Source organism: Acinetobacter sp. MYb191 (assembly GCF_037572605.1).
Taxonomy (GTDB): domain Bacteria; phylum Pseudomonadota; class Gammaproteobacteria; order Pseudomonadales; family Moraxellaceae; genus Acinetobacter; species Acinetobacter johnsonii.
Window position 1 is genome coordinate 406,379 of the sequence record NZ_JBBGZP010000021.1, and the last position, 57,671, is coordinate 464,049.

At 40.9% G+C, this 57,671-nt stretch carries 51 protein-coding genes and 1 pseudogene (2 of these 52 running past the window's edge); 21 read left to right on the forward strand and 31 right to left on the reverse strand.

Translation table 11 applies throughout. The features are described 5' to 3' along the window. The 6 genes from ispC to rimO all read right to left on the reverse strand — a co-directional run. A protein-coding gene (gene ispC, locus WH214_RS15685) for a 1-deoxy-D-xylulose-5-phosphate reductoisomerase (RefSeq protein WP_339422534.1) crosses the window boundary here: on the reverse strand, positions 1-512 show its beginning. 685 nt of this gene lie to the left of the window's left edge; 512 of the gene's 1,197 nt are visible here — the first part of the coding sequence; the start codon lies at positions 510-512; its stop codon lies off the left edge, out of view. Next, positions 513-1,337 carry a phosphatidate cytidylyltransferase gene (locus WH214_RS15690; protein ID WP_004981939.1) on the reverse strand — a complete coding sequence of 275 codons (825 nt, stop codon included), beginning with the start codon at positions 1,335-1,337 and terminating at the stop codon, positions 513-515. It abuts the gene before it with no gap. A gap of 3 nt (positions 1,338-1,340) precedes the next feature. Then, the gene (gene uppS / locus WH214_RS15695; protein WP_339422533.1) at positions 1,341-2,093 is read right to left on the reverse strand and encodes a polyprenyl diphosphate synthase; all 753 of its coding nucleotides are present in this window, start codon (positions 2,091-2,093) and stop codon (positions 1,341-1,343) included. A gap of 8 nt (positions 2,094-2,101) precedes the next feature. Then, positions 2,102-2,656 carry a ribosome recycling factor gene (gene frr / locus WH214_RS15700; protein WP_004981941.1) on the reverse strand — a complete coding sequence of 185 codons (555 nt, stop codon included), beginning with the start codon at positions 2,654-2,656 and terminating at the stop codon, positions 2,102-2,104. Between the two features lie 79 nt (positions 2,657-2,735). Next, positions 2,736-3,464 (reverse strand): UMP kinase, encoded by a 729-nt coding sequence (pyrH, locus tag WH214_RS15705; protein ID WP_004696558.1) that lies wholly within the window; start codon positions 3,462-3,464, stop codon positions 2,736-2,738. Between the two features lie 43 nt (positions 3,465-3,507). Continuing rightward, entirely contained in the window at positions 3,508-4,851 is a 1,344-nt protein-coding gene (gene rimO / locus WH214_RS15710; RefSeq protein WP_339422532.1) for a 30S ribosomal protein S12 methylthiotransferase RimO, read from the reverse strand. A gap of 351 nt (positions 4,852-5,202) precedes the next feature. On the opposite strand from rimO, the gene glnL reads away from it, so the two are divergent. Further along, on the forward strand, positions 5,203-6,312 hold the full coding sequence (gene glnL / locus WH214_RS15715; RefSeq protein WP_004696555.1) for a nitrogen regulation protein NR(II): 1,110 nt from the start codon (positions 5,203-5,205) through the stop codon (positions 6,310-6,312). Beyond that, on the forward strand, positions 6,299-7,780 hold the full coding sequence (gene glnG / locus WH214_RS15720; protein ID WP_125280528.1) for a nitrogen regulation protein NR(I): 1,482 nt from the start codon (positions 6,299-6,301) through the stop codon (positions 7,778-7,780). The genes glnL and glnG overlap by 14 nt, the downstream gene beginning before the upstream one ends. Before the next feature lie 60 nt (positions 7,781-7,840). On the opposite strand, the gene WH214_RS15725 is transcribed toward glnG, so the two are convergent. After that, on the reverse strand, positions 7,841-8,167 hold the full coding sequence (locus tag WH214_RS15725; protein ID WP_004696551.1) for a hypothetical protein: 327 nt from the start codon (positions 8,165-8,167) through the stop codon (positions 7,841-7,843). Positions 8,168-8,229: 62 nt separating this feature from the next. Here WH214_RS15725 and WH214_RS15730 point away from each other — a divergent pair, with 62 nt between their 5' ends. Together WH214_RS15730 and WH214_RS15735 are read left to right on the forward strand one after the other, a co-directional pair. After that, the gene (locus WH214_RS15730) at positions 8,230-8,661 is read left to right on the forward strand and encodes a phosphohydrolase (RefSeq protein ID WP_339422531.1); all 432 of its coding nucleotides are present in this window, start codon (positions 8,230-8,232) and stop codon (positions 8,659-8,661) included. A gap of 111 nt (positions 8,662-8,772) precedes the next feature. After that, positions 8,773-9,681, forward strand: coding sequence for a LysR family transcriptional regulator (locus tag WH214_RS15735; RefSeq protein ID WP_004981950.1), 909 nt, complete (start codon positions 8,773-8,775; stop codon positions 9,679-9,681). A gap of 302 nt (positions 9,682-9,983) precedes the next feature. Here WH214_RS15735 and map read toward each other — a convergent pair whose 3' ends face one another. Then, the gene (gene map / locus WH214_RS15740; protein ID WP_339422530.1) at positions 9,984-10,778 is read right to left on the reverse strand and encodes a type I methionyl aminopeptidase; all 795 of its coding nucleotides are present in this window, start codon (positions 10,776-10,778) and stop codon (positions 9,984-9,986) included. Positions 10,779-11,128: 350 nt separating this feature from the next. Here map and brnQ point away from each other — a divergent pair, with 350 nt between their 5' ends. Further along, entirely contained in the window at positions 11,129-12,415 is a 1,287-nt protein-coding gene (gene brnQ / locus WH214_RS15745; RefSeq protein WP_087012341.1) for a branched-chain amino acid transport system II carrier protein, read from the forward strand. Positions 12,416-12,908: 493 nt separating this feature from the next. After that, a complete protein-coding gene (locus tag WH214_RS15750) occupies positions 12,909-13,145 on the forward strand; it encodes a hypothetical protein (RefSeq protein WP_004696541.1) in 237 nt (78 codons plus the stop codon). A gap of 68 nt (positions 13,146-13,213) precedes the next feature. Here WH214_RS15750 and WH214_RS15755 read toward each other — a convergent pair whose 3' ends face one another. Beyond that, complete coding sequence (locus tag WH214_RS15755; protein ID WP_339422529.1) at positions 13,214-13,672, reverse strand: hypothetical protein; 459 nt, start codon at positions 13,670-13,672, stop codon at positions 13,214-13,216. A gap of 123 nt (positions 13,673-13,795) precedes the next feature. On the opposite strand from WH214_RS15755, the gene WH214_RS15760 reads away from it, so the two are divergent. The 3 genes from WH214_RS15760 to WH214_RS15770 all read left to right on the forward strand — a co-directional run bounded on the left by WH214_RS15760 (position 13,796) and on the right by WH214_RS15770 (position 16,936). Beyond that, positions 13,796-14,653 carry an alpha/beta hydrolase family protein gene (locus WH214_RS15760; protein ID WP_339422528.1) on the forward strand — a complete coding sequence of 286 codons (858 nt, stop codon included), beginning with the start codon at positions 13,796-13,798 and terminating at the stop codon, positions 14,651-14,653. Positions 14,654-14,869: 216 nt separating this feature from the next. Then, on the forward strand, positions 14,870-16,234 hold the full coding sequence (locus WH214_RS15765; RefSeq protein WP_004981955.1) for an amino acid permease: 1,365 nt from the start codon (positions 14,870-14,872) through the stop codon (positions 16,232-16,234). Positions 16,235-16,450: 216 nt separating this feature from the next. Beyond that, the gene (locus tag WH214_RS15770; RefSeq protein WP_339993729.1) at positions 16,451-16,936 is read left to right on the forward strand and encodes an Lrp/AsnC family transcriptional regulator; all 486 of its coding nucleotides are present in this window, start codon (positions 16,451-16,453) and stop codon (positions 16,934-16,936) included. A 232-nt stretch (positions 16,937-17,168) separates the two neighbouring features. On the opposite strand, the gene gltS is transcribed toward WH214_RS15770, so the two are convergent. From gltS to WH214_RS15825, 11 genes and pseudogenes are all read right to left on the reverse strand, one after another. Then, complete coding sequence (gene gltS, locus WH214_RS15775; protein WP_339422527.1) at positions 17,169-18,392, reverse strand: sodium/glutamate symporter; 1,224 nt, start codon at positions 18,390-18,392, stop codon at positions 17,169-17,171. A gap of 204 nt (positions 18,393-18,596) precedes the next feature. Further along, complete coding sequence (locus WH214_RS15780) at positions 18,597-20,828, reverse strand: TonB-dependent siderophore receptor (RefSeq protein WP_339422526.1); 2,232 nt, start codon at positions 20,826-20,828, stop codon at positions 18,597-18,599. Between the two features lie 415 nt (positions 20,829-21,243). Then, on the reverse strand, positions 21,244-21,459 hold the full coding sequence (locus WH214_RS15785) for a hypothetical protein (protein WP_259233255.1): 216 nt from the start codon (positions 21,457-21,459) through the stop codon (positions 21,244-21,246). A 194-nt stretch (positions 21,460-21,653) separates the two neighbouring features. Next, positions 21,654-22,640 carry a PD-(D/E)XK nuclease family protein gene (locus WH214_RS15790; RefSeq protein WP_094148167.1) on the reverse strand — a complete coding sequence of 329 codons (987 nt, stop codon included), beginning with the start codon at positions 22,638-22,640 and terminating at the stop codon, positions 21,654-21,656. 73 nt (positions 22,641-22,713) lie between these two features. After that, positions 22,714-25,353: a bifunctional aconitate hydratase 2/2-methylisocitrate dehydratase gene (locus WH214_RS15795; protein WP_339422525.1), complete on the reverse strand. Its 2,640-nt coding sequence runs from the start codon at positions 25,351-25,353 to the stop codon at positions 22,714-22,716. A 294-nt stretch (positions 25,354-25,647) separates the two neighbouring features. Beyond that, positions 25,648-25,917: a hypothetical protein gene (locus WH214_RS15800; RefSeq protein ID WP_125273286.1), complete on the reverse strand. Its 270-nt coding sequence runs from the start codon at positions 25,915-25,917 to the stop codon at positions 25,648-25,650. A gap of 119 nt (positions 25,918-26,036) precedes the next feature. Further along, the gene (locus WH214_RS15805) at positions 26,037-26,396 is read right to left on the reverse strand and encodes a hypothetical protein (protein WP_094148165.1); all 360 of its coding nucleotides are present in this window, start codon (positions 26,394-26,396) and stop codon (positions 26,037-26,039) included. Between the two features lie 108 nt (positions 26,397-26,504). Next, complete coding sequence (locus WH214_RS15810) at positions 26,505-26,939, reverse strand: I78 family peptidase inhibitor (protein WP_339422524.1); 435 nt, start codon at positions 26,937-26,939, stop codon at positions 26,505-26,507. A gap of 144 nt (positions 26,940-27,083) precedes the next feature. Then, positions 27,084-27,287: a hypothetical protein gene (locus WH214_RS15815; RefSeq protein ID WP_339993734.1), complete on the reverse strand. Its 204-nt coding sequence runs from the start codon at positions 27,285-27,287 to the stop codon at positions 27,084-27,086. 208 nt (positions 27,288-27,495) lie between these two features. After that, a pseudogene (locus WH214_RS15820) lies at positions 27,496-32,013 on the reverse strand (translocation/assembly module TamB domain-containing protein). Positions 32,014-32,038: 25 nt separating this feature from the next. Beyond that, complete coding sequence (locus WH214_RS15825) at positions 32,039-34,792, reverse strand: autotransporter assembly complex protein TamA (protein ID WP_339993736.1); 2,754 nt, start codon at positions 34,790-34,792, stop codon at positions 32,039-32,041. A 176-nt stretch (positions 34,793-34,968) separates the two neighbouring features. Here WH214_RS15825 and WH214_RS15830 point away from each other — a divergent pair, with 176 nt between their 5' ends. Then, positions 34,969-36,288 (forward strand): MFS transporter, encoded by a 1,320-nt coding sequence (locus tag WH214_RS15830; RefSeq protein ID WP_339993738.1) that lies wholly within the window; start codon positions 34,969-34,971, stop codon positions 36,286-36,288. Between the two features lie 4 nt (positions 36,289-36,292). Then, complete coding sequence (gene coq7, locus WH214_RS15835; RefSeq protein WP_004696505.1) at positions 36,293-36,928, forward strand: 2-polyprenyl-3-methyl-6-methoxy-1,4-benzoquinone monooxygenase; 636 nt, start codon at positions 36,293-36,295, stop codon at positions 36,926-36,928. 68 nt (positions 36,929-36,996) lie between these two features. Here coq7 and WH214_RS15840 read toward each other — a convergent pair whose 3' ends face one another. The 8 genes from WH214_RS15840 to WH214_RS15875 all read right to left on the reverse strand — a co-directional run bounded on the left by WH214_RS15840 (position 36,997) and on the right by WH214_RS15875 (position 45,022). Next, complete coding sequence (locus WH214_RS15840) at positions 36,997-37,434, reverse strand: hypothetical protein (protein WP_339422986.1); 438 nt, start codon at positions 37,432-37,434, stop codon at positions 36,997-36,999. Positions 37,435-37,597: 163 nt separating this feature from the next. After that, entirely contained in the window at positions 37,598-38,041 is a 444-nt protein-coding gene (locus tag WH214_RS15845) for a 2-amino-4-hydroxy-6-hydroxymethyldihydropteridine diphosphokinase (protein ID WP_339422520.1), read from the reverse strand. Then, a complete protein-coding gene (folB, locus tag WH214_RS15850) occupies positions 37,998-38,378 on the reverse strand; it encodes a dihydroneopterin aldolase (protein ID WP_010327015.1) in 381 nt (126 codons plus the stop codon). The genes WH214_RS15845 and folB overlap by 44 nt, the downstream gene beginning before the upstream one ends. A gap of 145 nt (positions 38,379-38,523) precedes the next feature. Continuing rightward, positions 38,524-39,822, reverse strand: coding sequence for an ABC1 kinase family protein (locus WH214_RS15855; protein ID WP_339422519.1), 1,299 nt, complete (start codon positions 39,820-39,822; stop codon positions 38,524-38,526). Positions 39,823-39,879: 57 nt separating this feature from the next. Beyond that, positions 39,880-40,650: a HesA/MoeB/ThiF family protein gene (locus WH214_RS15860; protein ID WP_339993741.1), complete on the reverse strand. Its 771-nt coding sequence runs from the start codon at positions 40,648-40,650 to the stop codon at positions 39,880-39,882. A gap of 295 nt (positions 40,651-40,945) precedes the next feature. Then, entirely contained in the window at positions 40,946-42,592 is a 1,647-nt protein-coding gene (locus tag WH214_RS15865) for an AMP-binding protein (RefSeq protein ID WP_339422517.1), read from the reverse strand. A 259-nt stretch (positions 42,593-42,851) separates the two neighbouring features. After that, a complete protein-coding gene (locus WH214_RS15870) occupies positions 42,852-43,988 on the reverse strand; it encodes an acyl-CoA dehydrogenase family protein (RefSeq protein WP_339422516.1) in 1,137 nt (378 codons plus the stop codon). Positions 43,989-44,251: 263 nt separating this feature from the next. Beyond that, entirely contained in the window at positions 44,252-45,022 is a 771-nt protein-coding gene (locus tag WH214_RS15875; RefSeq protein WP_184119011.1) for a 3-hydroxyacyl-CoA dehydrogenase, read from the reverse strand. A gap of 143 nt (positions 45,023-45,165) precedes the next feature. On the opposite strand from WH214_RS15875, the gene WH214_RS15880 reads away from it, so the two are divergent. The 6 genes from WH214_RS15880 to WH214_RS15905 all read left to right on the forward strand — a co-directional run bounded on the left by WH214_RS15880 (position 45,166) and on the right by WH214_RS15905 (position 51,713). Further along, positions 45,166-46,191, forward strand: coding sequence for an AraC family transcriptional regulator (locus WH214_RS15880; RefSeq protein ID WP_339422515.1), 1,026 nt, complete (start codon positions 45,166-45,168; stop codon positions 46,189-46,191). Between the two features lie 327 nt (positions 46,192-46,518). Then, positions 46,519-47,841 (forward strand): sphingomyelin phosphodiesterase, encoded by a 1,323-nt coding sequence (locus tag WH214_RS15885; RefSeq protein ID WP_339422985.1) that lies wholly within the window; start codon positions 46,519-46,521, stop codon positions 47,839-47,841. Between the two features lie 9 nt (positions 47,842-47,850). Continuing rightward, entirely contained in the window at positions 47,851-48,810 is a 960-nt protein-coding gene (locus WH214_RS15890; protein ID WP_339422514.1) for a hypothetical protein, read from the forward strand. Positions 48,811-49,289: 479 nt separating this feature from the next. Continuing rightward, on the forward strand, positions 49,290-49,643 hold the full coding sequence (locus tag WH214_RS15895) for a hypothetical protein (RefSeq protein ID WP_110974163.1): 354 nt from the start codon (positions 49,290-49,292) through the stop codon (positions 49,641-49,643). Between the two features lie 289 nt (positions 49,644-49,932). Then, a complete protein-coding gene (locus tag WH214_RS15900) occupies positions 49,933-50,892 on the forward strand; it encodes an aliphatic sulfonate ABC transporter substrate-binding protein (RefSeq protein WP_140402872.1) in 960 nt (319 codons plus the stop codon). Beyond that, positions 50,892-51,713 carry an ABC transporter permease gene (locus WH214_RS15905; RefSeq protein ID WP_339422513.1) on the forward strand — a complete coding sequence of 274 codons (822 nt, stop codon included), beginning with the start codon at positions 50,892-50,894 and terminating at the stop codon, positions 51,711-51,713. The genes WH214_RS15900 and WH214_RS15905 overlap by 1 nt, the downstream gene beginning before the upstream one ends. Positions 51,714-51,769: 56 nt before the next feature. Here WH214_RS15905 and prmC read toward each other — a convergent pair whose 3' ends face one another. Together prmC and prfA are read right to left on the reverse strand one after the other, a co-directional pair. Beyond that, positions 51,770-52,588 (reverse strand): peptide chain release factor N(5)-glutamine methyltransferase, encoded by an 819-nt coding sequence (gene prmC / locus WH214_RS15910; protein WP_126037063.1) that lies wholly within the window; start codon positions 52,586-52,588, stop codon positions 51,770-51,772. Then, positions 52,588-53,676: a peptide chain release factor 1 gene (gene prfA / locus WH214_RS15915; protein WP_004982013.1), complete on the reverse strand. Its 1,089-nt coding sequence runs from the start codon at positions 53,674-53,676 to the stop codon at positions 52,588-52,590. Before prfA ends, prmC begins: the two co-directional genes overlap by 1 nt. Before the next feature lie 460 nt (positions 53,677-54,136). On the opposite strand from prfA, the gene WH214_RS15920 reads away from it, so the two are divergent. From WH214_RS15920 to WH214_RS15935, 4 genes are all read left to right on the forward strand, one after another. Beyond that, positions 54,137-54,562 (forward strand): glycine zipper domain-containing protein, encoded by a 426-nt coding sequence (locus WH214_RS15920; protein ID WP_004696467.1) that lies wholly within the window; start codon positions 54,137-54,139, stop codon positions 54,560-54,562. Between the two features lie 224 nt (positions 54,563-54,786). Beyond that, the gene (locus tag WH214_RS15925; RefSeq protein ID WP_004982017.1) at positions 54,787-55,314 is read left to right on the forward strand and encodes a hypothetical protein; all 528 of its coding nucleotides are present in this window, start codon (positions 54,787-54,789) and stop codon (positions 55,312-55,314) included. 289 nt (positions 55,315-55,603) lie between these two features. After that, entirely contained in the window at positions 55,604-56,605 is a 1,002-nt protein-coding gene (locus WH214_RS15930) for an LLM class flavin-dependent oxidoreductase (RefSeq protein ID WP_339422512.1), read from the forward strand. 241 nt (positions 56,606-56,846) lie between these two features. After that, positions 56,847-57,410 carry a flavoprotein gene (locus WH214_RS15935; protein ID WP_279743614.1) on the forward strand — a complete coding sequence of 188 codons (564 nt, stop codon included), beginning with the start codon at positions 56,847-56,849 and terminating at the stop codon, positions 57,408-57,410. 35 nt (positions 57,411-57,445) lie between these two features. Here WH214_RS15935 and WH214_RS15940 read toward each other — a convergent pair whose 3' ends face one another. After that, positions 57,446-57,671, reverse strand: partial view of a hypothetical protein gene (locus WH214_RS15940; RefSeq protein ID WP_339422511.1) — the end only. It continues 449 nt past the right edge of the window; only the last 226 of its 675 coding nucleotides appear in the window; the start codon falls outside the window, past its right edge — the gene reads right to left on this strand; it ends in the stop codon at positions 57,446-57,448.

Consider the following 57,671-nt stretch of genomic DNA (forward strand, 5'->3'; position numbering starts at 1 on the left):
TGACGCTCAGCTTGTAAATAGGTCTGCGGCAAGCATTGGAAAATTGCATTATGCTCAGAATCTACAGGAAGCAAAAGAGCCTGATGGTCATGAGCAGCCTGCATCATGATGTCACCCGACATCACCAACGCTTCTTTATTTGCCAAAAGGACACGCTTTCCTGCTTTTACCGCTGCTAGCGTCGGTATTAAACCTGCCGCGCCAACAATAGCCGCCATTACCACATCCACTTCCGGATGTTCAGCAACTGCAATGAGACCTGCCTCATCCGCCAAAATTTCAATGTTTTGTAAATTGGCTGCGACTAGAAGCTGGCGCAGTTCATCCACTTTAGCTTGAGGTACAACTGCAATTTTAGGTTGAAACTGCTGACAAATATCAACAAGTTCTTGCATCCGACTATGTGCCGTAACAGCAAACACAGAGTAGCTTTCAGCATGTTGTTGCAATATTTTTAAGGTGCTCTGCCCAATCGAACCCGTCACACCCAAAATACAAACAGATTGAGACATTTACAAATCTACGCCAATAAGTTTTAACACATATACACCCGCAGCAAAGATAGGTGCAGCAGCCAGTAGCGAGTCAATGCGATCCAGTACCCCACCATGCCCTGGCAAAATACGACCCGAGTCTTTAATTCCAGCCCGACGTTTAATCATAGATTCAAACAAATCACCGAGCACCGAGCTAAATACAGTCACTACAGATAAGATAAGAAATAACAAATGCTGTGCGTACGTTAAGTCTAAATAGAGGATTTCAACAGCGACCACGATGATCATGGCAGTAATCACACCACCATAAAGCCCTTCCAACGATTTATTTGGACTCACTTCAGGTGCAAGTTTACGCTTACCCAGTTTACGCCCAACAAAATATGCCCCGCTGTCAGCCCCCCAAACCAATAAAAACAGGTACATTAGCCACCATGGAGACATCTTCCAGAGTGCAAAAATAGCGGTCACAGCTGAAGATATCAGAACAATACCAACCACCTTAAGGGTTGAATTATACCAAGCATCATAATTCGGGTAGGATTTAACCCAATACAGGCTTAGCAGCCAACATAGGATAGAGGCAGCCCAAAGTAGAAGTGCAATGTCGTTAAAGTATAAGGCAAGTGTAGCGAGGCCAGCACTTAGTAAACCAAAACCCCATGCTAGAGGTTTATTAACATTTTTTGTTGTACGGGGCATGAGTTTAAACCACTCATAGCCTGCAACCCCTGCCGCAATAATCATCAGCACAAACATTGGATAGTGTGACTGGGTTGCAAACATACAACTCAGTACAACGGCCACCAAAACCAATGCGGTTATAATCCGCTCTAACATTTATTAGTTCTCAATTTTATCTTGTAGAATTTGTTCCGTCGTTTTCCCGAAACGACGTTCACGCCCACCAAATACAGCCAAGGCGTCATCAAACTCTTCTACACTGAACTCTGGCCAAAGAGTTGGAGTGAAGTAAAGCTCTGCATAAGCTGCTTGCCACAACATAAAGTTCGATAAACGAAAATCCCCACCAGTACGAATCAATAGATCCACAGCAGGTAAATCGCTCAAACTAACGTATTGGCCAAAAACATGTTCATCAATTTGCTCAGGATCTAACGATTGAGATTGAACAGCAAGTGCAATCTGCTTAGCCGCATGAGCCATATCCCACATTCCACCGTAACTAATTGCGATGGTCAAAGTCATCTTGTCGAAATTAGCAGTGTCTTGTTCGGCATGCAACATTAAGTCACGCAATTGCGGGGATAATTTAGAACGATCACCAATAAAGCGTAAAGACATTTGATATTGATGCATACGAGGTAACTGTTCATGAATCGTGTCTTCCAACAATTTCATGAGCAAATCAACTTCAGCTTGAGGGCGCTTCCAATTTTCACTCGAAAAAGCAAAAACGGTTAATGCTTGAATATTTCTTTTTCGACAATGCTCAACAATCGGGTCCAGGACATTTTTTCCTTCACGGTGACCATCACCCTTTTGCATTGCATTTTTTTTGGCAAAACGATTGTTGCCATCCATGATGATGGCAACATGTTTTGGAAGAGTAAGCTTATCTTCTGAATCGGTCATTATACAAATTAGACCTTCAACAACTCAGCTTCTTTATTCGCAAGACGTTTGTCGATTTCAGCAACAAACTTATCTGTGATTTTTTGAATATCATCAGATGCACGACGTTCATCATCTTCAGAAATTTCTTTTTCTTTCAACAATGCTTTGATGTCGCCCAGTACATCACGGCGAATATTACGTACTGCAACTTTTGCATTTTCAGCTTCGTTACGCGCAACTTTCTGCATGTCACGGCGTGTTTCTTCCGTCAATGCAGCCATTGGAACACGAATCGCATCAGCTGTAATTGGGTTTAAGCCCAAATCTGATTCACGGATGGCTTTATCAATTGCCGCAACCATCGTGCGCTCAAATGGCTGAATCAACAAGGTACGCGAGTCTTCAACACCCACGTTTGCCACTTGGTTTAATGGCACATCTGAGCCATAGTAAGGAACCATTACCCCGTTTAAGATAGATGGATGCGCACGTCCTGTACGAACCTTGGCAAAACCGTGTTCTAACGAGTCAAGTGACTTGTTCATACGGTCTTCTGCGTCTTTTTTAAGATCGTTAATCATGTGATCTTCCTTACTTAATTCGAAAAGATATAAATTCTAAAATAGCGTGTAGTATAAAGAGCTTTCGAGGTCACGTACATTAGTTCGTTACGTGAGTACCCTCTTTTTCGCCCATAACCACTGAAAGCAATGAACCAGCTTTGTTCATGTCAAAGACTTGAAGCGGTACATTGTGGTCACGACATAAACAAATCGCTGTTAAATCCATCACACCCAATTTCTCATCTAACACTTGGTCAAAAGTTAAGGTGTCATATTTAACGGCATCATCGTATTTGCTTGGGTCTTTGTTGTAGACACCATCAACTTTCGTTGCTTTTAGGATCAGGTTGGCTTCAATCTCGATACCACGTAAGCATGCTGCTGTATCTGTGGTAAAGAACGGGTTACCTGTACCTGCGACAAACACACAAACTTCACCTTGTGTTAGATGACGAATGGCATCACGGCTTGAGTATGATTCAACTACAGCACCAATTGGCAATGCTGACATCAAACGCGTTTTGATATTACGACGTACCAAAGCATCACGTAATGCCAAACCATTCATCACGGTTGCAAGCATACCCATTTGGTCACCGGTTACACGACCAACCAAACCATCTTTTTGTAATTGACTACCGCGATATAAGTTACCACCACCCACAACGATCCCGACTTGCACACCCAAACCCACTAAATGCGCAATTGCCAAAGACATTTGATCAAGTACTTGAGCATCAATACCCATATCTTTATTTCCAGCCAATGCTTCGCCAGAAAGTTTCAGTAAGATGCGTTCAAAACGTGGTTTTTTAGAATCCAACATCGCAATAACTCCAATATCTAAATTTTAAAATTTTATTTGTGTCTTAATTCGATTTAATCGAAATCAATTGTGCGTAGAGGTCATATTCATCTGCATCGGTAATTTCGACTTCTAACAAATCGCCTGATTTAATCTGGCTTTTATCAATATCTTCCACAAAGACATTGCCATCAATTTCAGGAGCATCTGCGTATGAACGTGCAATCGCAACGGGGAATTCTTCATCCAGCTCATCGACCAGCACCGTCATTTTCTGACCAACACGCTTTTGAAGTTTTGCAGCAGAAATCGCCTGTTGCACTTCCATAAAGCGTTCATAACGCTGTTGCTTAATCTCTTCAGGCACGTGATCTGGCAAGTCGTTTGCTGTTGCACCTTCAACAGGTGAATAGGTGAAGCAGCCTACGCGATCAAGTTGTGCTTCTTTCAACCACTCAAGTAAGATCTCAAAATCTTCTTCAGTTTCGCCTGGGAAACCCACAACGAAAGTTGAACGAATCACCAAGTCAGGACATTTTTCACGCCACAGCTTTAAACGCTCAAGTGTATTTTCACTATGCGCAGGTCGTTTCATTAGTTTTAAAACTTTTGGGCTGGCATGTTGGAATGGAATATCCAAATAAGGCAAAATTTTACCTTGTGCCATCAAGTCAATCACTGCATCCACATGTGGATATGGATAGACATAGTGCAAACGCACCCAAATACCCAGTTGACCTAAGGCCTCACACATGTCATAGAACTTCGTCTTAACAGGTTGACCATTCCAAAAGTCTAATTTGTATTTGGTATCGAGGCCGTAAGCAGAAGTATCTTGGGAGATAACGAGTACTTCTTTTACACCGGCACGTTTAAGCGCAGCCGCTTCTTCTAAAACAGAACCGACTGGGCGAGACACTAAGTCACCACGCATACTTGGAATAATGCAGAAGGTACAACGATGGTTGCACCCTTCTGAGATTTTTAAGTACGCATAATGCTTCGGCGTTAAACGAATCCCTTGTTCTGGAACAAGGTCAATAAATGGGTTGTGTTTTGTTGGCTCAGGCACGTATTGGTGCACGGCTTCCATCACTTCTTGATATGCAGCCGCCCCTGTCACTTTTAAGACATTTGGGTGCATTTGGCGAATTTTGTCTTCGTCTTTACCTAGGCAGCCCGTAACGATTACACGACCGTTCGCACTCATGGCTTCGCCAATGGCATCTAAAGACTCTTGCACTGCAGATTCAATAAAACCACAGGTATTTACAACAACTAAATCCGCACCATCATAATCTGATGCTACATCATAACCTTCAGTCTTCAACTGAGTTAAAATTCGTTCGGAATCAACCAATGCCTTAGGACAACCTAAAGAAACAAAACCGACTTTGGGGGATTTCATGAATCTGCGCTCCACTAGAATGCGCGTATTGTATGTCTTTTCTGTTTATAAAAACAGATCGATTCCACACTCTTTGTTTAATGCACCAAAATAAAACCAACACTGTAGTAGAATCAGTATAACGCACCATTTTAAGTCACTTTCAGTTTACTTGATTTTTAGAATCCGCTATATCTTTAGCTAATCGTTCATTTACAGCGCATTCCGCAAAAAAAGTGTGCTCATTTCACTATACAAAATCAAAGTTGGCGTGCATTTTGCTTTATTTGCATCAATTCAGTCCGCTATTTGGAACGGTTAATGCTTTATCAAGATGCCATTGCGCTATTTTAATACAGGATACATTCGCTAATGGATCACCCTATTTCTATCGACTATCGCCTTTTAGTGGACAATTTGACCACTGCGATTTTATTGGTCGACAGTAAATTAAATATTTTTTACTTAAATTCCTCTTGCGAAGCATTATTTGATATCAGTCTTTTACGTGCCTCTGGCCAACCTGCGCTTAATTTACTCCATGCACCCAATGATGAGTTCAATACAGAAGAAGCACTTCTCAATACTCTAAACTCGGGACAACACTACACCCGTCGTGAAGCCATTATAAAGGTCAACTTTAAAGATATTCATGTTGACTATACCGTGTCACAGCTAAATTCAAATAAACCCTATCATCCTTTGCTTTTAATTGAGATCAATCCGATTGATCGGATGCTCAAAATTTCCAAGGAAGAAAATTTCTTACAACAACATCAAGTCGCACGCCAACTGATTCGCGGTGTTGCACATGAAATTAAAAATCCGTTGGGCGGAATTCGCGGCGCTACACAACTGTTAGCGCGTAGCCTCAATGATCCGCAATATAGCGAGTTCACAGACATTATTATTAGTGAAGTCGATCGCTTACGTAATTTAGCAGATACCATGCTTGGTTCTCGTCAGCTTCCAAGTTATGAATTGGTCAATGTACATGAGCCTTTAGAGCGCGTTCGCTCACTCATTACCAACCAAACCAAAAAGAAAATTAAGATCACCCGTGATTATGATTTGTCATTACCTGAAGTCATGGCCGATCGTGATCAGTTGATACAAGTCATGTTGAACATTAGCGTCAATGCTGTGCAAGCCATGACTGAAAATAAAGAGTTCTTTGTCGACCACCAACCTGAACTAATGTTACGCACCCGTATTCAACGTTTAGTGACCATCAATGGTGTACTGCAACGCTCCGTGGTGAGGATTGATATCGAAGACAATGGTCCAGGCGTTCCAGAAGAAATTTTAGAATCCGTATTTTACCCACTGGTCACGGGTCGTGCTAAAGGCACAGGACTGGGTTTAAGTATTGCGCAAAATATTATGCATCAACATAACGGAATGATTGAATGCCAATCTGTTCCCGGAAAAACTACTTTTAGCTTATATATACCTTGGGAGTTAAACCATGTCGCGAAATAAAATATGGGTAATTGATGACGATCGCGCCATGCGCTGGGTGCTGGAAAAAACGTTCAAAGAAGAAGGTTTTGACGTCACAAGTTTTGAAGAAGCTCAATCCGCCCTAGACCAGCTCAGTTTAGATGCACCCGATGTGATCTTGACCGATATTCGCATGCCGGGCATCGATGGCTTAACTTTTTTAGCGAAAGTTAAAGCTAACTACCCTGACTTACCTGTCATTATCATGACGGCTCACTCCGACCTAGAGTCTGCTGTTTCAAGTTATCAAACAGGCGCATTTGAGTATTTACCCAAGCCTTTTGATATTGATGAAGCCTTAGCCTTGGTGAATCGTGCGATTTTGCATATCACCAAAATGCAGCAGCAAGAATCGGCAAAAACCGTACAACCGATTCAATCGACCGAAATCATTGGCGAGTCTCCTGCTATGCAGGAAGTCTTCCGCGCGATTGGTCGTTTGTCTCAGTCACACATTACAGTGCTGATTAATGGTGAATCTGGCACAGGTAAAGAGTTGGTTGCGCATGCTTTACACCGCCACTCACCACGGAGCAGTAAACCTTTTATTGCGCTCAATATGGCCGCGATTCCAAAAGACCTAATTGAAACAGAGCTTTTTGGTCATGAGAAAGGTGCATTTACAGGGGCAAATACACAACGCCAAGGTCGCTTTGAACAAGCCAATGGCGGAACGCTGTTTTTAGATGAAATTGGTGATATGCCTTTTGAAACACAAACGCGCTTACTGCGTGTCCTGGCTGATGGCGAGTTTTACCGTGTCGGTGGTCATATTCCAGTAAAAGTAGATGTCCGTATTGTCGCGGCAACGCACCAAGACTTAGAAAAACTGGTACATGATGGTCGCTTCCGTGAAGACTTATATCACCGTCTGAACGTGATTCGCATTCACATTCCAAAACTGGCGCATCGTAGCGAAGACATCCCGATGTTGGCGCAGCACTTCTTGGCACGCGCAGGCAAAGAATTAGGTGTCAGCCCTAAAATCCTTCGCCCTGAAACGCAAGAATATATGCAACAGTTACCTTGGCAAGGAAACGTACGTCAACTCGAGAATACCTGCCGCTGGTTAACAGTCATGATTACAGGGCGTGAAGTTTATCCTGAAGACCTTCCGTCAGAACTGAAGCAAATTCCAATTACCCGCTCAGGTGAAGATGCACAAGCCGCGCATAACTTAGATCGCATTGCGGTGCATCATTGGGACGAGTTATTGGGTCAATGGGCTGTGCAAAAGCTGAAAAATGGCGAGATGAAAATTCTCGATATCGCCACCCCAATGTTCGAACGCACATTGATCATTGCTGCGCTGCAACAAACCCGTGGCCGTAAACGGCATGCGGCTGAGTTACTCGGTTGGGGGCGCAACACCCTTACGCGTAAACTCAAAGAACTAGGTATGGATACCGCGGATGATGAAAGTGAAGAAGAAGTTTTAGAAAACTAAAAGCAGATTCCGCCCCATAACCAACTCAAAATAAAAGCGCCGCAATGGCGCTTTTATTTATTAAGCCGTAAAACCCAAATAACGTGAATAACCTTCAACACCTAGTGGTGCTTTTAACATTATAAATTTTGGGTAACTGGCTTGGGTTAACTCTTCAAACATAATCACTTGATCATCATGCGCATGGAGATCATCAACACTGCGCTGCATGGTCGCTTCAAATTCATCTGTGATATATTCGAAACCAATGTCCATCGCAATAAATAAGGTATGTTCACAAGGCTGAACGTATTGTTCCTGAGACCAATCAATTACCTGTTGTTGGCAGTGTGGGCACGCTACAGGATCTGTCGCTTCACAGTCTAGTGGGATCAATTGATAAGTCATAATTTAGCTTTTAAACAAAGATGCTGCGAAGTTTAGCATAGGATAAAGTGCCTAGAATAATCATGTCGACTTTAGAAAAAGCCATTGCACTGGCTACAACCCAACATGCTGGCCAACTCGATAAGGGCGGACAAGCTTACATCTTGCATCCACTACGCCTCATGTTGCAATTTTCCAATCCCACCCTACAAATCATTGCCGTGTTGCATGACATTTTGGAAGACACCTCAACGACTGCTGAAGACTTAGAAGCGCTTGGCTTTAGTGCCGAGATCATTCAATCCATACAAGCACTGACCAAACAAACAGGTGAATCACGTTTGGAAGCGGCCAAGCGCACTGTATTAAACCCTCTTGCAACCCAAATGAAATATGTCGATGTACTCGATAATATGAACCTTTCGCGCATAAACAACCCAACAGCACACGACTTTGCACGGCTTGAAGAATATAAAGTAGTGCTTGAAATACTCAAACAAGCGAAAACACTGTGAAACCCTTTGAATAACCGAGTATTTTCAATTAAATCTCTACAATTTCAAAATTGACAAACTGCAACGATCACTTTTTAATTAAGCCTATCGTTGCACAAATGGACATCGTGAATGTTAAGCGATTTAGATGATTTTTATTGTTTTGCTCAAGTGGTTGAACATGGTGGTTTTAGCGCAGCCGAACGCGCAACAGATATTCCCAAATCCAAACTCAGTCGACGTGTGTATAACCTCGAAGAGCGCTTGGGTGTACGCCTAATTCAACGCAGCTCTCGACACTTCGCCGTGACCGATATTGGCATGAACATTTACCGTCATGCGCAAGTGATGATGAATGCTGCACAAGCTGCACACGATTTGGTCGATCATCTCAGTTTACAACCGCGCGGTGTCATTAAACTCAGCCTGCCAGTATCGATTGCACAAAACGAAATTGCACGTATTTTACCGAGCTTCTTAAAAACCTATCCCGAAATTAAAGTACAAATGATGGTGACCAATCGCCGTGTGGATATTATAAACGAAGGTTTTGATATTGCCCTTCGCGTCCGCTCCAATCTAGACGATGATCCAAGTTTGGTGATTCGTAAATTTGAAAATATCGAGCAGCATTTATTTGCCAGCCAAGCCTACTTAAATGAATTTGGTGAACTGAAACAACCTGAAGATTTAAGCCAACATCATATACTGAGTATGGTTGATGAGCATTTAGATCAACATATCATCGTGCATAATGATGCGCAGCAACAAAAGAAAATACGCGTCAATCCTGTCGTGATGGGGTCTGATTTGAGTATGTTGGCTCAACTGGTCCGTAAGAACTGCGGTATTGCCTTACTTCCAGACAGCATCGTACAAGATATGGTGAAAAGTGGTGAATTGGTTCGTGTACTGCCCGACTGGAAAGCACCACACGGTATTTTTCACGCTGTGTATCCTTCACGTCGTGGTTTACTGCCTGCTGTCCGTGTGTTTATTGACTATTTAATTGAACACCTTAGCTCAAATAAATCACTTTAAACCCTACACATGCTCAATGACATTGAGCCAATCCATTAGACAAAAAAAAGAGCTTAACCGAGGTGGATAAGCTCATAAACTTTCAAAATAAAAAACTACAGCGAGTATCTTGGAAACAATTTTAGTGACAAAATAAAGTCTAGGCCAATAGCTTACATGTATAAGTTTTAATCATATAATATCAAAAACCCGATAAATAAAAGGTTTCAAAAATATCAGTTATTGATTTTAAGACTTAATTTAGCTTTTAGGCCACAAAGCTAGACCAAAGTCTAAAATTTAATCACCTACAAAACATCAACTTAAATTTCTGGATAAGTGCCCGTACCTTCAGGCCAAGGTGATAGTAACTCAAAACCTGTTTCAGTCACGAGTACCATATGCTCCCATTGCGCAGTTAAAGACTTATCGGCAGTCACGACTGTCCAACCGTCCTTGAGCTCTTTGACATGTGCTTTGCCCATATTAATCATCGGTTCAATCGTGAACACCATGCCCGCTTTAAGCTGCATCCCCTTACCTGGTTGACCATAGTGCAATACGCTTGGCTGTTCGTGATAAACCTTGCCGATACCATGACCACAATACTCGCGTACCACACTATAACCTTCACGGTGCGCAACTGTTTGAATGGCATAACCAATATCACCCAACGTTGCACCTTGCTTCACAGCATGAATACCTGCAACCATCGCCTCATAAGTCGTATCGACTAGCTTTTTGGCTTCCGGTTTCACTGTACCCACATAGTACATACGACTGGTATCACCAAAGTAGTCATCTTTAATAATCGCCACATCAATATTAATAATATCGCCATCTTTGAGTACAACATTCGGCGATGGAATACCGTGACAGACTACTTCATTTGGAGAAATACAGGTGGTTTTGGTATAGCCATGATAACCAATATTGGCAGGCGTCACTTTTAAGGTATTTACAATGAAGTCATGACAAATATCATCCAGATATTCAGTCGTAACACCCGGCTTTACATGTTCACCAATCATCGCTAAAACTTCGGCAGCCAAACGACCAGATATACGAAGTTTTTCTACATCTTGTTCAGTTTTTATGCTCACATTTAAGCCACGCATTGAAATATCCTCAATTATGAAGTCGCAAGTATAGACCTTTTCTCAATATTTTTGTTCAAACTTAAATCTTAGGGTAGCCTCCAACAACCAGCCTTTAAAAAATTTGTGTAATTTTAAAGCATTTGCACTACAACTTTTAATTTAGAAAAAATAGCACCTCAAGCTTTTAATATTTATAATTTTTCTATTTTAAAATTGATAATCAATCACATATATCAACCTATTTTTTACAAGTTGATATATTCACTTTTCATCTTATAAAAAAATTTAATACCACCCATGAAATAAATTAGCCAAAAAAACACTTATGCACTAAAATCGTCCCCTTTGTTCAACTCGATCTCCCTTTTATGACAAGTCTGCGTACTCGGGATATTGTTGCTTTGGGTTTTATGACTTTCGCACTCTTCATTGGTGCGGGCAACATTATCTTTCCACCGATTGTGGCTCAACAAGCGGGTGAGCATGTATGGCTAGCAGCTTTTGGTTTCTTAATCACTGCTGTGGGCTTACCTGTAATCACCATTATTGCGCTGTCACGTGTCGAAGGTTCGATTCAAATTTTAAGTTCACCTTTGGGTAAAATAGCCAGCCTCATTTTAACCATTACGTGTTACCTAACTGTCGGGCCACTCTTTGCGACACCACGTACTGCAACCGTTTCTTATGAAATTGGTTTTTCATCTTATCTTGGAACATCAAGCAGCAGCTTGCTGATCTACAGTGCAATCTACTTTAGTGTAGTCACCCTCATTTCACTGTATCCAAACAAGATTTTAGACACGGTTGGTTATGTACTCTCGCCACTGAAGATTTTATCTTTGGCCATCCTTGGCATTGCGGCGATGATGATTCCAACGGGTTTCGTTCCGCCAGCCATCAATAATTATGTCGACAGCCCTGTTTCTGAAGGTTTTGTAAATGGTTATTTAACCATGGACACTTTAGGTGCTTTGGTTTTTGGTATTGTGATTATTCAAGCCATTCGTTCACGCGGTGTAAGCAATCCTAAACTGATTACACGTTATGCGGTTATTGCGAGTATCATTTCTGGTATTGGATTAACTGTAGTTTATCTCAGCTTATTTAAACTTGGCCTTGGAAGCCATGAAGTCGCAGCAAATGCGAGCAATGGTGCAGTGATCCTGCATGCATATGTTCAACATGCATTTGGTGACTTAGGTTCTATTTTCCTTTCTGCCATGATTTTTATTGCGTGTATGGTCACTGCGATTGGCCTGACCTGTGCTTGTGCTGAATATTTCAGTTCGATCACTAAAATTGGCTATAAAGTTTGGGTTTTCATTCTGATTGGTTTCTCTTTCATTATTTCAAACTTAGGTTTAACCAAACTCATCGCCTTTTCTGTGCCTGTTTTAAGTGCAATTTATCCACCTGCCATTGTAGTGATTATGCTGAGCTTTGGCTGGAAATTCTTTAATCATCCTCGACGAGTGATTGCACCTGTTACAGCAGTGTCTTTGGTCTTTGGTCTTCTAGACGGTTTAAAAGTTGCAAACTTTGAACTACCTTATGCACTGACTCACTTACCTCTTGCAGAACAAAACCTTGCATGGCTTATTCCATCACTGGTGGTTTTTGCAATTGCCGTTGTAATCGACAAAGTGAAAAAGTAAGCAAAAACTGATGTTGTTAAAGTCTGGTTTTACCCAAACCTGATTTTAAGCATGATCAATATTTGTCACATTTTATCCAAATGGACACATATTGTTTCATTTCTTTCTACATCAGTTTTTGTACATACTGACACATTTTATATACACCGCTAAAGTCGTATATCAACACCTTCATATCTCTTATAAATTTAATATTAGAAAATAAAAAATTCTTTAAAGCCTGTCCTAGCAAGCCATTCATGGCATCAATATTGCTTTATACAATCTATGTATAAGCTTACATGCATCATTTATTTGTCACCTTATACGGTAACGAAATACTATTTATTCACTAAAAAAATGCTACACACATATTTTCTGATTGGTATAGCATAATTTCTCTGAAAAATAGTTGTTTTTGCTCTTGATCAACGCAAGTTTTAGCAGTACAACATTAAGAACTAATCCGACTAAACACATTGGTTTTTAGTCAAAAACTCAAGGAGGGATGGAGATGTTATCATTACATTTCAACAAGCAAGTCTTCATTAACGCTCTGAAGGCAAACAAGAATATGGTGACGTATTTAAGTACCACCATTGCCCTGATGGTCATTATGATCATGCATGGCTTAATTCAAGGTAACCTTAAAGCTGAATATTTTGCTTACGCTATCGTCGTATCATTTGCCTTTTATTTATGGGCAGTCGTCGATCAAAAATTCCGAAAGGCCACACAGTCAATTGACTAGCAAACAGGTGGATGACTAGTCATCCACCTTTGTAAAAGTATAAAAATTAGAAAAACTATAAGAACAACTTAAAATAAACCTAAAAACATTCCCCACAACAAACCCAACGTCGCCACAATTTCCCCCACAACCAATGCCATCATTGCCATCAACATAATTGATTTGGGTAAAGTCCATTTGCCTAGAACATGCGGACTACGAAATTGGTTATTGGTGTCTTGCAATAGCCCATGCACAATATAGCTCAGTATAGAGAAGCTAAAAAAGAATAAATTGATTCCCACAAACAGCATGTTCAAAGGTTCAGCCCAGACTGAAATTGCGGCCATTAACGCAATAATTAAACTTGCAGGTGCATATAACAAACTGCTGCGGTGCGCTATATCAACATAATAGTGCGCGCGAAACTGTGGTGAATGGCGAATTTGCGCATATTTCCATACCCCTGTCAGCATCCCAACAAACAGAAAAATCCCACTAAACAAAAGTGCAAATTTTACCGACATATCTAATTCAACAAACTGCATGTGTTTTCCTTTTTTATTTTCACTCTATTCTATACAGATCTACTTGACTTCAAAGTCATAGATTAGACAAGTTTCTTTTTGGAACTTAGGTAGAGTAGAAAAAAATTTTATGCTTAACCGATTATGCAAAATTACGAAACTTTAGCTATTACCTGCTCTGACCATTATTCACTCAGTGGACGCTTTTATGCAGCCCAAGGTACACAACAAGCCCTACCTGTTTTAATCTGCCCTGCCACAGGTATTACTCAACAGTTTTACCACCATTTTGCATCATGGCTTGCAGAACAAGGCTATGCCGTTTTGGTTTTTGATTTTCGCGGCATTGGTGAGTCTTTGCATGAACCACTTAAAAAGTCGAAAGCCAGCATCGTGCAATGGGGGCAATTGGATATCCCTGCGGCGATGGAGGTGTTATTGAATAAGACCCAAGCGACACAAGTGATTTTGCTCGGTCATAGTGCAGGTGGGCAACTTTTAGGTATTAACCCAAACTATGAAAAAGTCGCAAAAGTCGTTGCTGTTGCAGGCTCAACAGGACACGTAAAAGATTTGAAAGGTCGTACTAAACTCCTGGCTCCTGTGATGTTTAAACTAATCTTTCCTATTGCACGTTATACCTTAGGCTATGGGCCGACCAATGCCATTGGCATGGGCGAAAACCTACCCAAAGATGTGGCACGTGATTGGGCACAGTTTTGCAGCAAACCAGGTTATGTAATCAATGCCTTAGGCAAAACAGTACAAGATGACTTCCACCGTGATATTCGCTGTCCAATCACAGCCATTTGGGCATCGGATGATGAAATTGCTACGCAAGTGAATGTCAAAGGCTTACTCAGCCTTTACCCAAATGCACATACAGATCAAATTGAACTCAAACCACAGGCATATGGCCACAAAGCCATTGGTCATATGGCGATGTTTAAGCGTTCCCATCAAAACTTATGGCCTGAAATTGCAGCACAGCTTTCATCTTAAGGCGGCACATATCAAGCCAAGCCTATCGCCAGTTCAAGCAGCACTTGCTTGGCTGGCTTTATTTTAACCGCAAAATTGCAGCTTTCAGATAAAAACCAACGCTATTGATAAATTTAATTTCATTAATCGATAAATAAATATTATATTTCCACCACGAATTTTTATTAAGTCATAGTTCATGTGATGTCTATCGCATGTGCTAGAGATGGATGAATCATGTCTGCACAACAGCAACCCCAGCTTAAGCATGGGCTGAGCAACCGCCATATTCAGCTGATTGCTTTAGGCGGCTCTATTGGTACAGGCCTATTTTTAGGCATTTCTCAAACCATTAAACTGGCTGGCCCTTCCGTTATTTTAGGCTACGCACTGGCGGGCTTAATTGCATTTTTCATGATGCGCCAGTTGGGTGAAATGGTGGTTGAAGAACCCGTGAGTGGCTCTTTTAGTTATTTTGCCTATAAGTTTTGGAGCCCTTTTGCCGGCTTTATGTCGGGCTGGAACTATTGGGTACTCAATGTCTTGGTCTGCATGGCGGAACTCAGTGCCATCGGCCTCTATGTCCAGTATTGGTGGCCTGAAATTCCCACATGGATTTCAGCGCTTGGTTTCTTTGTACTGATCAATGCCATCAACCTGCTGCATGTCAAAGTCTTTGGTGAAACAGAATTTTTATTCTCCATGATTAAAATTCTCGCAATCATTGGCATGATTGGATATGGCGCTTGGTTACTGGCAAGTGGTCACGGTGGTGCACATGCCTCTATTTCCAACCTCTGGGCTCTAGGCGGTTTCTTTCCCAATGGGATTTCTGGCTTAATCATGGCGATGGCCATAATTATGTTTTCCTTTGGGGGGATTGAACTCGTTGGTATTGCAGCTGCGGAAACTAAAAATCCGACCACGACTATTCCTAAAGCAGTCAATCAAATTGTCTACCGTGTGTTACTGTTTTATGTGCTTACTATCATCGTTCTGCTCTCGTTGTTTCCATGGAATCAAATCGCAGAAGGCGGTAGTCCTTTTGTTTTGATTTTTGACTCCTTAGGCAGTCAAGGCGTTGCAACTGTGCTGAATTTTGTGGTCTTAACCGCAGCTATATCGGTGTATAACGGCACCAGTTATGGCACGAGTCGTATGCTGCTAGGTCTGGCAGAACAAGGCAATGCTCCACAATTTTTAAAGAAAATTAACCAGCGTGGCATTCCTTATGCAGCCATTTTATGCTCTGCATTGGTGACCTTACTGTGTGTCGTATTGAATTATATCTTTCCAGAAAAAGCCTTTAAACTACTGATGAGTCTTGTGGTTTCAGCCATTGTAATTAACTGGATGATGTTGGCGTTGACCCATTTAAAATTCAAGCAACGTATGCTGGCATTGCAAAAATCAACTTTGTTTCCAACTTTGATTTACCCTATCAGCAACTATATCTGTATTGTATTTATGCTTGGTATTTTAGTGGTGATGTGGCTCACACCTGATATGCGAATTGCAGTAATGCTGATTCCACTTTGGATTGGCTGCTTAACTCTAACTTACTGGTTTAAACAAAGATCAAAAACGCAAAAAATACAATAAATAAGTCAGCAAACAGCGCCAATAAAAGGCACCCTTCCCTTTAAAGACGCTGTTTGCAAATCAAAGCCAATTTCCCAAATGACTTTGATTGAATCACTTTATTGTAGTCATGACCGATGCAGAGTGTTTCTCTTTTATTTGCTTATTTTGAGCATTTATTGAGAAATATTTTCACATAAAATAGTTTATAAAGAAAATTATACGAAGGAATACGTTATGAATGACGCTAACTACGTTTTATATAAAATTGACCGCCGTATTTTGTCTGAACTTCGCCAAGACGGCCGTCTGACCGTTACCCAGTTGGCTGAGAAAGTTGGGCTGTCCTCTTCTCCTTGCTGGACACGTGTAAAACGCCTAGAAAATCTCAACATCATTGAAGGCTATACAGCAAAGATTAATTCAAAAGCCATTGGTATTAATGAGCTGTTTTTTATTGAAATTACGCTTGAACGCCATGATGATGAAATCTTAGAACAATTTAGTGAAGCACTGGCTTACATGCCTGAAGTGGTTGAAGCACATTTAGTGACTGGCGATTACGACTATTTACTCAAAGTTGCAGTGAAAAATGCAGAACACTATGAGCGCTTTTTGCGTAAAAACTTATACTCAATGAAAGGTGTACGTCATACACGCTCCATTTTTGCCTTACGTCCTTTGAAACTCGAAAATAAATCAGACCTCATTATGATTGAGTGATTACTGCAAATATTGTGTAAATGTGGTTTAATACACGCAGTATGAGATGAGCCTCTTACAGTATGTGCCTTAGATGTGCATACGACTAGCCCCTAACCATGGGGCTTTTTAATGTCTATAAGTTTTAAAATACTGATATTTTAAATAGTACACATTATTCAAATACAAAATGGTAGCCAATAAAAAAGCACCCCAAGGTGCTTTTTTATTAACGATATCATCTCTAAAAATATTAACCCAAAATACCAATTGAGAGCTGAATCACAAAAGCATTCACAATATCGACAAAGAATGCGCCCGTCAGCGGAATGATCAAAAAGGCTTTATGGGATGGTCCGTAAGTATTGGTTACCGCTTGAATATTGGCAATTGCTGTAGGTGTCGCTCCTAAGTTGACACCACATTGGCCTGCACAAAGTACCGCAGCATCGTAGTTCTTGCCCATCACACGAAAAGTCACAAAGTACAAATAAAGTGCTAAGAACAGTGTTTGAACAATCAGGATAATCACCAGTGGACCAGCCAAATCTGCCAACAGCCAAAGCTGTAAGGACATCAACGCCATGGCTAAAAAGAGTGCCAGTGAAGCATTGCCAAATACATCGATACAGCGGTCAAAAACCTGAACTCTCAACCCATGCTCTAAAATATTACGTAAAACCACACCACACATTAGTGCCCAAACAAAACTTGGTAGCTCAAACCACTGCCCTTTAGCTACCGCTGTCATGAAGTATGCAAAGCTGATACAAATGGCAAACATCCCCATGGTTTTGACCGCATCATCTGCCGTAATTAGACGCGTTTTTTCAGGAAATTCAAATGGAGCCGTTTGTGCTGAAGGTGGTGCTTCATTACGCCCTGTTGCAGCTGGAATTTCTTCAGCCAACTGGTAGCGACGTATCAGAAATTTAGCTACAGGCCCGCCCATCATTCCCCCAATGACCAAACCAAATGTTGCACTTGCCATACCCAGCACAATCGCACCATGCACACCATGTTCTTGTTCAAATATCGTGCCCCATGCACCTGCTGTCCCATGACCACCTGTGAGTGTGACCGAACCGGTAATTAAACCAATCAGCGGGTCTAGACCTAAAACTTTGGCAAGACTAATACCAACCACATTTTGCAGCAGGACAAATACAATAACGCAGACCAAAAAAACAAGCAGCGACTTCCCACCTTCTTTGAGCTTAACTAAGCTTGCACTTAACCCCACAGAGGTGAAGAACATCAGCATAAAAATTTGCTGAATATTGGTATCAAAGTTGACAGTTATGTTTGAACCTTTAAATAAGATATAAGTGATAACAGCTGCAACCAACCCACCCGCAACTGGTTCGGGAATGTTATATTTTTTTAAAATACTGACTTTATTCACAAATACATAACCGACCAATAGCACAGCAACTGCTGCAACAATGGTCATAAATGCATCGAATTGATAGTTCATGAGGTATCCAATGATGCTTATTGCATTAATTCTAAAACAGATAAGTCAGTAATGAACAGGCTAAAGTTTCTCAATGTACAATTTCTATGCTTTAGATTACATGATGTTTTAAAACTGAGCTCAGTATTTTAAAACTACATCATCTTAAAAACAAAAAAGACCCAATTGAGTCTTTTTTGTTTTTACAGCAGCGTAACTTTAAAATTAAAATTTATAATGAAAGCTTAATGTTGCATTTCTTGGTTCGCCCCAAATCATTGAGTCTGAGCCTATTCCATCATAATATTTTTTATCAAATAAATTATTTACATTGAGTTGTGTACTAAAATTTGGATCAAACTTATAACCCAGCATTGCATTTGCAAGATACAAATCACCTCTGTCCACACGCGTCGAACCTGTGCCTTTATAAATTTTACTAAAATAATTTAGGCCAGCACCGGCATACCATGCTTCATTTTTATATTTAACAAATAAGTCTGCCGTAGTCCGAGAACTGGTAGAGTTATAATCAACACCTTTAGCATCCTTAGCATCAAAATTGGCAACACCAAAGCTAAGCCCCCAATTCTCATTAAGCTCACCATCAATGTTGAGTTCAACCCCTTTACTGGTTACACCTTCAGCCGCAAAATAAGCATTTTCTGGTGTATCAGCCCCGTTGTTATCTTTAACTTTTACTTCTTTTCCATTTGAATCATATAATTGCTCTGCAACATTATCTTGCTCAATTCGGAAGATAGATAAGGCGGCATTTAGCTTTCCATCCAAATATTCACCTTTTAAACCCATTTCATAGCTTTTACCATCAATAGGATCAAGGTAATTGCCACTTACATCTTTTCTGTTTTGTGGTTTAAAAATACTGGTATAGCTCACGTATGCTGAATAATCTCGCGCAACGTCATAAATAAGGCCAAAGTAAGGTGTAATCTCATTTTTAAACTCTCTATTCCCGTTACCATCTGCTGCTTCGTATTCCCAATTTGAAACACGAACACCTGCAACGGCTTTTAATGGATCTAAAATATGGAATTTACCTGAAATGTAACCTGCTGTTTGAACCGTGTTATTGAGTACACCTTTTTGATTTTTTTCTATAGGTACAACAATTTGGGTATTCATATCGTTAAAGTTTAATGCATCTACATTTAATACATTCCCTCCCGTATAATAAGAACCTCCAAAGTTATTTTTCTTTAGTTCAGATTTATTCCATGCCCCTCCAATAACAATCTCTTGCTCACGGCCGGCAAGTGTGAAAGGTGCTGCGATATAAACATCGACATTATTTTCATCGGTACGTTGATCATCTGCATAAACAGAAACATTATACTTTTTGGTAGTCTCATTATAGACAGGAAGTGTATTTGTTTCTTTATTCACTTGCCCTGTTGTGTACAACAAGTTTGAAGATGAATCTTCTTTTCTGTATAAATATGAAACGTTTAAGCTTACATCATTAAACAAAGTATGCTTTAAGTCAGCAAAAAGCATCGTCGTTTTTGCATCCCAATACGTCCAGTCAGAACTAACTGTTAGTGATCGATCAAAATTGGTTCTGGTACCATCGGTATAAAATGCGGGTAAGCCTCCCCAACGCACACCATCGCGATTCAACTCTTGATAAGATGCAGCGAAAGATAATAATGTTTTATCGCTAATATCATAATCAATTGCACCATAAACAATATTTCGCTCTTTCTCATAAAAATCCATAAATGAATCTTCATCAGAATGTTTTACGAAGATGCGTCCACGAAGTGAGCCATCATTATTTAAAGGTGCAGATAGATCTGCCGAGCTTGAATAACTATTCCATGAACCTGCCGATGCACTTACTGATCCAGCAAATTCCTTTGAATTTGCATGCTTACGGATTAAATTAATACCCATTGCTGGGCTTCCAGCTCCAGTCATTAAACCATTAGCACCTTTTACGACTTCAACACGATCATAAATGCTTAAATCTAGGTCAGCTGCCACTAAGTTTGCAGTTGTTGGCTTTCCATCGATAAGGAAATAATCTACATCAAAACCACGTGCATAAGGTCGTTGACGTTCGTCCGTACGCGGAGTAGATACACCTGTAATATTACTCATCAAATCTTGGAAGGACTCAATGTTTCGGTCATCCAAATATTCACGGGTATAGACTTTGACTGTTTGTGGGGTTTCACCTAGGGATAAATTTAACTTGGTTGCGGTATTTGTGCTACTCGTCGTATAGCTGCCTGTATTTTCGGTAACTGCTGTTTTATCTTGAGCTGTAAGGGTAATGGTCGCCAACTGTGCATTTGGCTGAGACGTTGCATTCGCCTCCTCCTCTTCCACGGTGTTTGCGTGTGTTATAGACAGCATGGCAGTTGAAGATAGGAAAATAATTTGCATCGCCAAATAAAGTGGCTTTTGCGTAGACAAAGGACGTTTAAACATATCAAGACATTCACAGCTAATGAGAAAAAATAAGACAATGAATTGATAATTTTAAAGTGCGCACGTGCCTACTATGCTTAAGTAAAACAAGCACCTTTGTAGCATCACAAGTACTAAGATTCGTAAAATCCTTTTCGAACATCTCAGTGGTTTGAGTCATTACATATCAATCCATGTCGAAAAATTATAAACAAAAAATAACGCAAGTGATACTAATTATCATTAGCAAATACATCTTTAATTTAGATTTAAGATATTTGTATTGTAGATATACGTTCCTTTTCACAGAAAACTGAGTAAAAAACAAACAATCTATATTTATAATGCTCTAATTTTTTATAATTATAAATATGACAACAAAAAAATAGACCAAGTGTATCTTGGTCTATTTTTAGCTCATGGTCTTGTCGATGACTTACTCAATGTCATACACCCAGTTTTTGGCTTGTTGGTCTGTTGTCGTTTCACACACATAGTAGTCTTGATCCCACGAGTCTTGATGGAAGATTTCCATTTTTCGGTAGGTCACTTGTTTACCATTTTCCACACAGATAAAGCTGTCGCCTTGGTCTTTAACCTGAGTTCCGTTGAGGAAACCACCAATACAGAGGAATCGAGATTGTTTAACCATTTGTGTACTTCAACTTTTTAAATCATTTAACAATTCGTGGATTAAACGATTTATTAAATGGACTGTAAAGTGGAACAAACAATATCTATAAAAGAAATATCAATCTATCAAAGTGAATATTCAACTGAAAGATTGAAGTCATAAGCAATACACAAATGACCTCATGTTGTAATATCAAGAGATGCCTATTTCATTTAATCAACAAACTGTGCAGGGCTTAAAGAATTAGTTTCAATAAATTGAGTGTACCTCTTCAGTTTTTCAAGAGTACTTTCGATATCTATTAATTCTGAACTTTCATCTCTAATAAGATACTTAGTTGTTAAAATCGTCATTGTTTCACCTTTACCAAATCTGGTTGGTTTTTCAAAACTTAAACCATCCTCCTTAGCTTTAGCTAAATAATGCTTGTAACAAATATTTCTAAATTTTTTGTCATTTTCTTCTTTGTTACTATTAATTTTTAACACTAGATCTTCTTCTTGAATTTGCAAATACTGTGTACAAAATTCATTTTTTTGAAATGCCCACCAATACCCCATGAACCCACCATTTTGATTAGGAACATATCCCCAATTACCTCGATTCAACTCTTTTTGCAAATACTTGAAAAATCCGATCCAATTTTTATGATTCCATTTCTCTTTATGAACAAATGCGTTAACTTCATTTTCAATTGAATTTATATAGTCTTTAAAATCATTAAAAATATCACTGAGCACATTCTCATAAATATTTAAAACTGAAATTAATTTATCCCTAGAAAAAATCTTAAACCCATCGTCTATTTCTTTTTTATAATTAGATTGATCGTGTGTTTTAAAAAATATAGCTAAAACATTTTCCTCACCTACCTCTGAGGCAATAATATTTCGATATCTAGTTAGCTGATCTCCATGTGATTGGGTTCCAGTTTTATCTTCAATAATAATAGAAAAATTGTTTATTTTAAGTAAGATATCAATATTTTTGTATTGTTTGGAAAGACTGAACTGTTCAATTTTTTCAGGTATTTTTTTATTTTCCAATTTAAAAAATTCTGATATTAAACTCAAAGCACAATTTTTTAAAGCTTGATTTACATTCTCATATTTAGGATTTGCATGATCTAATAGCCAAAAAATAAAAGCATCTTGCGATAATTCTTTTGTAGCATATTTAAAAATATTTGGTTTATCCATTTTATAATCCAAAAAATAAGGGCTGATAAATCAGCCCTTATTTTTAACTCATTTAAACTTAATTATCAATCAATTAAGTCAATTGAGCAGCAGCAATTTTCTTGGTATCAACATTCGCAGCAGCGTCAGTATAGTCACCCATTTTGTCGAAGCTTAAGTATTGGTAGATGTCAGCAGACATGCTATCAATTTGAGCTGCATACTGTTGGTATTCTTCTGGAGTTGGTAATTTACCAAGTACAGCAGCAACAGATGCAAGTTCAGCAGAAGCCAAGTAAACGTTCGCGCCTTGACCTAAACGGTTCGGGAAGTTACGAGTAGAAGTCGATACACAAGTAGTGTTCGGAGCTACACGTGCTTGGTTACCCATACATAATGAACAGCCTGGCATTTCAGTACGCGCGCCAGCTTTACCATAAGTATTGTAGAAACCTTCTTCCATCAATTGACGTTCGTCCATACGCGTAGGTGGAGCAATCCACAAACGAGTTGAAAGTACGCCACCAGGAACTTTCTCTAACAACTTACCAGTTGCGCGGAAGTGACCAATGTTTGTCATACATGAACCAACGAATACTTCGTCAATTTTCACGCCTTGAACGTCAGAAAGCAATTTTGCATCATCTGGGTCATTCGGGCAGCAAAGAACTGGTTCAGTAATTGTCGCAAGGTCAATTTCATACACTTTCGTGTATTCAGCGTCAGCATCAGCTTTAAGAAGTGATGGGTTCGCTAACCATTTTTCCATGTTCTCAACACGACGAGCCATAGTACGCGCATCGCCATAACCTTCAGAAATCATCCACTTCAACATTGTGATGTTTGATTTCAGGTATTCAGCAACTTTCTCTTCAGAAAGCGTGATAGAACAGCCGGCAGCAGAACGTTCAGCAGATGCATCAGAAAGTTCGAATGCTTGCTCAACAGTCAGGTCAGTTTCCATTTCTGTTAAGTCGATCTCAAGGATACGGCCAGAGAAGATGTTTTTCTTACCTTTCTTCTCTACAGTTAAGTCACCTTGCTGAATCGCAACATAAGGAATTGCATGTACAAGGTCACGTAGTGTGATACCAGGTTGCATTTTACCTTTGAACTTAACAAGTACAGATTCAGGCATATCCAGTGGCATAACACCAGTCGCAGCAGCGAACGCTACAAGACCAGAACCCGCAGGGAAAGAAATACCAATTGGGAAACGCGTATGTGAGTCACCACCAGTACCAACTGTATCTGGAAGAAGCATACGGTTTAACCACGAGTGAATAATACCGTCACCTGGACGTAAAGATACACCGCCACGGTTCATGATGAAATCAGGAAGCGAGTGTTGCATTTGAACGTCAACTGGTTTTGGATACGCAGCTGTGTGACAGAAAGATTGCATAACAAGGTCAGCAGAGAAACCTAAGCAAGCCAAGTCTTTCAATTCATCACGTGTCATTGGACCAGTGGTATCTTGCGAACCAACAGTCGTCATCTTAGGTTCACAGTAAGTACCTGGAAGTACGCCTTGACCTTCAGGAAGACCACATGCGCGACCAACCATTTTCTGTGCTTGAGTGAAACCTTTGCCAGTAGCAGCAGGTTGAACTGGAGTACGGAATAAAGTCGATGGAGCAAGACCTAAAGCTTCACGCGCTTTAGTCGTCAAACCACGACCAACGATTAAGTTGATACGACCACCCGCACGTACTTCGTCTAGAAGCACTGGAGTTTTAAGTTCAGCTTCAGCAATTACTGCGCCGTCTTTAGTTGCAGTTACTTTTGCAGCAGCATGATCAATGTTAAGAACGATTTCGTCACCCATGTTCATGTTTGCAACATCAATTTCGATTGGCAACGCGCCAGCATCTTCCATTGTGTTGAAGAAAATCGGAGCGATTTTAGAACCTAAGCAGTAACCACCGTCTTTTTTGTTCGGGATGTGAGCAATTTCGTCACCGAAGAACCAAAGTACAGAGTTAGTTGCTGATTTACGGCTTGAACCTGTACCAACAACGTCACCTACGTAAGCAACTTGGTTGCCTTTCGCGATTAAGTCTTTGATTTGGTTTAATGGACCAACTTCACCAGGAACTTCTGGGTTGATACCGTCACGTACGTTTTTCAACATTGCATTTGCGTGCAATGGAATGTCTGGGCGGCTCCATGCGTCTTGTGCAGGTGACAAGTCGTCAGTGTTAGTTTCGCCAGTTACTTTGAAAACAGTCAGTTTGATTTCAGTCGGAACGTCTTTACGAGTCGTGAACCATTCAGCATCAGCCCAAGATTGCATAACCGCTTGTGCATTCGCGTTACCCGCTTTTGCTTTGTCTGCAACGTCATGGAACGCATCAAATACAAGAAGAGTTTTCTTCAATGCTTCAGCCGCTAATTCAGCAAGTGCAGCATCATCAAGAAGAGCAACTAAAGGAGCAACGTTATAACCACCAAGCATAGTACCTAGTAAGTAAACCGCACGTTCTTTAGAAACTAATGGAGAGGTCGCATCGCCTTTAGCCAAAGCAGCTAAGAATGCAGCTTTAACATATGCAGCTTGGTCAACACCCGCTGGAACACGGTTTTCTAGTAAATCAACTAAAAATGCTTCTTCGCCAGCTGGTGGGTTTTTTAATAATTCAACTAATGCAGCTGTTTGAGCATCATCAAGTGGCTTCGGTGGGACTCCGAGTGCGGCACGTTCTGCAACGTGTTGGCGGTAAGCTTCTAGCACGGTGTTATTCCTCTTTTTTAAAAAATTATTTACGTATTCCTGCTTTAAATAAAGCTACGTAAATAATATGGACTGCTTAATTTTACTAAAATTCCAGTTAAAAGTTAATGCGCTACAAGTGTTTCTTCGTGATGCCCATTATTTTCTAACTAAATGATGCTCATATCGATTGCACATAAAAACAGCAATATAGTCAGATCGTTTGGAATTGTTTCACATTAACTTTGAACTGCCATTTAAAAACAAAAAAGGCAACCTATGTTGCCTCTTTTTACGCAATATAAATATTCAACCTTAGTGTACTGTTGTCGCTTGAATATATTGTTTGAAACTTTCACGACAGCCTTCAAATTTCATCTGAATTTCATCCTCATGCAAATTTTGATGTGCAGAACTTGCAAAAGAAATTTGTACTAAAATACGTGTGGGTTCGTGGTCAAGTGCGTGTTTGAAATATACATGGTCACCCAAACTGAGAACATAATGACCACCGCCAATTACGGCCACACCATTTTCATCTTCCAAGAGTAAATCAGCGTGATTTAAATAGCCAACAACTTCCATTTTCTGCTCCTCTCTTTTTTATTCTATGTTCATTATTCTTTATTTTTATATACTTTGCTATATATATGATTTAGAGTTTTGTCACAAAAAGTTCCATGCAAAAAATAAAAAACCGTTCCTTAGAACGGTTTGTAATCTGGCATTTCAGTATGCGGTGTTGCAATACATTTTTCAGTATATTTCACACGAATTTTTTCACGCGCACCTTCAATATCGGATTTAATTTCAGCCTCAGGTAAAGCATAAACATCTTCAATAATTTCTAACGCAAATGCCTTGGTCATTTCGTCTTCAACTTTATTGGCATGCTCAATCGCTTTCTCTTTTTCAATGGCATTTTGGCGGTCTAACATAATTGAACGTGCTGCATTACCAATACTTTTACAATAGCCATGCCATTGCTCTTCTGGTGTTAACGGTTTTTTCTCAGCACAACCCACCAGTGCAATCACAGCAGCCAAAGCGAATAACTTTTTCATTACAACTCTCCTATTCGCCCTATCATAATCAAACTTTTTCAAATGAAGAACCATTACCCACTTTAAATAGTATAAAAGCCCAAATTTGGGCTTTTATACTTAGAAAAATTAACCGCAGCTTGCTTGAACCACTTTATTGGTTTTCGGATCAACTGTTACTGTCACACGGTCTTCACGATAATCCATAGTCACAGGCTGCCCTGGTTGTACTAAGCGTACCATCTTCGCACTGGTTTTTTGCTTAATCTGTGCTTCAGTTAAATTTGACTGACCAATCAAAGCTGTCGCTTGCTCGGCAACACATTTGCTTTGACTAGCACGGAAAAGCGCCCATTCTTCAACAACTTGACCATTCGGTAAATGGCAATAACCTACTTCACCATTGGCCTCTTTTCGAATCTCTAATTTACCACCCTGTTCAACACAGTACGTACTAGCAGGATTAGCCATACCTAAAGTTGGCTTTTCAGTTTCATTCTTTTGCGCAGTACCACAACCGGAAATAGCAGCAACCATTAATCCAAGCATTAAGATTTTTTTCATAAAAAATATTTCTTTAAATAAAAGATCAACATAGCAAATATATTTAAAAAAAACTGTGCGAGTTTTGCAAAATTTAAGATTGCATAAAAAAGCCCATCATTTGACGGACTTTTTATACTGAAAGGCTATATTTTCAGTTTATTTTTAATTGACTGAGTGAATATCAAGCTCTTCATTTTTCGCTAAAACTACAGATGCTAGAATTGGAGTACATAAAATAAACGGCATGGCAAAGATCCAAAAGACCACGGTATAGTGCGGATCAAAGAAAAACTGAATAGCAAGCGCCACTAAAATTAAAACTGAAAATAAAATCGCTGCAAAGCGTATTACAAAATTGATCGGCATAGGGATCATCACTCTAAATTTAGCAAGTCCATTTACTATACACCTACTTTCATTATGGTTTAATTGATTTTAAGTATCTAGTGTCTGTTATTCATAGGTTTTCTTCATCTATCAAATAAAAAGTTTTAACAAATGTCGAATTACACTTAAATAAGCAGCTAAAAAATAAAGCCTACATGATGTAGGCTTTATTTAGCAGAAGAGTGCTTTAGAACTTCCAGTTATAGAAGACGTCGATGGCTCGCTCTAATGACTGACTCGCTTCTAAGTACATACGTTTGTTCATTTGATAGCGTAGAGTCAGTTTATTGACTGGTGTAAAGACACCCACGCCATAACGGATATATAAGTCAGGTGTAATATAACCAGTCAGACTGACTTGTGTGTCATCCCCTGTGCCTTGCGCATCCAACGCTAAACCGCTTAAGCCAAAAGTACGTCCAATTTGGTTAGTAAAGGCGCGTGTACCGCCTAAACCTAAACTAATCCCTGCGGCAGCAATGGTGTTATTGACATCTGACTTAAAGCCTTCCGTTTGACTTAAACCAGTTGTACCTTCATTAATGCGGCCTGTAATTAATGCATTCAAAGCTTCTTGCTCGGAAAGCCCTGCATCGTTATAGACTTGAATATTGGGTGATGTTGCCGTACCCGTCACACGGAAACCCACCGTGCTGCCTTGTACATTTTTATTTGCATCGACATCCAGTGTCGGGTTGCTCAACACACCGTTAAAACGCGCAATAGCACGGTTTAAATCCAAACTCTGTCCATAAGCTTCAATTTTAACTTTCTGACTTACTCCAATTGCACCATTGGCACGCATTGCGGTTTCAGCACCGCGCTGAGACAAATATAAACGTCCTAACAATGGAATACGACTATTAAACCCTTGGAACACAACTTGATTACCTAGTCCAACCATCAGATCAGCACGAATATCCCAAGGTTTTGCGCTATTTAAAATCGCCAATTGGTTTTGGCCTTCTCTGACCACGCGTACATCTGACGATACGTTCACCACAGGTACAGATGCTTCAGGCATCGAAATAAGCGCACGAGGAACTTGAATTTCACCGTTTAAGGTTAATTTCTTACTCAACGGTAAAACATCCAGTGTGATTTTAGGCGTCACTAGCGCGGTAATTAATGGCGCTTGGCGAATCAGTAGATTTTCTCCATTCAACTGAAGCTGAATGCGTGGATCATTTTTCCAATCTACCGTCCCTGTAAGTGTGCCCACCCCACGACCACTGTTAAAAGCACCATTGATGGTGGCTTGGTCTTGGCGTATAGCGGAATACAGCTGAATATTGGTCAAATTGACTGGAAGTGAGATCATACTAATTGAACCGTCTTTCAGACGGACATCGCCTGTAAGTAGTGGTGCTTTTAGCGTTCCATTAATCATACCTGCATACGAAATTGTTCCGCCCATCGAACGTACATCCGCAATGAAAGGTTTAAAGACTTTGAGTTGTACCTGATCAAATGCAATTTCACCGCGCATAGGCATATTGTCCCGATACGGATCAATAACCACATTGGCATAGCCCACACCAATTTCAGGTGTTTTGACATCCAAACGGATTTGTAATCCTTCTGCGATGCTTTTGGCAACCAAAGCCACTTGTTCATATTTTAAGGTTGAACCCATATCTTGTGGGTCATCCGCAGCCAAGCCAATCACACCATCACGGGTGACTAAGCGCGCATCAATTTTTGGTTTAGACCCTTGTGCCCAAACCGCTTTAGCATGACCATTTAACTTACCTGTAATTGCTAACCCTTCAGGCATAAAGGCAGCAAAGTCGTTTAGGTCGAGGTTTTGAGTCAAGAATGAAATATTGCCACGTGTTTTACTGACTCTAATCGGCTGGTCAAAACACAACTGACTTTGTTGACTCATCCAACAATGCGCGCCAATCAACAAATCTGCTTTGGCACTGTTATAGACCACGGCTGCACTTTGGCGCTGTACCAAACGTGCGCGCAAAGAGTCAAAATCACCTTTTTGGATCTGACCTAGCCAATCATTTTGCGCATTAAAACCACCTGCCAATTGCACATAAAATTTCGACTTTTCGTTTTGTGCAGAAAATTTTAATAAATGGGCTTTGCGAATACCTGCCAGTGAAATTTCACCTTGTTGAATTTCACGATTACCACTTCTTAAGCTTTCCATTTTTGCAGTCAATAATGAAGGCGTTGTTTCTGATGTCGGTAATTGCCCGACAATGCGTAATTTACGCATATCAATCAGATCTTTAAAGCCAAAATTATCCACTGCTAAGTTTGCGGTAGCCCTTAAGCGTGGTTGAGATTGGATATTTAAATAGCCGTAGGCACGGCCACGCAAACCCGCATAAATTTCATACAGCGCAGGCGCATTAATATTCAGTCTTAAATTTTGCGCATTACCCGTCGCTTGCACTTGGTTTTTGGCATACGCCAACAGTAGGTTATTCGCTTCAAACTGTTGCGGTAAAAAGCCCTTTTCGCTGGAGTTGAGCACCAAAGCTAAATTACCTGTGCCACGGACTGGCTTATTGTTCAGCGTACCCGCTAGGTTTAAGCTTTCAATGTTAATGCGTTTTAAAGCATCCGACCATGTACCTTTGGTTTTCACTACACCAGACAATTCGCCTTTAACACTAGACGCAAAATATTGAGGTTTAAAACGAATGAATGCTGCATTCACATCCCAAGTGATGCCGTGAATAAAATGTACCAAACCACTGGCATTAATTTGGCCTGCCACACCATTATGTTTCAGCTCAGTCACTTTAATAAATTCAGGCGTTCCTGAAAGTTTTAGGTTTAATGTGCCCTGACTGGCTTCAAACTGGCTGGCTTTTAAAGCGCCATCATAGTTCACTGCATAGCCTTTGAAAGCACCACCAGCTTTTTCATCATTAAACAGGAGTGCCGCTGTTGACTTACCCGTTAAGTGAACCGTTTCATTATTGCCCACCATTTTTCCAGTCAGATCAATGCCCTGTAGCTGAATGATTTGCTGATTCGGTTTGGCATAGCCACTTGCTTGTAGCTTTCCGTTCAATAGATTAACCGGTGAAGCTTCTGCCACCATTTGCGGGTTAAAATCTTTCGCGTTTAAAACGGCTTTCCACTTCAGTTGACGTTTCTCATCTGGCAGCTCAACCACCGCATTACCACTTAAGCTTCCCTTACCTGCCACATAACTAAAACTCGGCACATTTAAATTATTATTTTTAAAATTTAACTGTGCGAGGTAATTACCCGCAGGTAACGTCGCTTTTTAGTGTTGACTCACAACAGTTGCAACATGAATATCTTGCTGACCTTCAACTAACGCCAGTTTTACATCCCCTGAAGCACTACTTAACCAGCCAATATAAGGCACAGCACGGTCAATATTTTTCCAAGAGACATCCATCAACATTGGCTGGACTTTGTTATTTTTCTCTGGGTTTTGGTCTAGTGCGAGATGCCATGCTTCATAACGATCAAAGTCTAGATCTGCAGTTAAGTGTAAGCCTTTTTCAAGCGTACCTTTAGATGCAATTTTTGCATCCAAACTTGGCGGTAGAAAGTCAGAAACCACTTGTGGCAGTACATCGTCTTTAGGATTGATTTTATCTAAACGACCTTGTATGTCCCAAGTGACATGATCTTTCCAACTCACCACACCACCCAGATTGACCGAACCTTTCATCAACTGAGCATTTAGGTTATCAATATCAAGTTGATGAATCAAATCGGTATGCATCAAAGCAGTATATTGACCTTTAGGAATGTCTTTACCACTCAGATCTGTATTTAAGTCGATATTTAAACGTTCGATATCACCTGAAAATTTAGCAACGCCTTTTTCAGCATAGAGTTTGTAATCGGTCAACAGCGGTAAGTTGTAATGATTAAATTTGAGCTGACCTTGCATCGGTACATGCTTACGTACAGGGTGCAAAATGGCCCAACCCGTCAACAGGTCAGGTGTCCTCGTTGCAAAACCCGCTTGGATAGTGTCCAGTGTGCCTGTTGCATGTACAGCAATATCATGCACATTTAAACTATCACGCAGTGCTGGTAAATTGGCAATGGCGGTCGCTTCAAGTGGATATTTCCCTGAGAATTTCATTTTCCCAGTTGCTTTACGAACTGCTAAATAGCCCATGTCCATACGAGAGTCTTCAAACTCAAGTTCCGTCCCTGACCAGAGGGCATTATTTAAATGCACATCATAAAAATCTACTTGGGCATCGGATGCGGTACGAATATTTAAATGATCAACATCTGCTGTATCTAAACGTAAAACAAAGGGTAATTTAATTTCGCTGAACTTAAAGGGTTCATCACTCGGTTCACCTTTGGTAATGATACGTAGATTGCGCACATCAGCTTCACGTAGATGAATCTCTTTATCTAAGATAGCGCGCCAACCCAAACTCACGTCAGCACGGTCAATTTTGACATCGACAGGCTTTAAGGTGACCACCACATTTTTAAGGATAATACCTTTCCACAGATTACCACCTTCATACTCATATTGGATAATCTGCTGACGTTGTAAAACTTGGTCGAGTAAGAACTTACTGCCTTTATCGGTAGAAAACATGACCGCTAGCGATATCACCAACAAGATGAGCGTCAACAACAGCGTCAAAATGACACTTCTAAAAATACGTCGCTGTTTGACAAGCGGCGTAGGTGGTGTTGGTTCTTGCTGCTGTTCTACTTCAGCCATAGTCTTCCCAAAAAAGTGTTAAATTTTATAATAATGAGCCAATAAAGAAATGCACACGTATCGGATGGCTATCATCAGAAATACCTGAAGCTACATCAATCCGGATCGGGCCTATCGGTGATGCCCAGCGCACACCAAGACCGACACTGTATTCGGTGTCATTGCTAAAATCGGTATCATAAGCATTACCAAAGTCGCTGAATACTGCTGCACGCCAGCCTTCTTTAAACTGGTAATTGTATTCCATGGAGCCGACAGCTAAGGCCTGGCCACCCACTTTAAAACCATCAACCACAGGTGACAAACTCTTATAGTCGAAACCGCGAATACCTTGGTCTCCACCCGTAAAATAACGTAAGTTGTAAGGGACTTTATTAAAGTCTTCAGTAAAGATATAACCGAGATCGCCACGTCCGACAAACTGGTGATTATCATTTTCACCCAAGGAATAGATAAAACGCCAACCTGCATTTACGATGGCCATATCTGCATCTGAAAGCAAGCTTTCGCTTCCCAGTTCAATTTTATAAGTTTGTTTAATTCCCTTACTTGGGTTTACACGTTTATCGCTATCGATTCTAGAAATTTCATAACCCAATAAAAGTGACTCTTGTTCTGGGTCATCATTGGCAATAAATGCATCCGGCAAATCATCTACATTCGCTGAACCCTTTTGCGTCAATCGATCTAAACGGTAACGCACCCCATAGGTATGTTGCCAATTCCCCATTGGGTTTTTGATAACACGGTCAGCCCCAGCAACAGCAGATTCAGTGAGTAAGTTTACGCCTTGTCCGATGTCATCTCGTTCTTCACGCTCATACCCCCCCACGAGACTGATATAATCATTTAGTGGATGCTTATATGGGATATTATAGCGACCATCAATAGCCTGTCGAATTTCTGAAAGTTCTAAGTTGGCATCAAAAGAGTGTCCACGCTGGTTAACAATCGCACGGCGATACTGTGTACGTAAGCGTGCACCTGAGTCACTACCGTAACCTGCACCAACTTCTACACTATTTAACTGGTCTGCATTTAAAGTAACTTTAACGGAAATTACTTTTGTTTCCCGAGCTTCAAGTTTTAAACGCTCTTCTTCACTCTGTTTGGTTTCTTGTGCGGTGCGAAGCGCTGCTTGTGCTTTATTCTGCTCAGGATCATTAACACCTGCGAACTGTGCTTCACTCACCACAGACTGCGTCACTTCACGATTCGAAGCAACTTCCTGTTTTTCTTGAACCAGAACATCCTGACGAGAAAGTTGTTGTTCATCGACCAACTGCTGTAAATCAGGTGGTAACTCACGAACTCTTTCTACAGGATCAGGTCGAACAGCATCTACCAAGCTGTAGTTAAAGTAACGTGAGTTGGTCAAATTATTAGCCAAACCATTAACACGCCAAAAGGTATAGTCCGCGCCAGGCTCCCAAGTCACTAAACTTTGCAAAACATCTAAATCAATAGGCAGTGGTTTGCTTGGGTCACTCATCACAAACTCAACACCGCCGAGTTTATAGCGTTCACCTGTTTCATAACGTAAGTTAATGTCTGCGGTATTTTGCGGCTGTTCAACTTTCACATCATGTAAGCGCCAGTAACTATCAAAGAAACCGTTATTGCTGGCCGCTTCATTAATTCGTGCTTTCGTCGACTCGTATAAGCCGTGGTGCAATACATCGCCAACGTCTTGTTCAGGTAAGACTTTAATCACTTGGAACTGCGGTAAGTACTGCCCTGCGCCACTAAACTCGATATTTTGTTCTTCAATCCGCACAGGAGTATTCGGTACCACTTGAATGCGCACACGGTTACTGCTGGTTTTTTCAAACTTAAACTCAGCATTATAAAACCCGACAGCTTGTGCGGCTTGGTTGGAAAGTGAACGCAACTGTGGCAATGCCGAAGGAAAGTCTTCAAAAGACTCTTCGGTAAAGCTAGAAATTTTGCCTTTGATATTTTCTTTTAAATTAACCAAAGCGGCCTGATACGCTTTATTGGATATTTCACCTTCATATTTCGCATTGATGATTTCGACATCCGCACTGATCCGCGGCACTTTTGCAGTATCCAGTTCTCTTGGTGGTCGAATTTTATAAAGCATGCGTTTAAAGAAATTAGGTTCTTTGGCAATTTGCTCTTCAGCACTCATGCCAAAATCTAAAGTATTTCCTTGCGTGTTGGCTTCTACTGAAATTTTACTGTCTGCTTGAATGCTTTGCATCAGTTGATCGACATTGACTGGAGCTTGATTAATTTCCGCCATTTCCTGTTGAGTGGCATCACTCACCACCAACTCGGTCGTTTGACCGCTACGGTAAGCTTGGGCTTCTGCTTTCGCTTGCTCAGCCACCTGATAAATATCATTGGCCATGCCTTGATCAACTTGCACAGTTGGCAAGTCCTCAAGATCGTCAAACTCAATCGGTGCAAATTCAGGTAAATTTTTTAAAGCCGTCTGCTGCTGTTGCAACATTTGCATACTGTCTGGAACGCTAGGGTGAACCACAGAATTTTCAACTTTTTTTAATTCGTCCGCGCTACCCATACCTTGACGAATCGCTTCTTTTTTAATGTCGTCAGTGAATTGTGTAGAATTTTGTGGCTCGACTTGTACGTTACTTGGTTTAATAGCAACGGGTGTTTCAGCTAAAGCAGCTTGTGACAAAAGCGTTAAAAAGATACTCAGACACAAATATTTATTGTTATGATGCCACGGTATGAAAGAATTCATACTCAATGAAAGAGTCGAGTTTTTAAATTGTGTTTTGGCAAGCATAGAAAACTCTAAATTTATTTAATCGTTATGGATTTGCTCTAATGAATTGTCACAAAAGAACTGAAATCTATTGATTATTTTACCCAATTTCAGGTTTTAAATATCTTACATGATTTTATTGAACGTTTGAGCAATTAGTCACATTTCTTAATAAAACTTAATGCAGCGCAAAAAGCATGAAAAACAATGAACATCTATTAAGTACCCGTCGTGTTCTTCCCATGTTTATTACCCAATTTTTTGGTGCTTTAAACGACAATGTCTATAAACAAGCTTTGCTTTTAGTCATTACTTATGGATGGATTAATCAACAAGCAGCGGATGTCAGTACCTTAAATAATTTAGCCGCGCTGTTATTTATTTTGCCTTACTTCATTTTTTCTGCAACCGCAGGACAAATTGCCGATAAGTTTGAGCGCTCACAACTTATTCGTGGCATCAAAGTTCTAGAAATTGTGATTATGCTCATCGGTTCCGCGGGTTTCTTGTTGGGCAATTTATGGCTGCTGCTCTTGGCTCTATTTATGATGGGCACGCACTCCACCTTCTTTGGCCCCATTAAATACGCCATTTTACCAGAGATTCTAAAACCGAATGAACTCATGTCGGGCAATGCGCTATTTCAGTCGGGTACATCCATTGCTATTTTAATCGGAATGATTTTGGGTGGCGCAGTCATTTCGGTTTCTCAAGGCAATCTTATTTGGATCAGCCTGACAGTCGTCATCATTGCCGTTTTGGGTTATTTCTCCAGTCGATTTATCTTAAAACAAAAAATCAGCTCGCCTGACTTAAAAATTGACTGGAATTTCTTTAGAACCAGTTTTCAAACACTAAAATATGCCAAAAGCCTCCCCCTCATCTTTATGATTTTACTGGGGAATTCATGGTATTGGTTTTACGGTGCAACCTATCTCACCCAAATTCCACAGTTGACTCAACAAAACCTACATGCATCCGAAAATGTCGTCAGTCTTTTACTCACGTTCTTTTCTGTCGGGATTGGAGTCGGTTCCCTGCTCTGTCGTAGAATTGGTGGCTCTGAAGTGAATATTAAAATGGTGCCTATCGGTGCGATTGGGCTCACCCTATTCGCTTTTTACTTGGCTTTGAGTCTGGCTTTTGTACCTGAACGTACAGGGGCGATGATGAATGTCGCGGATATGTTTAACCACGGTGCAATTTACTACCATGTCATGCTTGCGGTGACCTTGCTCGGCATCAGTGGCGGTTTTTATATTGTGCCGCTATACGCCATGATGCAAGCCTATTCACCGCGTTCACACCGTGCACGTGTTGTTGCCGCAAACAACATATTAAATGCGGTGTTTATGGTGTCTTCTGCTATATTTTCGATTATCATTTTAAGTGTTTTGAAGATTGATATTAAAATACTTTTCAGTATTACTGCTGTATTAAGTGCGGGATTTACGCTGTGGTTGTTATATCGACTCAAACCCATGCTAAAAACCGTACAACCTGAGTTAGAGGACTAAAGTTATGCGTCATTACACTGGCATCGATAAATTTATCAATTCTTTTGATCAAGCCCTGCGTAGCTTAGTTCCGGGCACGACGTCTGCTCAACGTGAAAACCCAGGCAAGGCGGTAGAAACACAACTCGCAGTGAGTGAAGCTCGTCATGTTGCAGGTTTAATGCGGGTCAACCATAGTGGCGAAGTGTGTGCGCAAGCGCTTTATCATGGGCAAGCTTTAACGGCAAAACTGCCGAATGTACGCCGCGAAATGGAACAAGCCGCAATTGAAGAACAAGACCATCTTGCATGGTGTGAAGACCGCTTAAAAGAGCTAGACAGCCATACCAGTCTGCTCAATCCAATTTGGTACGGCTTATCCTTTGGTATGGGCGCAATCGCAGGCATTGCAGGCGATAAATATAGCTTAGGTTTTGTCGCAGAAACTGAACGCCAAGTGAGCCTGCATTTACAGCATCACATCAGCCAACTCCCTGCTCAAGATGACCGTTCACGCAATATTCTTGTGCAAATGAATGAAGATGAATTACACCATCGTGATACAGCACTGAATGCTGGCGGTGTCGATTTACCGATTCCTGTCAAAATCACCATGACGGCTATTTCAAAACTCATGACCAAGACCAGTTATTTTATTTAAGCAAATATGCCTTACTCTTATAAAAAAGCAGTGGAAAAACCACTGCTTTTTTATTGACTCTAATTTGCTTATTCCGCTGATATCGGCAGTAATAAGGTATTACCCGCTTGCTTTAAATTCGCCGTATATTTTGATGCTAGTGATGGGTTAGATGGATAGCTTTTCCCATTGTATTTCAGCACGACTTGCCCTAAACCACGCGTATAGACCGACAAATCACGCCAACCTTGGGTTTGGGTACTCAAAGCATAAATCGGTGTAGATGAGACAGTTATTTTGCTATGCGGTTGGAAACTCCCATCTGCAAGACCTTTAAAGACCAACAATGTACAGCCACCTGAACCACACCACTCCATCCCACTTAACAACACCACGGCATCATCAATTCCGTCTTGGTTTAAATCATATAGGCTAGTTTGATAATCCGATTGATCTTGGGTATAGGCCTGAACAGCTAGTTTTAACCCTTGTTTTTCAGTCGTTTGAGATACACTCGTTATATCCATAGCAGTTGTCGCTGTCGTTTTGGACGGAGTTGAATGACAGCCCGCTAAAAACACTGCTAAAGAAAGAGCACTCAAAATTTGTATTTTCATGAAAATAGCTCGCTGCGAATTATATTTTATAAGCATGTTAAGCCAGTTCAACTGCCAATCACACTTCGATATGTTACTTGGCTTCCAAGCAGCTCACCGTTGGAAATATATGCGCTTGATGTTGAAATGCAGCATCCTTCCACACATCGAACATTGGAATTTTAACGTCTAGCGCCAAAGGCAATTTTTGGGGATTGAACTGCATATGTTCTAAGTTTTCACCCCATGCAATCAAATCGACATCCAGTGAAATCTGATGTGATGGACGGACACGCCCAGATGCTGCTTCCATATTTTTCAGCAATACCGAAATATCGGCAACGGACAAAGATGATTTCAGCAAACAGGCTGCATTCCAATAATCTGCCCCAACCCCATCGCGGCATGGAATTAAATAAATATTCGAAAATTGCAGTTGCCCAATTTTAATAAGTTGCTCAGAGGCATATAAAAAATGTTGCTTTGGATTATTATTACTCGCCAGAGCTAGGGCGAAAATCGTTTCGGTGGCGTTCAAGACGAATTCCTACAGAATTTGCTTGCGCGATAATGGCAGGCTTACGGATGGTAATATTAATCGATTCAATCGCATGAAAGGTAGAAAAAAGTGCATTGATGACCAATTTTGCCGCATGTTCAATCAGTTCAGGCTTGGCGTCTTGAATGACCTTTGCTGCAATTTCACAAATTTCAGCATAATTTAAGGTATGGTCTAAGTCATCTGAGTTTGATGCTTGCTCCAAATCCGTTTGAATAATCATATCCAACATTAAAGGCTGAATAATCTGACGTTCCCAGTTAAAGCAGCCAACCACTGTTTCAACTTTTAAGCCTTCAATGATAATTGCGTCCACATTATTACCTTTAACAGATTTTGACATTTTAATCCCTGTCTTAGGAAACTATGTTTTTCATCCCCTAAACAGGAAAGCATTTTTCAGTCCCTCTTTTAAAAGAAGGACTGAAAGGGATTTTTTGGTGAGTGTGCTTCAAAAGAACTTAATTTTTTAATAACACATTTGGGTCCATAGTTTGCACCATTTGCAAACGCTGGTCAGCATAGATGTCTGTATACGGCGCAAGAATGCGCATGAAACGATCAAAATACAGCATCTGTTTAAATAACAAGGCAAAATCACGCGGGAAGCGAATCCCGTGGCGCTCACCCACTGCGACCATATCCATCATGATGTCATTCAAATCTGCTGGGTTTGAACTCAGCAATTCTTGCGGATCTGCCAACAACACACCACTAAATAAACGCTCAAGATCTGCAGCCAACACCTGAGTATCAATCTTCACAGCGGTCATGCCCATTTTCAGCATGTTTTCCGCCATGAGTGCATAATCCGTTTTTTGTAAGGTATCCATAAAGGCGATACAAGCTGTCCATACTTCAGGTTTCAACTGCCCCACAATGCCGAAATCAATAAAACCGACACGACCATCATCAAGCAGCATCAGGTTTCCAGCATGTAAGTCGGCGTGGAAGCTATTACACATCATTAGACTACCAAACCATGTATTCATAGCAGTAATCAGGACTTGGGATGGGTCTTTACAGCGCTTTTTAACCACTTCAAAATCAGTTAATGGCACACCGTAAAGACGCTGCATGGTGAGCACACGGCGGGTCGAATATTGGTGATAGACCTTAGGTGCCATCGCCTTATGGTTTTGCGTGATATTGAGATAGTTCACAAAGTCATCCAGATTACTGGCTTCTTCAATAAAATCGACTTCGCGCACCATGCGGGTTTTGATTTCTTCCACAATGTCTGCAAGAGATGCAAATTTGACTTTAGGCACTGCTTTTTCTAAAATCTTGGTAGCCCAGTGCAGAACATTTAAGTCGGTATAGAGAATTGTTTCTACACCTGGCTTTTGTACTTTAATCACTACATCTTCGCCCGTCACCAGCTTTGCGGCATGGACTTGAGCAATAGATGCTGAAGCTAAAGGTGTTTCATCAATCGATGCAAAAATCTCAGACAGATTTCTGCCTTCAAACTCAGAAGCTAAAACCCCTTGTACATAACTAAACGGTAAAGATGGAGTTTGGTCTAAACAGCCTTGAAACTCTTCAACATATTCACGTGGAAAAAGTGAAGGTGTACTCGCAATAAACTGACCTAACTTGATATAGGTTGAACCCAGAGACTCAAAGGTTTCACGCATCAGTTTGGCATTACTTGGTTTTTCAGTTGCGTACTTAATACCAGCACGTGCTGCAATGACTGCTGTTTCCCCAACACGGGCAACAGAACGCAGTCCATCTAAAAAGATATTGTTCTTCATAATATCGGTCAAAAATAAATTGTATTGAGTGTATCAAAGAATGAAAAAATTGTAGGCTTATCTTGCCTGACAAACTGGACAATCTGTATCTTTTTCGAAAGCAAGCAACCGTTGTTTCATACTTAAGCCATCCCAAAGCAACAGGCGTTGTTTGAGTGCAGTCACATTTAAACCCAAATATAAAAGTGCATGATGCGCTTGAAGACTGGCCATCACGTTTGGCGTGGTGGCAAGAACGCCCGAATCTGCACAGCGCAGGCTTTCATTCGCATGTTCTTCTTTCGGGAACAGACATTCATAGCAAGCGGACTCATCTTCCACCATAAACAGTTGCCCTTGAAAACCAATGGCCGATGCACTGATGAGTGGAACATTGGCCGCTTTACACTGCTGATTGACCAAATACCGTGTCGTAAAATTATCACAACCATCCAGGACTAAGTCTTGACCTGCAATTAAACTAGCTGCATTGGCTGTATCAAGTTTTACAGCATACGCATGGACTTTGATATAGGGATTGATCTGCTTTAAACGCTGGGCCAAAACCTCTGCTTTATAAAAACCGACATTATTTTCTACATAGGCAATCTGTCTTTGGAGATTACTCACTTCGATGGTATCAGCATCAATCAGAGTGATTTGCCCTACACCAGCACGTGCCAATAACTCCGCAGTCATACAACCAATACCACCACAGCCTACGATGAGTATGTTGGCCAACTTTAATTTTTCTTGTGCCTCTATATCCCATCCGTCAAATAAAATTTGACGACTATAGAGATGCATTTCAGCATTACTGAGTTCTAGACTTTCATCTAACTCATCCATGATTCAGCCTTTTGCTAAAGAAAATGTTGATGGCGAATTATAACCATGAAACCAAGGTTAGCTATGCACAAATTCAATAAATGCTATGTGCTTTAGATAGCTCAACTTTTTCATTTTTAAGTAATGGAAATTGAATCATACTAGTTGCCTAGTTAAATTTTCTTAGGCTATTTATATCTCTAGCTATATTTCGAGCGGTGTTCCACAAATCACATACCACTATAAATGGTTAAAAGAAAAAGCCAGTCTATTTAGAACTGACTGGCTTTAGCTTTAAGACCCTTTTATTTGTAAATTAAATGGCAGCTTGTAAAGTTTGCATCTTTGCCACTTCTTGCTGTTTCAGCAAATTACGTTGAATTTTTCCACTCGACGTTTTTGGCAAGCTTTCAACAAACTCAATTTCTTTCGGATAAGCATGTTTAGATAAACGTGAACGCACATAGGCTTGGAGTTTGCTATCCAACTCTTTAGAGGCTTGGTACTGTGGCTTTAGCACCACAAAAGCTTTCACCACTTCAGTGCGCTCTGGATCAGGCTTACCAATCACAGCTGACTCGAGTACTTCCGCACACTCAAGCAAAGTACTTTCGACATCAAAAGGTCCAACTCGATAGCCTGACGTTGTAATGACATCGTCAGCACGCCCAACAAAGTCGATACCGCCAATTTCATTGAGCTTGACCGTATCACCTGTTAAATAATACTGTCCCACAAAGGATTTACGATTATTGCCACCATAGCCTTTAAACCATGTCAGTGGTGACTGGCTAAAGTCTATAGCTAGCGTTCCAATTTCACCGCACTTCACTTCTTGGTGGTTCGCATCAAGTACAGCAAAGCGGTGTCCGGGGTTAGCAAAGCCTGCCGACCCGACTTTTTTCTCATGCTCCAGTGCATGATGGTTGGCAATCACCATGCCCAACTCAGTTTGTCCATATTGGTCATAAATGTTGACATTCAGATCATTATTAAACCAATGAATCACTTCTGGGGTCAAAGGCTCACCCGCACTACTAACAGCACGTAGGTGGGTTTTAATGGAAGGATCAAACTTTTCTTTAAAACCAAAGAACATCCGAAAAGCTGTAGGCGAACCTGTTAAATTACTGACGCGATACTTTTTAATGACTTCAACCGCATGATCGACGCTAAATGCGCGCTCATCCATAATGATGCTATGCCCCAAGCTGAGCGGCCCTGTAATGCCGTAGTACAGCCCATAAGCCCAGCCCGGATCGGCTAAATTCCAAAATGAATCGTCTTCTCTTAAATCGACCGCATGTTGCATATAGCCCTTAAAAGCCAAAACCGCTTTTAAAGGGACAGGCACTGATTTTGCCAAACCTGTGGTGCCTGAGGTAAACATCATCAGGAAATCATCATCAAAGTTACATAAAACAGCCTCACATTGATCGGACTGTTGTTCTGCTTCCTGCCAAAAATCAGCTTCATTACTGGTTAAGTTTGTTCCAGCATTCACAGTCAGGATATATTTGACTTCAACGTGATTAAGCTTTGGTCGTTGCTCTGCATTGGTTACAATCAATTTGGTGTTCGCAGTTAAAACTCGATGTTCAATCGCCTTCGACTCAAAAGCGGTAAACAAAGGCTGATAAATCGCACCAATCCGCCATGTTGCTAAAATCGTAATCAATAGTTCAGGCGTCCGCGGTAACAACCCTGCGATACAGTCACCCACTTGAATGCCAGTACTTTTGAAATAATTTGCCAACTGTGCTGAGGCAACATCGAGCTGTTCAAAACTCCATTGCTCAGACTCACCATTTTTTCCTTCCCAAATGAGTGCTGTTTTTTGCTGCCCGACATAGCGCTGACAGCACTCAATATAAGCATTCACTGCATTGGGTTGGCCGACCAATTGTTCTTGAATCAGTTGCTCATAGTTAAATTCTTGATGGGCTTGTTCTAATGTCTTCATCACGACAACCTCGCATTATCCATTTTTTAAGGCCAAATCCACTTTGGCCGTCCATGTTCTTTATCGTTTTAAGCGTTGAACTGACCTCATTGTCAGTCCTATATTGTTTGAAAACCTAGAGCAGCTCAGCTGCTCTATTTAATGACTGTACTTAACCGCTGTACCTAGATAACCATGTTTTAAATGCACCTACAATTTCCAAATCCCTCAATGAAAATGCAGGCTTTGAACATCGACCAAAGTCTAAAACTGAGTGGACTTAAACCTTGGTTACCTCACGTGCAATGACAAGACGTTGGATATCAGATGCTCCTTCATAAATCTGGCTCACACGGACGTCCCGATAAATTCGTTCAACAGGAAAATCTGAAACATAGCCATAGCCACCATGAATTTGAATAGCATCAGAACAAACACGCTCCGCTATGGTTGAGGCAAACAATTTGGCCATAGACGCTTCTTTTAAACATGGCAATCCTGCATCTTTCAAAGCGGCTGCATGGAAAATTAACTGACGTGCTGCTTCAATTTGCGTCGCCATATCGGCTAAACGAAAAGCAACTGCCTGATGTTGCACAATTTCAACACCGAAGGCTTTGCGTTCATTGGCATATTCAACCGCAGCATCTAAAGCGGCACGCGCCATACCCACTGATTGCGCTGCAATACCAATACGTCCTGACTCCAAATTTGAAAGCGCAATTTTATAGCCCTCACCTTCCGCGCCTAGCAAATGATCAGCTGGAATGCGGCAGTTATCCAAAACAATAGTTGCAGTATCCGAACAGTGCTGCCCCATCTTTTCCTCTATACGAGAGACGATATAGCCTTCAGTATCGGTTGGGACTAAAAAGCAAGAAATGCCTTTCTTACCCGCAGCTTTGTCTGTGACTGCAAAAACCAAAGCGACTTGAGCATGCTTTCCTGTAGTAATGAATTGCTTAGTTCCATTTAGCACCCATTCATCACCCTCACGAACGGCTTTACACTCCAATGCCCCTGCATCTGAGCCTGCTTGTGGTTCAGTGAGACAAAAACAACCCAACCACTCACCTGTGGCAAGCTTGCTTAAATATTTCTGCTTTTGCGCATCAGTTCCATAACGTTGGGTAATGCCACACGGCAGCGAATTTTGTACACTGACAATGGTCGAAATAGCACCGTCACCTGCTGCAATCTCCTCAAGTGCCACCACCAATGAAATATAATCTAAGCCTGCACCACCCCACTCAGGTGAAACAGTCATACCCAAAGCACCTAACTCACCCAGCTCTTTAAGTTCTTGTGCAGGAAACTGTGCGGTTTTGTCACGTTCAGCTGCTGTTGGCTTCAGTTTTTCCTGCGAATAACTACGCAGCATATCCTGAACCATTTTTTGTTCTTCATTTAAAAGCATGGAGTATCCCTTTTCTGTTCAGGTTATTAAATTTAATAAATATTTGATACACGGCGGCCCATTCGCAACCTGAAAGCCTTTCAAAAGATAATGTTTTTGCGAGAAAGTAGTCTGTAAATTTAATAGAACAGGTTTTGCGAATGGAGATGGTTTTGCCTACTTTTCCCGAAAGAAAAGTAGGTCGAACCGAAGGTTATAAGAAGCCATTACTTAATCGACGCAAAGGCTCCGTCATAAACTCAAAGATCACAAATCAAAATAGATTATTTAGGCTGCATACGAATCGCGCCATCTAAACGAATCACTTCACCATTCAAATAACTATTTTCAAAAATATGCCCTACAAGCTGAGCAAACTCTTGAGGCTTTGCCAAACGCTTCGGAAATGGCACCATTTCACCCAACGCATCTTGTACATTTTGCGGCATCGCCTTCAACATTGGCGTTTCCATAATGCCTGGAGCAATGGTCATCACTCGAATTTTCTCACGTGCTAGTTCACGTGCCAGCGGTAAAGTCATCGAGACAACAGCGCCTTTCGATGCTGCATAAGCGGTCTGGCCAATTTGGCCATCATAGGCTGCCACCGAAGCTGTATTCACAATCACACCGCGCTCTTCTTCACCGGCTTGGAGTTCATATTTCGCGATTAATTGCGCCGCAAAACGCAGCATATTAAAAGTACCTGAGACATTGATGTTTAATACTTTTTGGAATAACGCCAGCTCATGAATACCATCACGACCCAACACTTTGGCTGAAGGTGCTACACCCGCACAGTTCACCAAACCATTCAATTGCCCATATTCCGCCTCAACTTCTTGGAAGAAACTTTGTACAGCGTGCTCATCAGTAACATCGAGGCTTTTAAACTGAGCATTTTCACCCAACTCACGCTGTAGCTCTTCACCTAAAGCTTGATTCATATCCACCAAAATGACTTTCGCACCTTGCTCAATCAAATGACGAGCTGTTGCTGCGCCTAAACCCGATGCTCCACCCGTGACGACAAAAACCTTCCCTTGAATCTTCATTTCTTTTTCCTTGTATGATTGAATGCTACGACTTAAGAAGAAATGTAAACACAGAAGCACTTGAGTACAATTTCCAAATATTGCATCTTCCATGATGGTTTTGGACAATGCTCAAATTGCACAATAAAAATATGGAAGCCACTATGACTGCATCGGAACATGCAAACGCCCAAAAAGATTCCATTTCAATTGCTTTGGTACACGAAGCATTGTTTGAGGCTGAAAAGCAGGGATATGCTGTTGCTGATATTTTGAAAAATGCAGGCATCAATAGCGAACTGTTAAGTGCGACAAAAGCACGGGTCTCAGTCAATCAATATGCACAGCTCTGGACTGAACTGGCCAATGTCATGAATGATGAGTTTTTTGGGATGGATCACCATGCTATGCGCCGTGGCAGCTTTCAGTTTTTATCTAAATCACTGTTACATACCACCCAATTGGACCAAGCCATTCAGCATATTTTGCAGTTTATGAATCTGGTGCTAGACGACTTTAGTAGTCAACTCATGGTACAAGAACATTATGCCTATATTGTGATTTACGAACGACAACAGCCCAAGCGTATGTTTAGTTACGCAACTTACATCATGCTGATTCATGCCCTAATGTGTTGGCTGGTGGGGCAACGAGTGATTTTGAATCAAATTCAACTCAAATGTGATGCACCTACAGATGACATCGACTACAAAGTTCGTTTTTGTGAAAATATCCAGTATCAAATGGCTGAAAACTATATTCAGTTCGATGCCAATTATTTAAAAATGCCAATAAAACAGGACAGTAAATCGTGGTATCAATTTATTCAGCAAACCCCACATATTTTACTGACCCGTTATAAAAACCCACATTCAACCAGTGCCCAAATTCGTCGCTATTTAATGCAGGCCCCCCCGATCCAGTGGCTTGAACTGTCTGAAATTGCCCATCATTTCAATATGTCTGAGGCGACTATTCAACGGCGACTGAAAAGTGAAGGTTTCAGTTATCAACAACTCAAAAATGATATACGCCGTGATATGGCGATTGAGCTGCTCAGTAACAGCCAAGTATCATTACAAGACATTAGCACTGAACTCAATTTTCATGATCCGAGTGCTTTCCATCGTGCTTTTAAAAAATGGACAGGCGTCAGCCCTGGTGCTTATCGTCAAAATAAGGATGCTTAATTTCAGTCGATTGGTATAAGCAACTACGAAACGCTCTTGCTCTTTCTACATAACAAATAACCAACCCATAAAATTCTCTCGTTAAAGTAAACCTCAACATTCTATTGTTCTGGGTTTGGTTTTGATTGGCCAAATGAAATGTCAACAGAGCTTATAAATTAAATTGAATTTTTGATGCTCATTCATCGGAAAACCAGGGGGCTGTCGCACTTTGTCACTGACTTAAAAAAATTACCTGCCATAGTGATCTCGTCATATTGTTTTACACAATATTGAATAAAAACATCATGGAGGGAACACATGAGCACCCAATTAAATAAAAACTTAATGAAAAATATCGGATGGTTATCATTATTGCTGTGCAGTCAGCAAGCGATAGCAGACTCATACATTTATGTGACCAATACCACCCCTGAAACGGTATCCGTCAATATTAATCATCATGGTACACGCACCTTAACTCAAGGGAGTCAATGGGCTCAAGAAGCCACCCAAATTGCACCTTATGAAACTAAACGTGTACTGCGTTTTAACCGTTATACTGGGGTAAAGTCAGGTCAAACTTATAATTTTGATACCGTGATTACAGGCGGTGGTTCAAGCGTCACCCTAAAGCAATCCATGACTGGCACTTGGTCTGGCAGTGATATTAAACACTCTGCATCTGGCAGTGATTTCTCTGCACCATGGTTCAACAATCGTAATATTCAGCGCTTCAACACCAATTATGCAGGAAAAGCAGCGCAGACTGCTTTTAAAGCTGAATACACTGGTGGTTATGACGACTTCCACTACACTATCCATCAAAATACCGTGCCAGAACCCGTTGTCAGCAGTGCCGATGAGTTTAAAGTTTTAACCTACAATATTTATGCCCTTCCTTTAGTGGCAAGTAAAATTGATTCGCGTTTAGAACAACTGCCGCAAAACCTAAAAGGCTACGACGCGATCTTATTCCAAGAAACCTTTGCTTCTGGTCGTACCGCCATGTTGGCCAAATTAGCGCAGGAATATCCATACCAAACTTATATTCCAATCGGTTCAGGTTTCAATATCTATGACAGCGGCATATTGGTTGCAAGTCGCCATCCAATTGTAAAAACGGATCATTTTATTTACCCGAGCTGTACGGGGATTGACTGTTTTGCCGATAAAGGCGTGATTTATGCTGAAATTCTCAAGAATGGCAAAGCCTATCATGTGACCTCCACGCATACCGCATCGTTTGATACCGACGCGGCACGTGATATGCGCCAGCAACAATTTAAGCAAATCCGCGCTTTGGTCGATAAGCAAAATATCCCGTCATTTGATGCGGTACTCATGGGCGGTGACTTTAATGTCAATAAACTACTGTGGCCGCAAGATTATGCGCAAATGCAAATCAACTTGAATGGTACGGTACCAGTCAGCACAGGATATACCGAATCGACCTTCGACCCACGAGTGAATAAACTCGCAGGTGCAGGACTCACGGGCGGCTCTACCGTAGAATATTTAGACTATGTAGTGTCATCCAATAACCACCGTCAGCCTATGCAAGCACGTAATGATGTCCGTATTCTTCGCTCGGCTGCCGACCCCGTATTTATGACTTGGGACTTATCTGACCACTTCCCAGTAATGGGTCAATTCCAATACAACCCATAAGGAAGAATAATGAAGCGCTTTGGGCTTATCGCTTTGGTGCTGAGTGTATTGGTGATCGGTGTGGTGATATGGTTGGGCCTTGGCTCATCATATGCCACATCGGGTCAAACTCAGGCATCCTCACCGTCCCTTACAGAGACTGCTCAACCCAGCAGTTTGCAAGAGAAGCTTGCCGCTGCAAACAATGACGAGTCAAAAATGCAGCAACAACAGCAACAAGAATCCATCCAACAAATCATTCAACACTTTCAAAAAAATCCGGGCAATATCACACAATTATTAAACCAGTTACAGCAAAACTGCCCCGATACCAACTGTCAGGCATTATTAAAACAAGTATTGGATGAATATCCAGATCAGCAGTTTGCCCAGACTTTAAAACAATTGATAGAACGCCTACCACTGTACGAAAAAGAAATGCAAGCTAAAACCATGTCCACACAAATGAATCCACAACAGCGTTATCAGGAGATTTGGAACTTACGTGAACAGACTTTAGGTAAGCAAGAAACACAACTCGGCTTTGCTGAAGAAAAAGAGTTTGCCAGCTATCAGTTTGCTTATGGCGAACTCTTGGGCCGCGCACCGCAAATGACGCTACAACAACGTCTGAGTGAACTTGGGCAATTACAGCAACAATATAAAAACCCGAGCAAAAATATTGATGGTCAAAGTGGTAGTTATGATAAAGCCCTTAAATTGGCTTTAATTGGCGTCACCGATCCAATACAGCAACAAGAAATTACCCAACAAATTCGTAACAGCTACTTTTCAGGCAAAGAAGCGGCACAATTGGCTGAACGAGAGCAACAAGTCGCTCGACAGCAACAACAGATCGCCAGTTATCAATCTGAGCTTGCTGCTCTAAACCAAGAAATGAACCAGCAAAAACAAAACTTAGCTGAAAGTGCATGGCAACAGCAATATCAACTCCGGCTAGAACAACTGAGGCAAAAGCACTTTAACTAGTGGCTTAAACATTCATCATTCTCCACACCAAACAAAGACAGCTAAAGCAAGGTGATATACCTCATGTTGCTTTAGCATGTTCTTACAAATTGCAATTCCACAATGTTTTGAGTTCGCATCAGTGATGCGTAAAATAAAGACTATTGTAACGACGATATGAATATAATTATTCTATTTCAAAAACTTAAAACCAATTCAAATAATTTCTTCAATTGAAGTCCCACGATATTCCGCATTGAATACTTCTTTTTGATCAATCCGAGTCCATTGGAACCGTAGTGTGAAATGCAAACAGGCACTCAATTTAATAAATTTAAGCTTTTCATTCACTTAATAAGTCCATCTTTCATTTATCGGAATCTATTTGCAAAATATTCCAAAATAGATTACTTTTCACCCACTTTTAAAGCATTTTTTAATGCTTATTTTCGGCTGTACTCCCCCTGTTTAATCACCTTATTTCTTTTAAAGGTTATGACATGCTTAAAATGATTGATGTTCTCGATCAACGTCTGGTGCAAAACTTTACTCAAGCTTTGCAGTCTCCTACCCCACAATTTGAAGAGCAACTGGATCAAGGTATTCTCAATGCATCAGACCTTGAATTAAATCATGCTGTTACTGCATTTTTTAATGAAGTTGATGCGATTGAAGCTGCTCAAGCATTGGATATTAGCGCTGACCGTATTCAAGCCCTGCAGTTAGGTGCATCGTTTAAAGATGAACAATATCTAGCTGATCTAAAGAAAATTGTGACGCTTTGCCTTGCACTTGAAACTGATGCTTTAGAGCAAGTTGAAGTTTCTGACAGCTTACAAGACTATCCTATGTAAGCTTGCAATCCCTTTTTAAAAGCGACTATTACAGTCGCGTTTTTTAATTAAAAATTAATTATTTATTTATTTTATATTAATATAATAAGAAATTAATCTATGCTTTTTTAAAGTTATTCTATATTGCAAAATCTCCAGACCTTTCAACCTATTTATTAATATTCAAATACTTAAATAAATATTATCCACTTATTTCAATTTAATATTTTGTTATCCATTTTTCTTTTTTTATTTTTCGCATACATAAGGTTAAAAGAACTCACAAATGAACTTATTTAAATGATGCAACATGAAAAACTTTAAACTACTGAGCACTTCACTGATTTTAGGTCTGATCGGTTCTTATGCCCATGCCGCTATTCCAAACACGCTCAAACTCGATTATGCCTACTACGCACCAACCAGCCTTGTGGTGAAAGAACAAAAACTGTTAGAAAAAGCCTTACCTAAAACTGAAATTAAATGGGTATTTAGCCAAGGCAGTAACCGCTCGTTGGAATATTTAAATAGTGGTAGTGTCGATTTTGCTTCAACCGCAGGACTTGCAGCCGTACTCAGTCGTGCCAACGGCAGTCCGATAAACACCGTTTATATCCAAAGCCAACCTGAATGGACCGCTTTGGTGGTTGCTAAAAACTCCCAAATTAAAAGCCTAAAAGACTTAAAAGGAAAGAAAATTGCCGCAACCAAAGGCACAGACCCTTTTCTATTTACCTTACAAGCGCTGGATACAGTGGGTCTAAATAAACGCGATGTACAACTGGTTCATTTACAACATCCAGATGGCAAAACGGCTTTAGAACGTGGTCAAGTCGATGCTTGGGCAGGCCTAGATCCACTGATGGCATCGGCACAAGTGCAATCTGGCGCAAAATTGCTGTATCGAAATATTGGGTTTAACAGTTATAGCGTACTCAGTGTCAAAGAGTCTTTTACTCAGCAAAGTCCCGAAGCCATTGAAGCAGTGATTAAAGCTTATGAGCAAGCACGTAAATGGGCCAAAGCTAACCCAGAGAAACTGGCGGAGTTACTGGCACGCGAGTCCAAACTTCCGTTGAATGTCGCAAAATTACAATTAAGCCGTACCAACTTTGATCAAAACATTCCGTCAGCCAAACAGATTGCCGCATTACAAAAGTCTGGCGGCATTTTGAATGAAGAAGACTTAGTCCGTAAAGGCACCAATGTTAATCAAGTTGTGACTCAGTTGTTTAAACCACAATATGCACAAAAGGTTGTAAGCAAATAATGACCAAGTCAGTCGCGAGCTCTTTCACCGATGTTGAAGTGAAAAAAAGTTCCTCATTTCAGTTGAAATTGAAGAGTGTTCTCAAAGCGATCACCCTTCCAGCGCTCTTACTGATTGCTTGTGAATATCTGGTCCGTGCAGGTTTTATTGAACCTTATTTATTGCCTGCACCCAGTAGTCTGTGGCAAACCTTTCTAGATTTATGGCAGGCAGATTTATGGATACATGTCTGGACCAGCACATGGCGAGTGTTTTTAGGCTTTTTTATTGGGAGTGCCCTGGCTTTAATATTTGCGATTTTGGTGGGACTCAATAAACAGGTTGAAGCGTTTTTAGAACCCAGTTTTTCAGCGATTAAATCCATCCCGAGTTTAGCTTGGATTCCTCTACTTTTACTGTGGCTGGGAATTGATGAAGCATCGAAGATTACCTTGATTGCGATTGGCGCATTTTTTCCGACCTATACCAACACTGTCGCAGCCATTAAAGGGGTTGATCGTAAGCTCATCGAAGTCGCACAAGTCTATCGACTGAAGTACTGGCAGCAAGTGCAACAGATTATTTTGCCTGCAGCATCTCCGGGGATCTTAACAGGACTGCGCAACAGTTTAAGCTTGGCATGGATGTTTATGATTGCCGCAGAGCTCATTGCAGCAACACAAGGCATTGGCTACTTACTGAGTGATGGCCGAGAAACTTCACGTCCTGATATTGTGATCTTAGCGATTATTCTTTTAGCCGTGCTCGGAAAACTCAGTGATAGCATCATGAAAGCCCTCGAGACTTGGCTACTGCGTTGGCGTGACGTATTTGGAACATAAGGTAGAAAAAATAAAAGCGCATCGAATGCGCTTTTATTTTGAAGAGAACAAAAAAATTATTGTGTCCACTGCCCTAAAGTGACGCGGTCATTTCCACCATAATCTTTCACCGTACGGACTTGTTTATAGCCCGCTTCTTTAAAGATTTTCTGTACAGCATCACCTTGATCATAACCATGCTCAAGTACCACCCAACCATCAAGAGTTAAATGCTTTTTACCTTGCTGAATAATGACTTTTAAATCAGCCAAACCATGATCCGCAGCAACTAGAGCACGTTCAGGTTCAGTTGCTAGGTCTTGCATGTGGGCGTCATCGGCATCGATGTACGGTGGGTTCGAGACAATCACATCAAAAAACTTTCGATTTAGCGGTGCAAACCAACTGCCACACACAAAAGTCACATCATTTAAGTCATGTTTTTCTGCATTTTGCTGTGCAACAGCTAAAGTTGGCTCATAAATATCGGTAGCCGTGATGTCCCACGTGTCTCGTTCACTGGCCAATGAAAGTGCAACCGCACCCGTCCCCGTACCTAAATCGACGATGCGGGCATCTTCAGGTAAGTCTAAACGTAATACAGTTTCTACCAGTACCTCGGTATCTGGACGTGGCACTAAGGTGTCAGGAGTGACAATCAAATCTAGCGTCCAAAACGGCTGTGAACCTGTCACATAGGCCAAAGGTTCACCTGCTTCGATTCGTGCCAAGGCAGCAACATAGGCTTGCTCTTGCTCATCGGTCAGCACTTGATCTTTTTTCATAACCAAATCAAAAGAATCAATTTTGGTGATGTGTTCCAGCAACCATGCGTTCTCTTGACGTTCGTAACTCTCGGCTTCACCACGTAAAGCCAAAGCTTGGGCAATATTCATTATCCACCATTCTGCTGTGCAAGCATCGCAAGCTGATCTGCTTGATATTCACGATGTAAGCTATCTAATAGTTCAGTTAAATCGCCTTCCATAACTGCGTCTAACTTGTATAAAGTTAAGTTAATACGGTGATCGGTCATTCGACCTTGCGGGTAGTTATAGGTACGAATACGTTCAGAACGATCACCCGAGCCGACCAAGTCACGGCGCATTTCAGAAGTTGCTGCATCAGCTGCTGCACGTTTTGCATTTTCCAAACGTGAAGCAAGTAAAGCCATCGCTTTGGCTTTGTTTTTATGCTGCGAACGCTCTTCCTGACATTCCACCACTGTTCCTGTTGGAATGTGGGTAATACGCACGGCCGAATCGGTTTTGTTGATGTGCTGACCACCCGCACCTGAGGCACGGTAGGTATCAATACGTAAGTCTGATGCATTAATCTCGACCGTAGTATCGACATCAATTTCAGGCAAAATCGCAACGGTACACGCCGAAGTATGTACACGGCCCTGAGACTCCGTTGCAGGTACACGTTGTACACGGTGCGCGCCACTTTCAAACTTCAAACGGCCGTAAACGCCTTCACCATTCACCAAACAAATAATTTCTTTATAACCACCGTGTTCGCCTTCATTTTCAGACAACACTTCAATACGCCAGCCTTGTGATTCAGCATACTTGGTGTACATGCGATATAAGTCACCTGAGAAAATAGCGGCTTCATCACCACCTGTTCCCGCTCGAATTTCCAAATATGCAGAGTTCGCATCATTTGGATCTTTCGGAATCATTAAGATATTTAAATCAGCTTCTAAAGACGCAATAATGGCTTTATTTTCTTTAATTTCTTCAACAGCCATTTCCTTAAAATCAGGATCTGACAGCATCGCTTCAGCCGTTTCAATATCAGCTTCAGCTTGTTTGTATTTGGTCCAAACTTCTGTGATTTCACTTAAATCACTATGTTCACGTGACAACTGACGAAAGCGTTTGTTATCCGAAATGACTTCTACATCTGCAAGTAATGCTGTTAATTCTTCGTGACGGTCAGAAAGTTGATCTAATCGTAAACGTAACGATTCTTTCATTAGGAAAATATCTCAATATAAAGGCTGCAATAGAGTTTCACAGCACCAAAAAATTTGCGCTTAGTTTAACGGCTCTATCACGCAAAGAACATCTTTATTCAATCCTGAGCGACGTTTACTTTATGCGTCTCAGTGGATTGATACACTTTTAAAGCGTGTTTATGCCCTTACTAACGCTTAAAAATGCAAAACAGCTTATTTCATATACATCTTTTAAATAGGTCATTTCAGCTCAAAATTCAGAGTGTGAACTGCATCACTCCTAGGTTTATCCACATTTGCATGATTTTGGATAAATTTCATTCTGCTTATTCACATTTGTAATAAAACTGATACAAACAAGAAACCAACGGGTTTCAATTTAGTTTTAACTCTCCACAATTAACTGGAATCTTTTTGTTACATTAGCCACATCGAAAAAAGTAAGACAGTTCAACCAATGTTGGACATGGAGAAACACATGAAACTTAATACACTCTTAATGTCAGCAACATTAGCAACGGCATCTATGTTTACTGCAACTGCATATGCAGACAGCACAACTCGCGTTGCAGCAGCCAGTGCTTTAGGTAGTGTTGCAGGGACAGCGATTGGTAAAAACATGGGTGGCACAACTGGTGCAACCATCGGTGCAGCACTCGGTGGTGCGGGTGGTGCGGCCGTTGCAAGTGACAAACGTCATCGTACTGAATCTGCTATTGGTGGTGCCATCGGTGGTGGTGCGGGCTATACCGTAGGTAAAAGCATGGGCGGCACCAATGGTGGCTACGTTGGTTCTGCATTAGGTGCAGCTGGCGGTGCAGCACTCGGCAACAAAATCTCAAAAGATAAACAGTATGACTCTTACCATGGTAAAAAATGGAAAAAAAAACATAAACACCATTAATTAGCTGCATCGTAAAGATGTCATTGAAAGCACCTTCGGGTGCTTTTTTATGGCACAGATTTAGACGCAACAACACATCAGCCAAACTGGTAGAAAATACGAAGAGTCGTTACACAGCACTTACCAAAGCAACGGTTTCGATAAAGTTTGTCTTCATTATTCTTCCAACATGTTTCGCTAAAGTGAAATCAAGACAAAATAGACATGCTCTTAGGAGTTTAAAAATGAAAATTAAATCAATTTTAATGAGTACCGTAATTGCAGCTTCAGCATTAACGATGACCACGACATATGCAGGTAATACAACCAATACTGCACTAACGTCTGCATTAGGTGGTGTTGTCGGTGCCGCGATTGGTAATCAAATGGGTGGACAAACAGGCGCGATGATTGGTTCTGCCATTGGTGGTGGTGCAGGTGCAGCCGCTTCAGCCAACAAACGTGACCGTAATGGTGCAATCATTGGTGGAGCACTCGGTGGTGCTGGTGGTTATACCGTAGGTAAAAACATGGGCGGTACCAATGGTGGGTATATTGGTGCAGGTCTAGGTTCAGCGGGTGGCGCAGTTCTAGGTAAAAAAGTCTCTGAAGACCGTCGTTACGATGATGAATATGACCGCCGTTACGATGACCGTTATGATCGTCGTTATGACAGCCGCGGCTACCGTAACAGCAATTATAAATATAATGGTCGCGACTATCGTGGTGACAATGGCCGTCACTTGGGCTGGTACAAAAACGGGAAACGTTAAGCATCCCCATAAAAAATTTTCAAATAAAAGAGCACCTTCGGGTGCTTTTTATTTATCTGAAAACTACACTCAAAAAAGACACTGTATCGTCTCTGCGATGCAGTAGCTTACTTCTTTTTGCTTTAAACGCATGTGTGTCTGGTGCGGTTCAACGATGTTGAATAGATATTTAGTTTCATTTTTAAATCAGCACCTTATACAAAACAACCAGGATATCGAATAAAATCGATATACAAGATAGCACTTATATCGTATTATTTCGATATATAAAACAAAACTGAGAAGTAGAATGCGCACGTTGTCCGAGACTCAATTTTCTATTTTAGAATTAGCTCCTGTCCGCGAAGATCAAACTGTACAACTCACTCTACAGCATAGCTTAAAATTGGCCCAACAAGCTGAGCGTTTAGGCTATAGCCGACTTTGGCTTGCAGAACATCATAATATGGATGGTATTGCCAGTTCTGCGACTGCGGTGCTACTCGGCTATTTACTCGCGAATACCTCAACCTTAAAGGTAGGTTCAGGTGGTATCATGCTCCCGAACCATGCCCCACTGATCGTGGCGGAGCAATTCGGTACGCTTGCGACACTCTATCCAAACCGGATTGAATTAGGTTTAGGTCGAGCACCCGGTACAGACCAAGTGACCATGCGCGCACTTCGCCGTGGCCGTCAAGAAACTGAAGATCAGTTCCCACAAGATGTCTTAGAAATTCTGCATTACTTTAAAGACGCTGAGCCGAATCAGCGCATCATTGCAACTCCGGGGCAAGGGACACATGTGCCTGTATGGTTACTCGGTTCAAGTTTATTTAGTGCACAACTGGCAGCAAAACTCGGACTTCCCTACTCTTTTGCATCACACTTTGCACCGCGCATGCTGAAACAAGCGATTCAGCTCTATCGTGAAAACTTTGAACCCTCTGAATACTTATCGAAACCATATGTATCTATGGGGGTCCCGACGGTCGTTGCTGAAACTGATGCTGAAGCTGAATATCTAGCGACCAGTGCCTACCAACGTGTTTTAGGTCTCATGCGCGGTCAAAGTTTAAAGCTAAAAGCGCCAATTGCCAGCATGGACGGTCTATGGTCACCTGCGGAAAAAATGTCGGTTGACAGTTTTTATTCCATGGCGCAAATCGGTTCCAATGGCACGGTAAAAGAAGGTTTGAAACAGCTTCTTTTAGAATATGATGTCGATGAGTTCATTTTCACCTGTGACATCTATGACACGGACAAACATTTAGAAAATTTTGAACGTCTCATGCAGATCAAAAATAGCTAAGTACAAATGAAGTTAATCGCCTTATGCGTATTAATACATACCCATAAGGCGACATGCATAAATGAATAACCAAAATCTTAGCCGATACTTAAAAAATCCTTAAAGCCCTGAAAAACTTCTGCTATGTCTAGACTAAAGTTAGTGTGACTGCTCAGACAATTTATCACTTTGCCTTTTTAGAGCAAAAGCACTAAAAATAATAAACTAAGGAAAGACGATAAAAAACAATTAAGGATCGAGCATGGTCAATTTGCATTCAACAGACAACGGATCTGGTTTATTTCAAAACCATCCCGAATATTTTCAGCATTTTAAAGGGCAACTGATTCCCTCATCAGAAATTAAACAACATACTTTTGCTGAGCAACGTGTCGCGATTATTGGTACCAACCAACATACAGTAACTGCCCTCGAGTCGATTTGTCAGGTCGCTCAATCGGTCTATGTTTTTCAAAATGCGCCACAATTTATCTTACCAAAAACAGAGCGCGGAATTCAGCGCTTAATCCAACATCCGCTGGTTATTAAGAACCGACGTCTATTTAACACACGGATCAAATGCCTACTGGCTCTACGCTTTTTAGAAACCCAAGTTCAAGACCCATGGCTTAGACACCAACTTAAACCTAACTCCGCTGCCGATAAACTTAAATTTTTTAAGTCCGATCATTATTATCATGCCTTACAGCGCGACAACTGTAAGCTAATCACTTGGCCAATAGTCAAAATTCGAGAACACGACATTCAAAGTTTAGATGGCGCCGAATATCCCGTCGATGTGATCATTACCACCTATAGCCATTAACCATATAGGGTAAGTTTTACCCACTTACCCGTTGTTTATTTCGTCACACCTGTATACCGATAGCCTGTATTTGAGCGCTGATAACGTAAGTATTTTCCAGTCGGTCGACTGTTTTGATCTAATAAAGTGATATCAATCTTGTTTAAGTCTTTTGCAACACGAATATATGAACCGCGCCGCTCTTCGTCATAATGACAGTCATAATCTACTTTAATCGAACTTAGTTGCTTGTTCTTGGTCTGAAAAACTGGTGTTGCTGTC

What these genes read in the sequence shown, in the direction of transcription:
- WH214_RS15690 (WP_004981939.1), bottom strand. Translation starts at nt 1,337, where the DNA reads ATGTTAGAGCGGATTATAACCGCATTGGTTTTGGTGGCCGTTGTACTG.
- WH214_RS15730 (WP_339422531.1), top strand. Translation starts at nt 8,230, where the DNA reads ATGTCGACTTTAGAAAAAGCCATTGCACTGGCTACAACCCAACATGCT.
- WH214_RS15755 (WP_339422529.1), bottom strand. Translation starts at nt 13,672, where the DNA reads ATGCAGTTTGTTGAATTAGATATGTCGGTAAAATTTGCACTTTTGTTT.
- glnL (WP_004696555.1), top strand. Translation starts at nt 5,203, where the DNA reads ATGGATCACCCTATTTCTATCGACTATCGCCTTTTAGTGGACAATTTG.
- WH214_RS15905 (WP_339422513.1), top strand. Translation starts at nt 50,892, where the DNA reads ATGACCAAGTCAGTCGCGAGCTCTTTCACCGATGTTGAAGTGAAAAAA.
- WH214_RS15810 (WP_339422524.1), bottom strand. Translation starts at nt 26,939, where the DNA reads ATGAAAAAAATCTTAATGCTTGGATTAATGGTTGCTGCTATTTCCGGT.
- WH214_RS15890 (WP_339422514.1), top strand. Translation starts at nt 47,851, where the DNA reads ATGAAGCGCTTTGGGCTTATCGCTTTGGTGCTGAGTGTATTGGTGATC.
- brnQ (WP_087012341.1), top strand. Translation starts at nt 11,129, where the DNA reads ATGACAAGTCTGCGTACTCGGGATATTGTTGCTTTGGGTTTTATGACT.
- WH214_RS15870 (WP_339422516.1), bottom strand. Translation starts at nt 43,988, where the DNA reads ATGCTTTTAAATGAAGAACAAAAAATGGTTCAGGATATGCTGCGTAGT.
- WH214_RS15770 (WP_339993729.1), top strand. Translation starts at nt 16,451, where the DNA reads ATGAATGACGCTAACTACGTTTTATATAAAATTGACCGCCGTATTTTG.
- WH214_RS15815 (WP_339993734.1), bottom strand. Translation starts at nt 27,287, where the DNA reads ATGCCGATCAATTTTGTAATACGCTTTGCAGCGATTTTATTTTCAGTT.
- rimO (WP_339422532.1), bottom strand. Translation starts at nt 4,851, where the DNA reads ATGAAATCCCCCAAAGTCGGTTTTGTTTCTTTAGGTTGTCCTAAGGCA.
- WH214_RS15860 (WP_339993741.1), bottom strand. Translation starts at nt 40,650, where the DNA reads ATGGATGAGTTAGATGAAAGTCTAGAACTCAGTAATGCTGAAATGCAT.
- WH214_RS15930 (WP_339422512.1), top strand. Translation starts at nt 55,604, where the DNA reads ATGCGCACGTTGTCCGAGACTCAATTTTCTATTTTAGAATTAGCTCCT.
- coq7 (WP_004696505.1), top strand. Translation starts at nt 36,293, where the DNA reads ATGCGTCATTACACTGGCATCGATAAATTTATCAATTCTTTTGATCAA.
- WH214_RS15885 (WP_339422985.1), top strand. Translation starts at nt 46,519, where the DNA reads ATGAAAAATATCGGATGGTTATCATTATTGCTGTGCAGTCAGCAAGCG.
- WH214_RS15790 (WP_094148167.1), bottom strand. Translation starts at nt 22,640, where the DNA reads ATGGATAAACCAAATATTTTTAAATATGCTACAAAAGAATTATCGCAA.
- WH214_RS15865 (WP_339422517.1), bottom strand. Translation starts at nt 42,592, where the DNA reads ATGAAGACATTAGAACAAGCCCATCAAGAATTTAACTATGAGCAACTG.
- WH214_RS15925 (WP_004982017.1), top strand. Translation starts at nt 54,787, where the DNA reads ATGAAAATTAAATCAATTTTAATGAGTACCGTAATTGCAGCTTCAGCA.
- WH214_RS15785 (WP_259233255.1), bottom strand. Translation starts at nt 21,459, where the DNA reads ATGGTTAAACAATCTCGATTCCTCTGTATTGGTGGTTTCCTCAACGGA.
- WH214_RS15805 (WP_094148165.1), bottom strand. Translation starts at nt 26,396, where the DNA reads ATGAAAAAGTTATTCGCTTTGGCTGCTGTGATTGCACTGGTGGGTTGT.
- map (WP_339422530.1), bottom strand. Translation starts at nt 10,778, where the DNA reads ATGCGTGGCTTAAATGTGAGCATAAAAACTGAACAAGATGTAGAAAAA.
- WH214_RS15725 (WP_004696551.1), bottom strand. Translation starts at nt 8,167, where the DNA reads ATGACTTATCAATTGATCCCACTAGACTGTGAAGCGACAGATCCTGTA.
- prmC (WP_126037063.1), bottom strand. Translation starts at nt 52,588, where the DNA reads ATGAATATTGCCCAAGCTTTGGCTTTACGTGGTGAAGCCGAGAGTTAC.
- WH214_RS15735 (WP_004981950.1), top strand. Translation starts at nt 8,773, where the DNA reads ATGTTAAGCGATTTAGATGATTTTTATTGTTTTGCTCAAGTGGTTGAA.
- gltS (WP_339422527.1), bottom strand. Translation starts at nt 18,392, where the DNA reads ATGAACTATCAATTCGATGCATTTATGACCATTGTTGCAGCAGTTGCT.
- WH214_RS15895 (WP_110974163.1), top strand. Translation starts at nt 49,290, where the DNA reads ATGCTTAAAATGATTGATGTTCTCGATCAACGTCTGGTGCAAAACTTT.
- WH214_RS15880 (WP_339422515.1), top strand. Translation starts at nt 45,166, where the DNA reads ATGACTGCATCGGAACATGCAAACGCCCAAAAAGATTCCATTTCAATT.
- WH214_RS15830 (WP_339993738.1), top strand. Translation starts at nt 34,969, where the DNA reads ATGAAAAACAATGAACATCTATTAAGTACCCGTCGTGTTCTTCCCATG.
- WH214_RS15900 (WP_140402872.1), top strand. Translation starts at nt 49,933, where the DNA reads ATGAAAAACTTTAAACTACTGAGCACTTCACTGATTTTAGGTCTGATC.
- WH214_RS15840 (WP_339422986.1), bottom strand. Translation starts at nt 37,434, where the DNA reads ATGGATATAACGAGTGTATCTCAAACGACTGAAAAACAAGGGTTAAAA.
- WH214_RS15855 (WP_339422519.1), bottom strand. Translation starts at nt 39,822, where the DNA reads ATGAAGAACAATATCTTTTTAGATGGACTGCGTTCTGTTGCCCGTGTT.
- WH214_RS15765 (WP_004981955.1), top strand. Translation starts at nt 14,870, where the DNA reads ATGTCTGCACAACAGCAACCCCAGCTTAAGCATGGGCTGAGCAACCGC.
- WH214_RS15800 (WP_125273286.1), bottom strand. Translation starts at nt 25,917, where the DNA reads ATGGAAGTTGTTGGCTATTTAAATCACGCTGATTTACTCTTGGAAGAT.
- pyrH (WP_004696558.1), bottom strand. Translation starts at nt 3,464, where the DNA reads ATGTTGGATTCTAAAAAACCACGTTTTGAACGCATCTTACTGAAACTT.
- WH214_RS15760 (WP_339422528.1), top strand. Translation starts at nt 13,796, where the DNA reads ATGCAAAATTACGAAACTTTAGCTATTACCTGCTCTGACCATTATTCA.
- prfA (WP_004982013.1), bottom strand. Translation starts at nt 53,676, where the DNA reads ATGAAAGAATCGTTACGTTTACGATTAGATCAACTTTCTGACCGTCAC.
- WH214_RS15780 (WP_339422526.1), bottom strand. Translation starts at nt 20,828, where the DNA reads ATGTTTAAACGTCCTTTGTCTACGCAAAAGCCACTTTATTTGGCGATG.
- glnG (WP_125280528.1), top strand. Translation starts at nt 6,299, where the DNA reads ATGTCGCGAAATAAAATATGGGTAATTGATGACGATCGCGCCATGCGC.
- WH214_RS15935 (WP_279743614.1), top strand. Translation starts at nt 56,847, where the DNA reads ATGGTCAATTTGCATTCAACAGACAACGGATCTGGTTTATTTCAAAAC.
- frr (WP_004981941.1), bottom strand. Translation starts at nt 2,656, where the DNA reads ATGATTAACGATCTTAAAAAAGACGCAGAAGACCGTATGAACAAGTCA.
- WH214_RS15920 (WP_004696467.1), top strand. Translation starts at nt 54,137, where the DNA reads ATGAAACTTAATACACTCTTAATGTCAGCAACATTAGCAACGGCATCT.
- WH214_RS15750 (WP_004696541.1), top strand. Translation starts at nt 12,909, where the DNA reads ATGTTATCATTACATTTCAACAAGCAAGTCTTCATTAACGCTCTGAAG.
- uppS (WP_339422533.1), bottom strand. Translation starts at nt 2,093, where the DNA reads ATGACCGATTCAGAAGATAAGCTTACTCTTCCAAAACATGTTGCCATC.
- WH214_RS15875 (WP_184119011.1), bottom strand. Translation starts at nt 45,022, where the DNA reads ATGAAGATTCAAGGGAAGGTTTTTGTCGTCACGGGTGGAGCATCGGGT.
- WH214_RS15825 (WP_339993736.1), bottom strand. Translation starts at nt 34,792, where the DNA reads ATGCTTGCCAAAACACAATTTAAAAACTCGACTCTTTCATTGAGTATG.